Annotated in this window: 57 protein-coding genes and 1 pseudogene (1 of these 58 cut by a window edge); 23 read left to right on the top strand and 35 right to left on the bottom strand. The window is 65.4% G+C overall.

All coding sequences use genetic code 11. The features are described 5' to 3' along the window. Positions 1 to 978: the 5' portion of a CoA transferase gene (locus VNN77_00360; GenBank protein HXG49844.1), read on the bottom strand. The gene continues 207 nt to the left of window position 1, outside the view; the window shows 978 of its 1,185 coding nt (coding positions 1–978); it begins with the start codon at positions 976 to 978; the stop codon falls past the left edge of the window. Positions 979 to 1,206: 228 nt separating this feature from the next. Between VNN77_00360 and VNN77_00355 the strand changes: the two genes are divergently transcribed. After that, positions 1,207 to 2,382, top strand: a complete 1,176-nt coding sequence (locus VNN77_00355; protein ID HXG49843.1) for a CoA transferase — start codon at positions 1,207 to 1,209, stop codon at positions 2,380 to 2,382. A gap of 9 nt (positions 2,383 to 2,391) precedes the next feature. Here the strand turns inward: VNN77_00355 and VNN77_00350 are convergent, their stop codons facing one another. The 4 genes from VNN77_00350 to VNN77_00335 all read right to left on the bottom strand — a co-directional run bounded on the left by VNN77_00350 (position 2,392) and on the right by VNN77_00335 (position 6,545). After that, the gene (locus VNN77_00350) at positions 2,392 to 2,838 is read right to left on the bottom strand and encodes an acyl-CoA thioesterase (protein ID HXG49842.1); all 447 of its coding nucleotides are present in this window, start codon (positions 2,836 to 2,838) and stop codon (positions 2,392 to 2,394) included. A 44-nt stretch (positions 2,839 to 2,882) separates the two neighbouring features. After that, positions 2,883 to 4,052, bottom strand: a complete 1,170-nt coding sequence (hemW, locus tag VNN77_00345; GenBank protein ID HXG49841.1) for a radical SAM family heme chaperone HemW — start codon at positions 4,050 to 4,052, stop codon at positions 2,883 to 2,885. 83 nt (positions 4,053 to 4,135) lie between these two features. After that, positions 4,136 to 4,903 (bottom strand): 3',5'-cyclic-nucleotide phosphodiesterase, encoded by a 768-nt coding sequence (locus tag VNN77_00340; GenBank protein ID HXG49840.1) that lies wholly within the window; start codon positions 4,901 to 4,903, stop codon positions 4,136 to 4,138. 31 nt (positions 4,904 to 4,934) lie between these two features. Then, complete coding sequence (locus tag VNN77_00335; GenBank protein ID HXG49839.1) at positions 4,935 to 6,545, bottom strand: adenylate/guanylate cyclase domain-containing protein; 1,611 nt, start codon at positions 6,543 to 6,545, stop codon at positions 4,935 to 4,937. 180 nt (positions 6,546 to 6,725) lie between these two features. Here VNN77_00335 and VNN77_00330 point away from each other — a divergent pair, with 180 nt between their 5' ends. The 4 genes from VNN77_00330 (at position 6,726) to VNN77_00315 (ending at position 8,723) form a co-directional block, all read left to right on the top strand. After that, a complete protein-coding gene (locus VNN77_00330) occupies positions 6,726 to 7,232 on the top strand; it encodes a MogA/MoaB family molybdenum cofactor biosynthesis protein (GenBank protein ID HXG49838.1) in 507 nt (168 codons plus the stop codon). Between the two features lie 8 nt (positions 7,233 to 7,240). Continuing rightward, the gene (locus VNN77_00325) at positions 7,241 to 7,474 is read left to right on the top strand and encodes a MoaD/ThiS family protein (GenBank protein HXG49837.1); all 234 of its coding nucleotides are present in this window, start codon (positions 7,241 to 7,243) and stop codon (positions 7,472 to 7,474) included. A 2-nt stretch (positions 7,475 to 7,476) separates the two neighbouring features. Continuing rightward, positions 7,477 to 7,908 (top strand): molybdenum cofactor biosynthesis protein MoaE, encoded by a 432-nt coding sequence (locus VNN77_00320; GenBank protein HXG49836.1) that lies wholly within the window; start codon positions 7,477 to 7,479, stop codon positions 7,906 to 7,908. A 101-nt stretch (positions 7,909 to 8,009) separates the two neighbouring features. Further along, entirely contained in the window at positions 8,010 to 8,723 is a 714-nt protein-coding gene (locus VNN77_00315) for an urease accessory protein UreH (GenBank protein ID HXG49835.1), read from the top strand. A 13-nt stretch (positions 8,724 to 8,736) separates the two neighbouring features. Here VNN77_00315 and VNN77_00310 read toward each other — a convergent pair whose 3' ends face one another. The 4 genes from VNN77_00310 to VNN77_00295 form a co-directional block, all read right to left on the bottom strand. Continuing rightward, on the bottom strand, positions 8,737 to 9,393 hold the full coding sequence (locus VNN77_00310) for a VTT domain-containing protein (protein HXG49834.1): 657 nt from the start codon (positions 9,391 to 9,393) through the stop codon (positions 8,737 to 8,739). A 76-nt stretch (positions 9,394 to 9,469) separates the two neighbouring features. Further along, positions 9,470 to 10,939 carry an Nramp family divalent metal transporter gene (locus VNN77_00305; GenBank protein HXG49833.1) on the bottom strand — a complete coding sequence of 490 codons (1,470 nt, stop codon included), beginning with the start codon at positions 10,937 to 10,939 and terminating at the stop codon, positions 9,470 to 9,472. Beyond that, a complete protein-coding gene (locus tag VNN77_00300) occupies positions 10,917 to 11,645 on the bottom strand; it encodes a competence/damage-inducible protein A (protein ID HXG49832.1) in 729 nt (242 codons plus the stop codon). Before VNN77_00300 ends, VNN77_00305 begins: the two co-directional genes overlap by 23 nt. A 59-nt stretch (positions 11,646 to 11,704) precedes the next feature. Next, positions 11,705 to 11,866 carry a hypothetical protein gene (locus tag VNN77_00295; protein HXG49831.1) on the bottom strand — a complete coding sequence of 54 codons (162 nt, stop codon included), beginning with the start codon at positions 11,864 to 11,866 and terminating at the stop codon, positions 11,705 to 11,707. Between the two features lie 216 nt (positions 11,867 to 12,082). Between VNN77_00295 and VNN77_00290 the strand changes: the two genes are divergently transcribed. From VNN77_00290 to glmS, 3 genes are all read left to right on the top strand, one after another. Continuing rightward, on the top strand, positions 12,083 to 12,382 hold the full coding sequence (locus tag VNN77_00290; GenBank protein ID HXG49830.1) for a hypothetical protein: 300 nt from the start codon (positions 12,083 to 12,085) through the stop codon (positions 12,380 to 12,382). 120 nt (positions 12,383 to 12,502) lie between these two features. Beyond that, positions 12,503 to 13,897: a bifunctional UDP-N-acetylglucosamine diphosphorylase/glucosamine-1-phosphate N-acetyltransferase GlmU gene (gene glmU / locus VNN77_00285; GenBank protein HXG49829.1), complete on the top strand. Its 1,395-nt coding sequence runs from the start codon at positions 12,503 to 12,505 to the stop codon at positions 13,895 to 13,897. Then, positions 13,897 to 15,726 carry a glutamine--fructose-6-phosphate transaminase (isomerizing) gene (glmS, locus tag VNN77_00280; protein ID HXG49828.1) on the top strand — a complete coding sequence of 610 codons (1,830 nt, stop codon included), beginning with the start codon at positions 13,897 to 13,899 and terminating at the stop codon, positions 15,724 to 15,726. Before glmU ends, glmS begins: the two co-directional genes overlap by 1 nt. Positions 15,727 to 15,747: 21 nt before the next feature. Here the strand turns inward: glmS and galT are convergent, their stop codons facing one another. The 3 genes from galT to VNN77_00265 form a co-directional block, all read right to left on the bottom strand. Then, entirely contained in the window at positions 15,748 to 16,731 is a 984-nt protein-coding gene (gene galT / locus VNN77_00275) for a galactose-1-phosphate uridylyltransferase (protein HXG49827.1), read from the bottom strand. Positions 16,732 to 16,757: 26 nt separating this feature from the next. Continuing rightward, entirely contained in the window at positions 16,758 to 17,378 is a 621-nt protein-coding gene (locus VNN77_00270; protein HXG49826.1) for an RlmE family RNA methyltransferase, read from the bottom strand. A gap of 67 nt (positions 17,379 to 17,445) precedes the next feature. Next, entirely contained in the window at positions 17,446 to 18,201 is a 756-nt protein-coding gene (locus VNN77_00265) for an OmpA family protein (GenBank protein ID HXG49825.1), read from the bottom strand. A gap of 138 nt (positions 18,202 to 18,339) precedes the next feature. Here VNN77_00265 and VNN77_00260 point away from each other — a divergent pair, with 138 nt between their 5' ends. The 4 genes from VNN77_00260 (at position 18,340) to VNN77_00245 (ending at position 22,209) form a co-directional block, all read left to right on the top strand. Next, positions 18,340 to 19,605: an MFS transporter gene (locus tag VNN77_00260; protein ID HXG49824.1), complete on the top strand. Its 1,266-nt coding sequence runs from the start codon at positions 18,340 to 18,342 to the stop codon at positions 19,603 to 19,605. Between the two features lie 43 nt (positions 19,606 to 19,648). Next, positions 19,649 to 20,380, top strand: coding sequence for an enoyl-CoA hydratase/isomerase family protein (locus tag VNN77_00255; protein HXG49823.1), 732 nt, complete (start codon positions 19,649 to 19,651; stop codon positions 20,378 to 20,380). A gap of 233 nt (positions 20,381 to 20,613) precedes the next feature. Then, on the top strand, positions 20,614 to 21,357 hold the full coding sequence (locus VNN77_00250; protein ID HXG49822.1) for a GNAT family N-acyltransferase: 744 nt from the start codon (positions 20,614 to 20,616) through the stop codon (positions 21,355 to 21,357). Positions 21,358 to 21,363: 6 nt separating this feature from the next. Beyond that, entirely contained in the window at positions 21,364 to 22,209 is an 846-nt protein-coding gene (locus VNN77_00245; GenBank protein HXG49821.1) for a lysophospholipid acyltransferase family protein, read from the top strand. On the opposite strand, the gene VNN77_00240 is transcribed toward VNN77_00245, so the two are convergent. The 4 genes from VNN77_00240 to VNN77_00225 form a co-directional block, all read right to left on the bottom strand. Further along, the gene (locus VNN77_00240; GenBank protein HXG49820.1) at positions 22,195 to 22,647 is read right to left on the bottom strand and encodes an SRPBCC family protein; all 453 of its coding nucleotides are present in this window, start codon (positions 22,645 to 22,647) and stop codon (positions 22,195 to 22,197) included. The genes VNN77_00245 and VNN77_00240 overlap by 15 nt on opposite strands. Continuing rightward, the gene (locus VNN77_00235) at positions 22,644 to 23,585 is read right to left on the bottom strand and encodes a xanthine dehydrogenase family protein subunit M (protein ID HXG49819.1); all 942 of its coding nucleotides are present in this window, start codon (positions 23,583 to 23,585) and stop codon (positions 22,644 to 22,646) included. Before VNN77_00235 ends, VNN77_00240 begins: the two co-directional genes overlap by 4 nt. 14 nt (positions 23,586 to 23,599) lie before the next feature. After that, positions 23,600 to 24,067 (bottom strand): (2Fe-2S)-binding protein, encoded by a 468-nt coding sequence (locus VNN77_00230; GenBank protein HXG49818.1) that lies wholly within the window; start codon positions 24,065 to 24,067, stop codon positions 23,600 to 23,602. 137 nt (positions 24,068 to 24,204) lie between these two features. Beyond that, positions 24,205 to 25,314: an S-(hydroxymethyl)glutathione dehydrogenase/class III alcohol dehydrogenase gene (locus VNN77_00225; GenBank protein HXG49817.1), complete on the bottom strand. Its 1,110-nt coding sequence runs from the start codon at positions 25,312 to 25,314 to the stop codon at positions 24,205 to 24,207. A gap of 214 nt (positions 25,315 to 25,528) precedes the next feature. Between VNN77_00225 and VNN77_00220 the strand changes: the two genes are divergently transcribed. The 6 genes from VNN77_00220 (at position 25,529) to VNN77_00195 (ending at position 31,959) form a co-directional block, all read left to right on the top strand. Then, positions 25,529 to 25,906, top strand: a complete 378-nt coding sequence (locus tag VNN77_00220; GenBank protein HXG49816.1) for a DUF2294 domain-containing protein — start codon at positions 25,529 to 25,531, stop codon at positions 25,904 to 25,906. Positions 25,907 to 26,328: 422 nt separating this feature from the next. Then, a complete protein-coding gene (locus VNN77_00215) occupies positions 26,329 to 27,594 on the top strand; it encodes a cation:proton antiporter (protein HXG49815.1) in 1,266 nt (421 codons plus the stop codon). A gap of 190 nt (positions 27,595 to 27,784) precedes the next feature. Continuing rightward, positions 27,785 to 28,831 (top strand): tripartite tricarboxylate transporter substrate-binding protein, encoded by a 1,047-nt coding sequence (locus tag VNN77_00210; protein HXG49814.1) that lies wholly within the window; start codon positions 27,785 to 27,787, stop codon positions 28,829 to 28,831. 50 nt (positions 28,832 to 28,881) lie between these two features. After that, positions 28,882 to 30,396 (top strand): tripartite tricarboxylate transporter permease, encoded by a 1,515-nt coding sequence (locus VNN77_00205; protein HXG49813.1) that lies wholly within the window; start codon positions 28,882 to 28,884, stop codon positions 30,394 to 30,396. Next, complete coding sequence (locus VNN77_00200; protein ID HXG49812.1) at positions 30,393 to 30,878, top strand: tripartite tricarboxylate transporter TctB family protein; 486 nt, start codon at positions 30,393 to 30,395, stop codon at positions 30,876 to 30,878. Before VNN77_00205 ends, VNN77_00200 begins: the two co-directional genes overlap by 4 nt. A 55-nt stretch (positions 30,879 to 30,933) precedes the next feature. Then, positions 30,934 to 31,959 (top strand): thioredoxin domain-containing protein, encoded by a 1,026-nt coding sequence (locus VNN77_00195; GenBank protein HXG49811.1) that lies wholly within the window; start codon positions 30,934 to 30,936, stop codon positions 31,957 to 31,959. Here the strand turns inward: VNN77_00195 and VNN77_00190 are convergent, their stop codons facing one another. Then, positions 31,960 to 32,724, bottom strand: a complete 765-nt coding sequence (locus VNN77_00190) for a hypothetical protein (GenBank protein ID HXG49810.1) — start codon at positions 32,722 to 32,724, stop codon at positions 31,960 to 31,962. A gap of 486 nt (positions 32,725 to 33,210) precedes the next feature. On the opposite strand from VNN77_00190, the gene VNN77_00185 reads away from it, so the two are divergent. The 3 genes from VNN77_00185 to VNN77_00175 all read left to right on the top strand — a co-directional run bounded on the left by VNN77_00185 (position 33,211) and on the right by VNN77_00175 (position 34,987). After that, positions 33,211 to 34,098, top strand: coding sequence for a hypothetical protein (locus VNN77_00185; protein ID HXG49809.1), 888 nt, complete (start codon positions 33,211 to 33,213; stop codon positions 34,096 to 34,098). Positions 34,099 to 34,390: 292 nt separating this feature from the next. After that, on the top strand, positions 34,391 to 34,630 hold the full coding sequence (locus VNN77_00180; protein HXG49808.1) for a hypothetical protein: 240 nt from the start codon (positions 34,391 to 34,393) through the stop codon (positions 34,628 to 34,630). 201 nt (positions 34,631 to 34,831) lie between these two features. Next, on the top strand, positions 34,832 to 34,987 hold the full coding sequence (locus tag VNN77_00175) for a hypothetical protein (protein ID HXG49807.1): 156 nt from the start codon (positions 34,832 to 34,834) through the stop codon (positions 34,985 to 34,987). A 57-nt stretch (positions 34,988 to 35,044) separates the two neighbouring features. Here the strand turns inward: VNN77_00175 and VNN77_00170 are convergent, their stop codons facing one another. The 5 genes from VNN77_00170 to VNN77_00150 all read right to left on the bottom strand — a co-directional run bounded on the left by VNN77_00170 (position 35,045) and on the right by VNN77_00150 (position 39,279). Next, positions 35,045 to 35,851 (bottom strand): ankyrin repeat domain-containing protein, encoded by an 807-nt coding sequence (locus VNN77_00170; protein HXG49806.1) that lies wholly within the window; start codon positions 35,849 to 35,851, stop codon positions 35,045 to 35,047. A gap of 107 nt (positions 35,852 to 35,958) precedes the next feature. After that, on the bottom strand, positions 35,959 to 36,858 hold the full coding sequence (locus VNN77_00165; protein HXG49805.1) for an N-formylglutamate amidohydrolase: 900 nt from the start codon (positions 36,856 to 36,858) through the stop codon (positions 35,959 to 35,961). Continuing rightward, positions 36,842 to 37,429: a DNA-3-methyladenine glycosylase gene (locus tag VNN77_00160; protein HXG49804.1), complete on the bottom strand. Its 588-nt coding sequence runs from the start codon at positions 37,427 to 37,429 to the stop codon at positions 36,842 to 36,844. The genes VNN77_00165 and VNN77_00160 overlap by 17 nt, the downstream gene beginning before the upstream one ends. 48 nt (positions 37,430 to 37,477) lie before the next feature. After that, positions 37,478 to 38,446 (bottom strand): ABC transporter substrate-binding protein, encoded by a 969-nt coding sequence (locus tag VNN77_00155; GenBank protein ID HXG49803.1) that lies wholly within the window; start codon positions 38,444 to 38,446, stop codon positions 37,478 to 37,480. 8 nt (positions 38,447 to 38,454) lie between these two features. Then, positions 38,455 to 39,279: a dienelactone hydrolase family protein gene (locus VNN77_00150; protein HXG49802.1), complete on the bottom strand. Its 825-nt coding sequence runs from the start codon at positions 39,277 to 39,279 to the stop codon at positions 38,455 to 38,457. 125 nt (positions 39,280 to 39,404) lie between these two features. Here VNN77_00150 and VNN77_00145 point away from each other — a divergent pair, with 125 nt between their 5' ends. Together VNN77_00145 and VNN77_00140 are read left to right on the top strand one after the other, a co-directional pair. Further along, positions 39,405 to 39,719, top strand: coding sequence for a nitroreductase family deazaflavin-dependent oxidoreductase (locus VNN77_00145; GenBank protein HXG49801.1), 315 nt, complete (start codon positions 39,405 to 39,407; stop codon positions 39,717 to 39,719). Between the two features lie 53 nt (positions 39,720 to 39,772). Beyond that, positions 39,773 to 40,606, top strand: coding sequence for a phosphodiester glycosidase family protein (locus VNN77_00140; GenBank protein ID HXG49800.1), 834 nt, complete (start codon positions 39,773 to 39,775; stop codon positions 40,604 to 40,606). Between the two features lie 28 nt (positions 40,607 to 40,634). Here VNN77_00140 and VNN77_00135 read toward each other — a convergent pair whose 3' ends face one another. The 13 genes and pseudogenes from VNN77_00135 to VNN77_00075 form a co-directional block, all read right to left on the bottom strand. Next, positions 40,635 to 42,074, bottom strand: coding sequence for an NADH-quinone oxidoreductase subunit N (locus tag VNN77_00135; GenBank protein HXG49799.1), 1,440 nt, complete (start codon positions 42,072 to 42,074; stop codon positions 40,635 to 40,637). After that, positions 42,074 to 43,597: an NADH-quinone oxidoreductase subunit M gene (locus VNN77_00130; GenBank protein HXG49798.1), complete on the bottom strand. Its 1,524-nt coding sequence runs from the start codon at positions 43,595 to 43,597 to the stop codon at positions 42,074 to 42,076. The genes VNN77_00135 and VNN77_00130 overlap by 1 nt, the downstream gene beginning before the upstream one ends. 5 nt (positions 43,598 to 43,602) lie before the next feature. Continuing rightward, on the bottom strand, positions 43,603 to 45,528 hold the full coding sequence (nuoL, locus tag VNN77_00125; GenBank protein ID HXG49797.1) for an NADH-quinone oxidoreductase subunit L: 1,926 nt from the start codon (positions 45,526 to 45,528) through the stop codon (positions 43,603 to 43,605). Next, a complete protein-coding gene (nuoK, locus tag VNN77_00120; protein ID HXG49796.1) occupies positions 45,522 to 45,824 on the bottom strand; it encodes an NADH-quinone oxidoreductase subunit NuoK in 303 nt (100 codons plus the stop codon). The genes nuoL and nuoK overlap by 7 nt, the downstream gene beginning before the upstream one ends. Positions 45,825 to 45,829: 5 nt before the next feature. Then, the gene (locus VNN77_00115; protein HXG49795.1) at positions 45,830 to 46,321 is read right to left on the bottom strand and encodes an NADH-quinone oxidoreductase subunit J; all 492 of its coding nucleotides are present in this window, start codon (positions 46,319 to 46,321) and stop codon (positions 45,830 to 45,832) included. 4 nt (positions 46,322 to 46,325) lie between these two features. Beyond that, positions 46,326 to 47,465 (bottom strand): NADH-quinone oxidoreductase subunit H, encoded by a 1,140-nt coding sequence (locus tag VNN77_00110; GenBank protein HXG49794.1) that lies wholly within the window; start codon positions 47,463 to 47,465, stop codon positions 46,326 to 46,328. Next, complete coding sequence (locus VNN77_00105; GenBank protein ID HXG49793.1) at positions 47,462 to 49,048, bottom strand: molybdopterin-dependent oxidoreductase; 1,587 nt, start codon at positions 49,046 to 49,048, stop codon at positions 47,462 to 47,464. The genes VNN77_00110 and VNN77_00105 overlap by 4 nt, the downstream gene beginning before the upstream one ends. Before the next feature lie 28 nt (positions 49,049 to 49,076). After that, positions 49,077 to 50,351, bottom strand: a complete 1,275-nt coding sequence (gene nuoF, locus VNN77_00100) for an NADH-quinone oxidoreductase subunit NuoF (protein HXG49792.1) — start codon at positions 50,349 to 50,351, stop codon at positions 49,077 to 49,079. A gap of 17 nt (positions 50,352 to 50,368) precedes the next feature. Then, a complete protein-coding gene (locus VNN77_00095; protein HXG49791.1) occupies positions 50,369 to 50,842 on the bottom strand; it encodes an NAD(P)H-dependent oxidoreductase subunit E in 474 nt (157 codons plus the stop codon). 76 nt (positions 50,843 to 50,918) lie between these two features. After that, positions 50,919 to 52,109: an NADH-quinone oxidoreductase subunit D gene (locus tag VNN77_00090; protein HXG49790.1), complete on the bottom strand. Its 1,191-nt coding sequence runs from the start codon at positions 52,107 to 52,109 to the stop codon at positions 50,919 to 50,921. Between the two features lie 107 nt (positions 52,110 to 52,216). Further along, positions 52,217 to 52,677 (bottom strand): annotated as a pseudogene (locus tag VNN77_00085) (NADH-quinone oxidoreductase subunit C). Next, the gene (gene ndhC, locus VNN77_00080) at positions 52,668 to 53,021 is read right to left on the bottom strand and encodes an NADH-quinone oxidoreductase subunit A (GenBank protein ID HXG49789.1); all 354 of its coding nucleotides are present in this window, start codon (positions 53,019 to 53,021) and stop codon (positions 52,668 to 52,670) included. The pseudogene VNN77_00085 and the gene ndhC overlap by 10 nt, the downstream one beginning before the upstream one ends. Before the next feature lie 124 nt (positions 53,022 to 53,145). Beyond that, positions 53,146 to 54,480, bottom strand: a complete 1,335-nt coding sequence (locus VNN77_00075) for a DUF1015 domain-containing protein (protein HXG49788.1) — start codon at positions 54,478 to 54,480, stop codon at positions 53,146 to 53,148. Between the last annotated feature and the right edge of the window lie 235 nt (positions 54,481 to 54,715).

The raw sequence follows: 54,715 nt of genomic DNA, 5'->3' as shown, positions 1-54,715 counted from the left end.
CTGCGGATTCTCGAAAACCTCCTCGATCGTGTTGATCGGGGCGTTGGCGAGATGCTGCGCGTCGAGGACCTCGATCCAGTAGGCGCGCGGCTTGCGGCGGAACTCCGCTTCGAGCAGCTCGAGCAGCTCGTAGTGGTGCTTCGTGCGTGCCGCCCGGTCCGTGCAGCGGGGGTCGGCGAGCAGGTCCGTGCGGTTCACGGCCCTGAGCAGCCCCTCCCAGGCGTGCTGGTGGCCGGAAAGATGGACCACCAGCGGCTTGCCGTCGGCGCAGACGAAACAGTAGATCCGCCCCTTCGGAAAATTGTCGCGCGAAACCGCCTCGCCGCCGTTCAGGTAGTCGGCCACGTGAGATTCGATGAACGCGAGGCTCACCTGGAGCAGCGAGACGTCGACGAACTGGCCGCGCCCGGTCCTTTCCCGCGCGAGCAAAGCGGCGAGGATTCCGTGGGCGGCAAAGATGCCGGCGCAATGGTCCGTGATCGAAAAGCCCGCCACCCTGGGGCGGTCGAGCTCGGTCACCAGGCTCAGCATGCCGCTCAGCGCCTGCCCGATGGTGTCGAAGCCCGGCTTATCGCGGTACGGCCCGCTCTGGCCGAAGCCCGAAATCGAGCAGTGCACCAGCCGCGGATTCTGCTTCGAGAGCAGCTCGTACTCCAGGCCGAGCTCACGCCTCCTGGCCGGCCGGAAGTTCTCGATGAAGATGTCCGCGGTCCGGAGGAGCCTGGAGAGGATCTCCCTGCCTTTCTCGTGACGCAGGTCGAGGGTCACGCTCTTCTTGTTGCGGTTGAGCGCGCGAAAACTCGGGCCGTACCCGTCGTATTTCGGGTTTCGACCGCGGTGGGTGTCGCCGCCGTTCGGCAACTCTATCTTGATCACCTCACAGCCGAGATCACCGAGCAGGCTTGCGGCATAGGGGCCGGCCACATGACCGCTGGCGTCCACGGCAACGGTTCCTCCGAGGGCTCGGGTGTCGCTCATCGCGTGTTTCCGGGAGAACCGATGCGATCAGTTCTTCCACCGAATCTGCTCAAAATCGAGACTGCCGCAGGAGCGGAAAACGGCTTTTTATTATCGCACTCGCGTGCCGATGTCCAACGATCCCGGACCGCGGCGCAGGCGCGGAACTCGGCAAACCCGGCGCGCGTGTGTGCATCGGCGATGAAAAATGGTAAAAAGGGATCGGCTAAATCGCTCAAGGAGAATGGCATGAGAGGCGTTCTGGAAGGGGTGCGAGTTCTGGAGCTGGGCAATTTCATCTCCGGCCCTTACGCGGCCGTGCTGCTCGCGGACATGGGGGCGGAGGTGATCAAGATCGAGAATCCGCAGGGCGGGGATCCGTTTCGCGGCTGGGATCTCGGCGGCGACCAGCCCAACTTCTGGGCTTACAACCGCGGCAAGAAGAGCATGACGTTGAACCTCCAGACGCCGGAAGGCCGGGAGATCTTTTACGGCCTGGCCAGGACGGCCGACGTGCTTCTCGAAAACTATCGTCCCGGGGTGACCAGGAAACTCGGCATCGATTACGATACGCTGAAACCGATGAACGAGAAGCTCGTCTATTGCTCGATCACCGGGACGGGACCGAGCGGGCCGTATGTGAATCGGCCGGCCTACGACACGGTGGGGCAGGGGCTCGGAGGCATGTTGAGCCTTTTAATGGACGCCAAGGATCCCCGGCCGATCGGCCCCGCCTATGCGGACTGCCTGAGCGGCCTCTTTGCCGCGCTGGGGGTCGTCGGCGCTCTGGTGGCGCGCAGCCGGACGGGCAAGGGGCAGCACATCGACGCCACGATGGCGGGATCGATTCTCGCCTTCCTAAACGCTCCTGCGACGGAGACGCTGGCCAGCGGTCGAATTCCCGGCCCGTACAGCCGGCCGATACAGTCCCAGACCTACGCCTTCACGGGCTCCGACGGACTCCCGTTCGCGATCCACCTCTCGTCGCCGCAAAAGTTCTGGGAAGGGCTTTGCAGGGCGGTGGGTCGTCCGGAGCTGATCGATGACCCGCGCTTCAAGACCCGGCCGGACCGCAGGAAGAACTACGCCGAGCTCAACCGGACCTTCGCGGAGTTCTTCAAGGAAAAGCCGCGCGCCTACTGGCTCGAGCGGCTCGAAGAGAACGACGTGCCGCACACTCCCGTCTACAACCTCGCCGAGGTTTTCCAGGACCCGCAGATCCGCCATATGGGCCTCGAGATCCGGATCGAGCGGAAGAGCAAGCCTGCGATCCGCACGGTCAAATTCCCCCTGGAATACAGCGAGGACGGCGTTCCCCACCCTGCACCGCCGCCGGAGCTCGGCGAGCACAACGGAGAGTTTCTCGCTCAGCTCGGCTACGACGCGAAAAAGCAGGCGGAGCTGAAAGAAAAGGGCGTGATCTGAGCGGGCTCGTCAGTCGCTGCTTTTCGTCCCTGTCCCCTGGGGATCGGAAAGGCGGGCGATGATCTCGGCCGGAACCGGCCGGGACTGCATCGCTCCGGGCCGGTCGGGATGAGGAGCGGCCCAGACCCGTTTCTCGAAGCCCTCGACGGCGAGCCCCTCGGCCTTCACGAGGCGGTGGCGCACGGTGAAGCTGCTCCGCCCCCACTCGCTCACCCCGCTTTCCACCACGATTTCGTCCTCGAAGCGGCAGGGCAGGAGGAAGCGCGCGCCGACCTCGACGACGGGAAGGCCGGCGATTCCGTACTTTTGCCGCAGCGCCGAAAGCGAAAGGCCGGTGCGCTCGAACAAGGCCGCGGTGCTGTTGTCGAAGATGACGAGGTATTGCGGGTAAAAGACGACTCCGGCGGGATCGCACTGACCCCATTCGATCCGCAGGGTGCGACGGTTGACGAGCATGGGCTTTATTACGGCCCGCCGGCACCCGGCGTCAAGCCGGGCTGCTAGACGAAGTGGACGAACAGCGAGTTCGCCACCATCAGGCCGCGACGCGTGAGCCGAAGCCGGTCGCCTTCCACTTCCATGAAGCCCGCGTCGATCCAGTCCGGGATTTCCGGGCGAAGCTCGAGCAGGTTCTTCCCGAAGCGGGCCGAAAACGCCGTAAGAGAAATCCCGGCGCTCAGCCTGAGACCGGACAGGACGAACTCGCCCGCCGCCTTCTCCGGGTCGCTCTCCTCCGTGCCCGCGGCGGCAAAGCCGCTTTCGGCCACTCGCTCGATGTAGCGGGCGGGGCTCTTCTCGTTCCACCAGCGCCTTCCGCCGGCGTTGTGCGCCCCGTCGCGCGCGAAGCTGTGGGCGCCGGCTCCGAGGCCGAGATAGTCGCCCCCCCGCCAGTAATTCAGGTTGTGGCGCGACTCGAAACCCGGCCGGGCGTAGTTCGAGATCTCGTAGCGGAGGAGCCCGGCTTCGCCCAGCCTCTGTTCGATCCGGTCGGCCATTTCGATCTCTTCCTCTTCGCCGAGCGGCCTCAGCCTGCCGGCCGCGAGCTCCCGGTGAAATGGGGTTCCCTCCTCGATCGTGAGGTTGTAGGCGGAGAGGTGGGGAGGTCGAAAGCTGAGCGCCACCCGGAGGTCCGAATCCAGCTCCTCGAGGGTCTGGCCCGGGACCGCGTAGATCAGATCCAGGCTGAAGTTCTCGAAGCCGGAGCGCTCAACGTGCGCGAGCGCCTGCTCGGTCTCCTCCGCCGTGTGCGTGCGTCCCAGGAAACGGAGCAAGCGCGGCTGAAAGGATTGGGCCCCCAGGCTGATCCGGTTGATGCCGCAGTTCCGGTAGCCGCGAAGCTTTTCGGGATCGACCGTGCCAGGGTTGGCCTCCAGCGTTATTTCACAATCCCGAAGAAAACCGAAGCGCGCGGCCGCCCGCTCCAGCAGCCGGGCGATGCTTTGCGGTCGGAAGAGCGAGGGAGTGCCACCGCCGAAGAAGACCGTTTGGATCGCCCTGTCGCGCCACTCCTCCAGGCCGGCGCGGGCGTCGAGCTCACCCACCAAGGCGTCGGTATAGGCAGCTTCGGGGACGGCGGGAACGACGTGCGAGTTGAAATCGCAATAAGGACACTTGCTGCCGCAGTAAGGAATATGGACGTAGAGCGAAAACGGTCCTTGCGCGGTCGCCATGCAACCATCTTAAAAGGTCGATTCCCGCCCTGCAAACGCGCCCGCCGGCTGCGGTGGCTGGAGCCGGCGGAGCCGCGCCGGAGCTACAGCGCGATCACGTCCCCGTCCTTCAGAATGCGCACGCGGGGGTCCTTCATCGCCCGAAGCTCGCCGATGATCTCGCGTCGATATTCCGGCTTGAGGTGGGTGATCAGGATCGGCACCGCCCGCTCCCCGAGCTTCTTCAGCTCGGCGGCCAGCGTTCGCGGTGTCAGATGGCGGCTCGCGTCGGCGATTTCCTGGAGGCGGTTGGGAAACGAAGTCTCGACGACGACAGCGCGGAGCGTCGGGCAACGGGCGGCGGCCGACCAGACGCGCTCGGTGGGGCCGGTATCGCCGACATGCAGCAGCGTGCGCGAATCGCGCTCGATGAAAAGCGCGACGCTGGGCACCACGTGATTGACGGGGACGCCGGTCACCCGGTGGCGCCCCACCGCCGTGGCGCGCCCGCGCGGCAGCGGCCGCAAGCGCAGGACGGGAATGCGTTGGGCGCGGGCGGTGATACGGGTGAAGTCGGGCCAGATCTGGTCGTTGAAAAAATAGCGCCGCAGGCCGCGGACGATCTCGCGGTCGCTCCAAACCGTGACCTGCGTGCGGTTGCCGAAAAGGTTGTCCGCCAGCGGACCCAGGGTTCCCACGTGGTCGAGATGGGTATGGGTCACCAGCACGTGTCGGATCTTTCTCTGGGCCGCCAAGCTGAGCGCCGCCGTCGCCGAGCCAGCGTCGACCAGGAGCGAGTCGTCGATCAAGAAGGAGGAGAGCCGGTACCCTGGAATCTGGCCGCCCGAGCAGCCGAGAACTCGGATCTTCATCGTTGCCGCCCCCGATTGTTCCCTCTTCCCGTCACGCGATCGAGTCGCCGCTGCGGGCTACCCGGTCGTAGACGCCGGGGGGCACCAGCCTGAAGAGCCTTACGGGCTCCGCCACGTTCTTCAGCGCCCGCTCGCCCAGATTCTCCAGGACGAAGTGGTCGCGGATGCGGTCCGCTGTGGCGCCGCTGACGAGAATCTCGCCGCCGCCCGCTTGGCCGGCGACCCGGGCGGCGACGTTGGTCACGGGGCCGGTTGCGGTGAAGGTCCAGCGCTCGCCGGAAGGCGAGGAAAGCTTGGTCGCCCCTACCAGGGCGGTGCCGCTGTTGATCCCGACGTGAAGGAAGACCGGCTGGAATACGCCGGCGAATTCCTCGTTGAGCTCGTCCACGCGCCGGTGAATCGCGAGCGCGCTCCGCGTGGCGTTGAGGGCGTGCTCGACCTGCGAGCGGTCGCTCTGGAAAATCACCATCAGGCCGTCGCCCGCAGTCTCGTTGACCTCCCCGTGGTGGTCGTGGATGATCTCGAGGAAGCTCGAGAAATACCTCTGGACGAGGCGGTTGAGCTGTTTGGGGTCCATCTGCTCGGAAAGGCGGGTGTATCCGGCGATGTCGAGGAACAGCACGGAAACGTCGCGCTCGCTCTTTTCCAGCTCGGTCGCGTTCGGATTGCGCTCGAGCAGGCGCTGCACCGACTCGGGCACGAACTTCGACAGCTCGCCTTTGAGCTGCTCCAGCAGCTCGACGCGCTTCATCGAGTCCCTGAGCGTCTTCAGCGCCTCGTCGAGCTCGCGGTTCTTCGCTTCCAGCTGCTCGTAGGCCTGCTTGAGCCGCGCGCTCATCTCGTTGATCGCCTCTCCCAGCTGGCCGATCTCGTCGCGCGAGCGGACGCGCACCAGGGAGTCGAATTCGCCGGCGCCGATGCGCCGTGCCGCGGCGGCGACCTGCGCCACCGGGCGCAGGACCACACGCCCGAGAAAGGCGATCAGCGCGGTGCTCAAGATCACGATCGTGACGAGCGCTATGATGATCCTCCGGGTTCGTTCCGCGGCCAACTCGGCGTCGAGCCTGTCGAGGCCGAGACTGACCCTCATGATGCCCCGCACCCTGTCTTCGCTGCCGTGGCACCCCTGGCAGTCGGAGAGGTTGCGCAGCGGCTGAAACACCGTTAGCCAACGTCCGTTCGGGGTGCTTTCATAGGTTTCCTGCGGCTCGACGGTCTCGACGGCGCGGCGAAAAAGCGGGTGATCGATCCGGCTTCCGGGATCGCGCTTCATCCTGGCGATGCGGGCCACCATATCGGGGTCGAGGCCATGGGCGAAATCGACCTCCTCGACCGTCTTCAAGTCGGTGAAGGCCTCGACCCCGTTTCGCCGGTAGACGCCGAGGGCGCGAACCTCCTTCAGCTCGGTTTTCATCTCCTGCACCAGGCGACGGATGATGTCGGGCCGGCCCTCGATCATGCCGTTTTCGATGCTGGTCATCATGGAGGTGGCGAGAAGCCGGGCGGTTTCGCGGTACTTTTCCACCCGCAACTGCTCCTCGCGGCGCAGGTTGGCGAAGAACAGCACCGTGAAGGCGGCGATCAGGATTCCGGCGATCAGCAGCGCGACCTTCAAGGATAAGCTGCGATCCAGGCTCGCCACGAGATTCCTCGAAGAAAAAGCAGGCGCGGGCGGGAACCGAAAGCGCATTTAAGCCCGGCACCAAACCCGAACACAAAACGGACCGGTTTGCAACCCTTTGTTTTTCGCGGCGTCCCGCAACGAGACGGTTTGAAATGGCTTCGGACGGTTGTTATAGTTCGCCACTGGAGCTCCCCGGACGTGTCCGTCGCGGAACACAAAGCCAAAGCGAAGCAGGGCGTTCGCTGCTACGTGGTCACGGTGAGCGACACCCGCAACGAGGCCACGGACTTGAGCGGCCAGCTGATTCGGTCCGGCCTCCAGCGCGAGGGGCATGAACTGGCCGGTTATCGGATCGTCAAGGACGAGCCGCGGGAGATCGAAGCGTTGCTGCGGGACGTGCTCGCCCGGGACGACGTGGACGCCGTGATTCTCAACGGCGGAACCGGCATCTCGCCGCGAGACGGGACCTACGAGGTCGTCACCGGCCTACTCGAGAAACGGCTCGACGGATTCGGCGAAATCTTCCGCTATTTGAGCTATCAGGAGGTCGGCTCGGCCGCGATCATGAGCCGCGCGGTGGCCGGAGCGGCCCGGGGCAAGGTGCTGATTTCGCTTCCCGGCTCCAAGGGTGCGGTCGAGCTGGCGATGCAAAAGCTCGTTCTGCCGGAGCTCGGGCACATGGTCGCTCAGCTCCGATCGCCATGAAGGTGCGCGTGAAGTTTTTTGCGATTCTGCGGGAGCGCGCGGGCGCCGCCGAGGTCGTCAAAGAAATGCCCGACGGGAGCACGGTAGGGGATCTCTGGAGGGCGTTGCAGAAGGATTACCCGAAGCTCGACGTGCCGGGAATACGGCTGCTCTACGCCGCCAACCAGAGCTACGTCGGTCCCGAGCACGTGCTGAGCGATCTCGACGAAGTGGCGTTCATTCCGCCGGTCAGCGGAGGCTGACGATGTTTCGCATCACCGACAAACCGATCGAAATCCGCGAGCTGATGGAGCACGTCGGCGACCCGGAGGCGGGCGCGATCGCGACCTTCATCGGCACGGCGCGGAATCACAACGAGGGCCGGCGCGTTCTGGCTCTCGAATACGAGGCCTACCCGGAAATGGCGGAGAAGGAGCTTGCGCGCCTCGGGGACGAGGCGCGAAGGAAGTGGCCGATCTGCCGCATGGCCATCGTCCACCGGATCGGGGCCGTGCCGATCGGGGAGCCGAGCGTCATCATCGCCGTGTCGTCGGCGCACCGGGACGCCGCCTTTGCGGCCTGCCGCTTCGCCATCGAGGAAATCAAACGGGCCGTTCCCATTTGGAAGAAAGAGGTGTACGAGGGCGGGGAGGTCTGGATCGGCACGCAGACCGGGCAACCTCTCACGGCTCGTTGAGAGGGGACCGGCGCGCGGCGGCGTCGGAGGCGGCTTGCGCGCTTCTCGAACACGTCCCGGGGAGCAGGGACGCGCCGCCGGGTTCCTCGTTCAATCCCGTCATGGAAACTTCCATCTACGCGGCCTTCGGGCTGGGTTTGCTGCTCGGGTTGCAGCACGCTCTGGACGCCGACCACCTGATTGCGGTTTCGACCATCGTGAGCGAGCACCGCAGCCTCCGGTGGGCTTCGCTGATCGGCGCCTTTTGGGGTCTGGGTCACACCGCCACGCTTTTCATGGTCGGCCTGATGGTGATCGGGCTGCGGCTCACGATCCCCGAGCGCGTGGCGCTCGGGCTGGAGTTTCTCGTGGCGGTGATGCTGGTTGTCCTCGGAGCGAATATCCTCCGGCGCTCGTTCGGAGTCGAAAAGGTCCACCTGCACGCGCACACGCACAATCCGGAAACCCACAGCCATTTCCACGTTCATCGCGGCCCCGACGCCGACCACGGGCACGCACATCCGTTCAGAGCGATGCGCAAGCCGTTCTTCGTCGGGATGGTCCACGGCCTGGCCGGGAGCGCCGCGCTCATGCTGCTTGTGCTGTCGACGATCCCGTCGGCCATTGCCGGTCTCGCCTACATCGTGATTTTCGGACTCGGATCGGTGGGCGGAATGCTGGCGGTCAGCAGCCTCATCGGGCTGCCGTTCATCCTCACCGCCCGCCGTTTCACGCTCCTCAACCGGTGGATTCGCCTTCTTGCCGGAGTCGCGAGCGTGGCGTTCGGCTTGTTTCTGGGCTGGGAAATCGGCTTCGTCGAGGGCCTGTTCTCCTAGGCGGTTGCGCCGGTCAATCGACCGAGGGTTTGAGGATTCTTCCCCGCACCCGGGCGCGCAGCCAGACGATTCCTGCGACGATCGCCAGGATCAGCAGAGCGGAAACCGCGGTCTCGACCCGGTCCAGGCCGCGCGCCAGGCCCTGGTAGGTTTCGCCCAGTCCCCAGCCGAGATAGCCGAGGAACAGGCAGCGCGGGATCGCGCCGAGAAAGGTCCAGAGGCTGAACTGGCGCAGCGGCAGCCGCAGCAACCCGGCAGCGGCCGAGATGACCGAAAGCGGGAAGATCGGAAGCGCCCGCAGGAAAAAAATCGTCGTGTTGACCTGTCCGGCGCGGAAGCGCCGGCCCATCGCCTCGACGTCCCGCCAGCTGAAGCCGAGAAAACCCTGCCATCGCTCCACCAGCGGTTTGCCGCCGAGATAGCCGATCGCATACCCGATATAGGCGCCAAGAGTGGAGGCCACCGCTCCGGGAGCGACGATGAGCGCCACGATCGGCATCAACGCCTCGAGGAATCTCAGGTCCGCGCCGATCAGCAGGAAGCCCGCGCCCATGATGATGAGCGGCGAAGGAATGGGCACGATGACCGATTCGATGATCACGCCGATGAAAACGCTCAACGCGCCGTTGGCGCGAATCGAATCCATGATCCAGTTCAGAATCTCGCTCAAGAATCCCTCCCGGCCACGGCTTGAAGCATCATCATACAGGACCGCCCCCGGGGCGTCAAAAATGAATGACGCCCCTCTACATCACCCCGGCCAGCGCCAGCAGGTAGACGACGGCGAGCAGGGCGTAAGCGGCGCACGAGATGCAGAGGAAAGCGAGGTTGGTTCTTCCGGGACGTGCGCCGGGCGGCAGAAGCGGCGGCAGGTAACGATGGTTGAGAAAAATCAGGGCCACAGAAAAGATCACCGTGCCGACGAAACCGATCACGGCGGAAACGAGGATCAGGGGCCCGGGCTCGGCAAAGCCGGCGGTGATCGCGGTGATCGCCGTGAGCAGAAGTAGAAAGACCACGTACCACGTGCGCACCGAAACGGCGCGCGAGCGGGGGAAGAAGGCGTAAATGCAATCGGTGTGGATCCGGCTGACGGCGTCCGCCGTTGCCAGCCACGTATCGGAGAGAAAGGCCGCGGCGACCACGAGAAACAAGAGCCGTCCCACCGCTCCCCAGCTCACCTCGAAAAAGCGGCTCTGCACCACGGCCAGCTCGTAACCCTGCGGCACGAGCCCTTTGGGGTGGAGCAGGGCATAGGCCAGCAGGCAGGTCATCAGGGTCGTGAGGAGGTTGCCGCCGATGCCGACGCCCACATCCCAGCCGAGGTACCGCTGCCAGCGCGGCAGGTGCGTCAGAGCGCCGTCCTCCGCCGGCACGAAGCCCGATGACGGGATCGCTTCGGGCTTGCCAGTTATCGGACCGGTGATGCGCCCCATGTAGCGGGCCATACCGACTCCTTTGTCCCGCACCCAGTAGGAGTAAAACAGTGTCCAGAACCCTCCCAACCCGGCAAAGGTGATCGCGGTCAGAAGCTTCGTGGCGTCAGCCGGGTCCCAGGGCCGCGCCGGAGGCCAGCGCGCCACGAAAAGGGCTTTGAGGAACTCGGGCAGCGCGCGAGCGACATCCGGGTTGGCGCAGGCCCAGAGCAGGCCGGCGAGCGTGAAAAGCGCCACGCCCCACATGAAGGCCTCGACCAGGCGGTAGATCACCTTGCTCACCAGGATGGCGGCGAGGAACAGCGCCATCGAGAGATACCCCCAGAAAAGGGTCTGACCGCGCGGCGACCATCCGCGCGGCAGGCCCGTAAGGGCCGCCAGCGACGTCCCGCCGGCGGCGGCAAAGGCGCCGAACCACAGAAAGGAAAGCGTCATCAGCATCCACAAGGCCAGAGCGAAGCGGCGGTCGAGGCGGATGAATCCCTGGAAGATGCTCTCGCCGGTCAAGAGAGTGTAGCGGCCGATTTCATAGGTGACCGGGAACTGCAACAGGCAGGCCGGGATCAGGAGGAAGAGAAACGCCAGACCGTATTTCGCGATCATGTAGGGCCACCAGATCAGCTCTCCGCTTCCCTGCGCGAGCGCCATGAAGATTACGCCGGGGCCCAGATAGGCGACGATCCCGGGTAGCGGCGGCAGCGAGGCTGTCTTGTACGGCGGGAGACGACCCCAGGAGCCGCTTTCCGGAAAAGCGGTGCTATTCGACTCGGTGGACGGCACCTTCGGGCAGGAGGGCGATGAAGGCTTCCAGGGCTTCGCGCAGGTAGTCGGGGTCTTTCGATTCCAGCGTGACCTTGACCTTGTATTCGGGGACATCGAGGACCGGGTACGAGCCCAGAAGCAGCTTCGGATAGCGCGCCAGGAGATCGTGCATCAGGCCGGCGATCACGCCTTCCCCCTGCTTGACGAAGACCGTCTTGAGGAAGAAGGGCTCGTCGCGGAACCTTTCCTCGATCGCGTGGAAACGCTCCTGGAGGATTTTGGGAATCCCGGGAAGAATGAAAACGTTTCGGATCTTGACGACCGGCGCAAACAGAGCCTCGGTGGCGAGGAGCTCCGCGCCTTCGGGAACGTTGGCCATTCTCAGGCGCGCTTCGTTGATGTCGGCGCCGAGGCGGCGCCGCATCCGCTCCTCGAGATCCGGATGGCGCACCACCGGCAGGCCGAAACCGCGGGCGACCCCGTCGATCGTGACGTCGTCGTGCGTCGGTCCCACCCCGCCGCTGGTGAAAACGAAATCGTAGCTCCGCGAAAATTGAGCGACCTCCTCGGCGATCAGCTCGACCTCGTCGGGAATGGTACTGATCTTGCGGACCTCCACGCCGAGGCGGCGCAGCTCGCGGCAGAGAAAGTGGGAGTTGGTGTCCTGGGTCTTGCCCGACAGCACCTCGTTGCCGATGACCACGATGCCGGCGGTCTTGGACATGGCTCGTCTCTGTTACAGCAACCCGCCACCGGCGGGAAAGGGGGCCGCGAGGGCCGGGGTTACCGGTCGAACTCGCTGCAGCTCATGAAGTAGCGGCACTTCGGGTTGGAGCAAACAAAGCGGCATTTGCGATTGATCAGCTTGGAGCCGCAGACGGGACACCACTCCCACCAGGCTTCCGGTTCTCGCTTTGCGCTCGTGGGAGCTGCGGCTTGCACCATGGTCGGTCCGCCGAAAGCCGGAACGCACCGCCCGCTGCGGCGTTGCGCAACGCGGCTCACTGGGTGTTGTAAAGGAAAACAGCCGGATTGGCAAGCGGCGGGTCGGCCGCCGCGGCATTTTCCGGCCGGGACATGGACAAGCCCGGCTCGCCGTATTATACATTTGCCGTGTCATCCGGGGCTCGAGCGTCCGAGCCCCTCCTCCGGACAACACGCGTGAGCAGGCAACCCCCGAAAAGCCCGGAAGAGCTGAAAGCCGAGCGGCGCCGGGAACGATGGAACGCCTTCTGGACCCCGTTCATCACCATGGCGTCGATCGTCAGCTCCGTTGCGGGAATGATGTTCCTGATCAAGACATGCCAGGAGAGGCCTTTCCCCGTTCCCATCCTGCCGCCGACATCGCCCCTCAATCGCCCTCCGGCGAAGGAAAGCCAACCCGAAAAACCCGCGGGAAAGCCGGCGGCATCCACACGGGCCCAAGCGCAGAGCGTGGAAGCGGAGCCGCGGGCCAGATGAGCCGCCCGGCTCGGCGCGGTCTGCCTGCCTGTGGCTTGGGCCGCGCCGTTTTGATCGGGTTTCGAGTTCCGTTATAATCGAAGCTCCGAGGCGCGCGGGCCGCCTCTTCGAGCAGCTTCAATGAAACCGTTCGGCGTTATCTTGCTGGCCGCGGGCCAGGGTACCCGGATGAAATCCGGGATCCCCAAGGTTCTCCATCCGCTCGCCGGAAAGCCCTTGTTCCTCCACGTGCTCGCAACCGCGAAGAGCCTTCACCCGCAGAGAATCGCGGTGGTCGTGGGGCACGGAGCCGACGCCGTACGGGGCGCTTATTCGGGTGGGGACGTGCAATGGGTCCTCCAAGCGGAGCAGCGCGGCACGGCGCACGCGGTCCTGTGCGCGGAGAGCGTCTTTGACGGCTTCGACGGCGACGTGCTGATCCTGAGCGGCGACGTGCCGATGCTCACCGAGGGGACGCTGCAGGAGCTTCTGCGACGCCATCGCGAGCGGGAGGCGGCGGTTACCTTCCTCACGGCGCGCCCCGAACGGCCGGCCGGCTACGGCCGGGTGGTGCGCGGGCCGGGGGGCGAGGTGGAGCGTATCGTCGAGGAAAAGGACGCGACCGAAGCCGAAAAGGCGATCGGCGAGGTCAACGCGGGCGTTTACGTCGCTTGCGCCCGGTTTCTCTTTCGGACCCTCAAACGGGTCGGCGACCGCAACCGGCAGCGGGAATACTATCTGCCCGACGTCATCGGGATCGGGTTGGCGGAGGGGTCGAGGATCGAAGCCGTCGAGGCGCGCGACGCGCGCGAGGCGCTCGGCGTCAATACCAGAGAGGAGCTGGCGGCGATGGAAAAGAGCCTGCAGGAAAGGATCAACCGCAAGCACATGCTGGCCGGAGTGACGCTCAAGGACCCGCAAACCACCTATATCGACGAGGGCGTGACGATCGGCAGGGATTCGGTGATCGGCCCCAATACCCACTTGCTCGGGCAGACGGTGATCGGGGAGGGCTGCGTCGTCGACGGCAGCGCGTATCTCACCGACGCGGAAATCGGCGACCGCGTCCATCTCCGCTTTTCCGTGGTGCTGACCCGCTGCCGGGTTGCCAGCGGCGCGATCGTCGGGCCGTTCGCCCACCTCCGCCCCGGGACCGATCTCGGCGAAAACGTTCACATCGGCAACTTCGTCGAATGCAAGGAGGCACGGCTCGGCGCCGGGACGAAGGCCAACCATCTCACTTACCTCGGCGACGTCACGGTCGGGCGCGAGACCAACATCGGCGCCGGCACCATCACCTGCAACTACGACGGATTCCGCAAGTACCGCACCCGCATCGGCGACCGGGTTCAGGTCGGGAGCGACACCACGCTGGTGGCGCCGGTCACCCTCGGCGACGACGTTTACGTCGCCACCGCCACCACGGTCCGGCGGGACGTGCCGGCCGGCGCGCTGGTGTTCAACGAACGGCAGGAGCGCGTCCGCGAGGGCTGGACCGCCGAGAAACGCCGCAGGATGCGGGAGGGCGAGTCCTGATGTGCGGCATCGTCGGCTACATCGGCGGCCGCGAGGCGGCGCCTCTGATCCTGGAAAGCCTGCGCAAGCTCGAATATCGAGGCTATGATTCGGCCGGCATCGCCGTGCTGAACGAGGGGCGGATCTCGGTCCGCCGCTGCGCCGGGAAGCTCGCCAACCTCGAGCAGATTCTCAGTCGCGATCCGATGCCCGGAACCGTCGGCATCGGGCACACCCGCTGGGCGACTCACGGCCGCCCGTCCGAGACCAACGCTCACCCTCACCGCGCCGGCGACATCGTCGTCGTGCACAACGGCATCATCGAGAATTACCTCGAGCTCAAGGAGCAGCTGACGCGCCGGGGGATCCGGTTCTCCTCGGAAACCGACACGGAGATCGTCGCGCACCTGGTGGCGGAGAAGGTCGAGCGCGGCATGGACTTTCTGGAGGCCGTGCGCAGAAGCCTCCGCGAGATCCGCGGCTCGTACGCGCTGCTCTTTCTCAACCAGAGGGATCCGCAGCGGCTCATCGTGGCGAAAAATTCGACGCCGATCGTCATCGGCTGGGGTGAGGGCGAGACTTTCGTCGCCTCGGACATTCCCGCGTTGCTCGACTACACCCGCAAGGTCACCTTTCTGGAGGACGGCGAGGTCGGCGAGGTGTCGATCGGATCGGTGCGGCTGCTCAACGGCAAGGGGGCGACCGTCGCGCGGCCGTTCCGCGAGATCACGTGGGACGCGGTGGCGGCGCGCAAGGGCGGCTATCGTCATTTCATGCTCAAGGAGATCCACGAGCAGCCCCGGGCGGTCGCCGATACCTTCCGCGGCCGCATCTCGCTGCGCAGCGGCGACGTCTCCCTGGAGACGATCCGAGTCACCGCGAGCGAGGCACGCCGGATCGAGCGCGTGCACCTCGTGGCCTGCGGCACCGCGTGGCACGCCTGCCTCGTCGGCAAGTTCATGCTCGAAGAGATCGCGCAGGTTCCGGCCGAGGTCGACTACGGGTCCGAGTTCCGCTACCGGACGCCGCTCATGAACCCGCGGTCCGTGCTGCTGATGGTGAGCCAGTCGGGCGAGACCGCGGACACGCTGGCGGCGGTCGAGATCGCACGGCAGAAAAAGGCCAAGGTGCTTTCGATCTGCAACGTGGTCGATTCGTCGATCGCGAGGAAATCGGACGGCGTGCTCTACACCCACGCCGGGCCCGAGATCAGCGTGGCGAGCACCAAGGCCTTCACGACGCAGCTCACCGCGCTCTATCTTCTGGCGGTCGCGCTCGGCCGCGCCCGAGGGCGGCTCAGCCGGGCGGCGGCGAAAAAGCTGCTGGCGGACTTGATGCATCTGCCGCACTGGATCGAGGAGACGCTCAAGCTCGAGAGCGAGATCGAGCCGCTGGCCCGGGAGCTCGGCCACAGCTCGGATTTCCTCTACCTGGGCCGGGGCATCAACTATCCGATCGCGCTCGAAGGCGCGCTGAAGCTCAAGGAAATCTCGTACATCCACGCCGAAGGCTATCCCGCAGGGGAAATGAAGCACGGTCCGATCGCGCTGATCGACGAGCAGATGCCGGTGGTCGTGCTGCTGCCCAAGGATCGTTATTTTCAAAAGACGCTGGGCAACCTCAAAGAGGTGGAATCGCGCGGCGGCAAGATCGTGATCGTGACCGACGAAAAGACGCTGGGGCCGGAAATTTCGGCCCTTCGGGTGCTCACCGTGCCCAGGGCATCCCATTTCTTGACCCCGATCGTTCTGAGCATCCCGCTGCAGTTGCTCGCCTACCACATCGCGGTCCACCGGGGCACGGACGTGGACCAGCCGCGCAATCTCGCCAAGAGCGTCACGGTGGAGTGAGGTCACCGGCGGCGGTCGCCGTCAAGCGGAGCGCAGCGCTCCAGCGCTCTCTTCCGGGGGCACCGTGTTGATGAACATCCCCGAGCCCCATTCGAAGCCGGCGACCCCGGTGATCCGCGGCAAGACCTCGAAACGCCAGTGATAGGAATTCTCGTGGCCGCGAAGCGGCGCGGAGCGCAGCACCCAGTTGAGCGCGGGCCGGCCGAGGCGACGATCGATCCGGCCCAGCAGATCCTGCAGAATTTCCGCGAGCGCCCTGAGCGAGGGCGCAGTCGAGCCGAAATCGGCGGCGTGATCGATCGGGAGGATCCAGGTTTCGTAGGGAAAGCGCGGGGCATAGGGACACAGGGCCACGAAACGGCCGTTTTCGCTCACGAGCCGGCTACGGTCGCGCCGCTCGTCCTCGATCCAGTCGCAGTACCGGCAGCGGCCGCGGGCGCGGTAGAACTCGTCGGCGAGCCGCAGCTCCGCGGAGAAATCGGGCGGCAGGAGCGGAGCGGCGACGAGCTGGGAGTGGACATGTTCGAGCGTCGCCCCGGCCGCCGCGCCTTCGTTTTTGTAGACGAGAACGTAGCGCCAGGCATCGTTCGCCCGGTGGGCCGCAATGCGGTCGCGGTAGGCGCTCAGGACCTCTTCCAGCCGGGTCAGCCCCAGCTCGGCAGCGCGCTTGACATGGTCGGGGCTCTCGATGATCACCTCGTGCGCTCCCACGGCGCTCATGCTCTCGCGAAAGGGCGAGGGTTGCGGGCTTTCCGCAGACTCGTCGGCGCCGAGGGCGGGATACTTGTTGGGGACGACGCGCAACCTCCAGCCGGGCCCGTTCGGTCTGCCCGCGTCGTCGCGGTAAGCCAGCACTTCGGGCGGTGTGTTGTTTTCGGCGCCGCTGCAAAACGGACAGGGCGCGGCGTCCCCGCGGCGGTCGAGGCGCGAGCCGGGCCGACCTGCCCTCTCGGGCGCGACGATCACCCAGCGGGTCGAGAAAGGGTCTTTTCTCAGCTCGGGCATGGAGCGCGGCGGCGTGGTCGTGCCTCCTAGGTTTCACGTGTCGACGACGCTACGGTCGGCAGGAACCCTCTGGCGAAAAAATAAATCTCCGACGAGCCGCGCCGCGTCGCCTCGGGACGAGTACGTTGGACCGACTGGAAGTGATTCTTGATCTCGCGCGCGAACGTCTCGAGCTCGGCGCTCACGAAGCTCTTGACGAGAAAGCTCCCGCCCGGCCTCAGCAGCCGCAGCGCTGCGCCGAGCGCGGCCCGGTTGAGCTCGAGGCAGCGGGCTTCGTCGGTATCGCGCACCCCCGTTAGCTTCGGCGACAGGTCCGAGAGCACGCAATCGGCGAGGCCGCCCAGCAGCCGCGTGATCTGCCGGAGGCTTTCTTCGGAGGTGACATCTCCCTGAAGCGTGACCACGTTTTCCTCGCCGAGCGGGCCGATCGGCTGCAGGTCGATCCCGACCACCTTTCCGTGCGGGCCCGCGAGACGGCTTGCGACCTGAAGCCAGCCTCCGGGAGCCGCGCCGAGATCGACGACGCGATCGCCGGGGCGGATGATGCGGAAACGCTCCTGCAGCTCGATCAGCTTGTAGGCGGCGCGCGACAGGTAGCCCTCTCGCTTCGCTTTTCGGTAATAGCTGTCGCGCGGCTTGTAGACCATGGGGGCGCGATTAAAAAAAAGGCCCAGCGCCGGGCTGGGCCTCGGAAGCGGCATCCGGCGGGACGGCCTATTTCCCCTTGACCTGAAACTCGACCCGGCGGTTGACCGCGCGGGCCCAGCTGGTGGGCTGATCGATGAGCGGCCTGCTTTCTCCCTGACTCACGGCCGTGACGCGAGCCGGATCGATGCCGAGAGCCTGGAGCTCGGCCAGGACCGCCTGGGCCCGGCGCAGGCCGAGCCGTCGGTTGTACTCCTCGCTTCCTACCTCGTCAGCGTGTCCTTCGATAACCACGGTGAGGTCGGACTTTTCCTTGAGCCGCTGCGCCGCGAGGTAAACCTTGCCCTTGCCGAGATCGGTCAGTTGGGCGGAGTCGAAGCGGAAGGCCACGTCGGGAAGGACGACCTTTTCGACCTCGACGATCTTCGGGACTTCCTTGTAGACCGTTCGCTCGACGGGAACTTCGACCGTTTTCACGGTTTCGACGACACGTTCCCGCGGCTTCGCGGCCGCCTGAGGCGGAGCGGACCCCCGCCGCGGAGCGCTCTGCATCGCGCCGTAGGGCTTGTCGGGATCGGCCATGATCGGCGGGTGGGGAGTATGGCCGAAGATCTTTTCCTGGAACTCGGTTCCGCTCACGAGCAGGTGAAGGGGCCGGAAGATCACCCATTCCAGAAGCACGCCGCCGGGGTGCACGAGATAGGCCGCCACCCTGAGCGGATGGGACTGGCTGTCGTCGTACTCGTCGGGAGCGGCCTGGACCGGCTTTGCGGCCGGGACCGAAGCGAGCGCCGCGACCACGACCGCGACTTGCAAAGCGCGCATAAGCCCCCCAATTCGGAGCATGATGGGGCCAGTTTAGGGGCCTCCTTCCGCTTTGTCAAATCAATCGTTGCCGCTCGACGTTCTTGTAAACGTTCCCGTCCTGGCATAAGAGAATCAAAAGAGTCGCTGAGCTCGACCATGTCGCGAAAAGAAGCGTTTTTGCAGAAGCTGCGGGAGATCAAGGAGACCGACGGGGTGCTCTGGCTCATCTCCGTAGGCCACGCCTTCACCCACTGGTGTCCGGCCACTTTCTACCTGATGCTCCCGTTCCTGGTCACCGAGCTGGGTCTCACCTACGGCCAGGCCGGTTTTCTCATAACGATTCGCGCGGCGGCCAACTTCCTCGTCAACCTTCCGGCGGGTTTGCTCGTGGATCTGGTGGGCCAGAAGGCGCTGCTCATGGCTCTGGCGTTGATCTGCACGGGGGTTCCCTATTTTCTCGTGGGCCTGAGCCACAGCTTCTTCTGGGTCGCGTTGTTCATGGCTTTCGTCGGCGTCGGCAACTATCTGTGGCATCCGGCGGCGATCTCGACCCTGTCCGAAAGATATCCCGAGCGCCGCGGCTTCGCCATCGCCATCCACGCGATCGGGCCGAACGTGGGCGAGAGCATCGCGCCGCTCGTGATCGGAGTGCTGCTGTTGTCGCTGTCGTGGCGCAACGTACTTTTCTTGAATCTCATTCCCGGCGTGATCGTCGCGCTCCTTCTCTGGAGGTTCTTGTTCGGAAAGCTGCCGACACGCGTCGCGGCGAGCCGGGGCTTGTCGCTGGGCGCCTATCTGGCGGGGCTCAGGGCCACGGCGCGCAACCCCAGCGTCCTGCTGCTCGTAGTCGCGGCCGGGCTGCGCTCGATGACGCAGCAGGGGCTCCACACCTTCCTTCCCATCTATCTCACGCACACGCTGGGGCTTTCGAGCGCGGCGGCCGGCCTCTATCTCTCGCTGACGCAAACCGCGGGGATGATCGGAACGCCGATCGCGGGGACGCTCTCGGACCGGGGCGGCCGGAAACGGGTGCTCACGGCAGGTCTGGCGTCCGCGAGCGCGGTTCTGGTGGTTCTCGCCGTGTTCCGGGTCACCTGGTTGTTCGTCACGGCGCTGGCGCTCCTGGGCTTCTTCCTGTACGCGGTCAGGCCGGTCATCTGGGCCTGGGTCCTCGATCTCGCGCCCAAGGAGCTGGGGGGCACAATGGTGAGCTTTTTCTCGGCGTCGCAGTCGCTCCTGAGCTCGCTCTCTCCGGTCCTTTGCGGCGTGATCGCCGATCGCTGGGGAGTCCTTGCGGCTTTTTATTTTCTTGCGGGTACGATCCTGCTCGCCAACCTCATCGTGCTCGCGATTCCCGAACCGCGCGCGGAACCGGCGACCGGGCTCGCACCGAGCGGCCCGGTTCAGGTTCCCGCCGATTGATTGAGTGGAACGCATGGCAGTCGGGCTGGAAAGGAGAGAGCGCGTGGCCGTCGTTTCGGTCGATCGGCCACCGCTCAACGTTCTGGACCTCGAAACGCTCCGGGAGCTGGATCGGGCTCTCGCCTCGGCGGCGCGCGAGCCGTCCCTGGACGTGGTCGTGCTGCGGGGAGCGGGGGAGCGGGCGTTTTCGGCGGGCGTGGACGTTCGAGACCACGTCAAGGAAAAGGTGCCCGAGATGCTGGAGACGGTCCACGGTGTGATCCGCCGGCTGTGGAGCCTGCCGCAGGTGACGTTGGCCGCGGTGCGGGGGCTCTGCCTCGGCGGCGGCTGCGAGCTCGCCATGGCGTGCGACCTGGTGATCGCCTCCGAGGACAGCGTCTTTGCCACCCCGGAGATCGACGTCGGCTGCTATCCGCCGGTGGCGCTAGCGTGCTTTTCCGCATTGATCGGCTATCGCCGGGCAGCCGAGATGATCCTCACCGGACGGCGCTTCTCGGCGCGGGAGGCCCACGCGATGGGGCTCGTCAGCCGCGTCTACCCTCCCGCCGAGCTCGGGAGCGGGTTGGAAGCGCTGCTGACGGAGCTGCTGGAAAAGAGCAGCGCGGTTCTCCGCATCACGCTCAAGGGGTTGCGCGAGCTGTCGCAGCGCGACTTTTCGGCCGCCCTCCGGCGCGCCGAGGAGATTTACCGCGACGACCTGCTTCGGACCCGGGACGTCGAAGAAGGAGTGCAGGCTTTCCTGGAAAAGCGAAAACCCCGCTGGACGCACGGCTGACTCCGCTGCAGCGTTCCAAAAGCGAGGGCGCTGTGTTATTTGAAGGAGCTGAATCGACAGGTGAACCGCCACGGAAGGATAGTTTGCGGCTTCTGGTTCCCGGGTTTCTCGTTTTTACCCTGGACTTTTGAACGAATGAGCCGCCGCCAAGCGCTGCGGCCAGGAGGTCTCGGCCCGAGCGGGCCGGGTGCGACGTCTCCGTACCGACGAACCCGCTGACAGTCCTTTTTCGGATGCCCGATTTCGACATTACCATCACCACCGACCCGGGCGCGGTCCGCGAGGCGCAACGGTTGAGGTTCGAGGTGTTCAACCTGGAGATGGGCAGAGGACTCAAGTCCTCTTACGCGTCCGGTCTGGACGTCGACGAGTTCGACCGTTTCTGCGAGCACTTGATCGTGCGCGAGCCCGCGGGCCGGGAGGTGATCGGAACTTACCGCTTGCTTCTCGGGTCGCAGGCGCGACGGCACATCGGTTTCTATTCGGAAAAAGAATTCGACCTCTCGAACATTAAGAAGCTCGGCGGCGAGCTGCTCGAGCTCGGGCGAACCTGCGCCCGCAAGGATTTTCGCGATCGCTCCTTGATCCCGCTCATGTGGGAGACCATCGGGGATTACGTCAGGCGGAATCACGTGCGGTTCCTGTTCGGCTGCGCGAGTCTTTACACCGCCGACCCGCAGCAGGTGAGCGAAATTTACGCGTTGCTCAAGCGCGATCACTACGCGCCGGAGCGGTTTCGCGTCCAGCCGCTTCCCTCCTGCCGTTTCGAAAACCTCAGGGAAGACGTCGAGATCGCCGAGGAGCAAGGGCTTTTCCTCAAGCTTCCCAGCCTGATCAAGGGCTATTTACGGCTCGGGGCCGTGGTCTGCGGGCCGCCCGCTCTTGATGCGGAGTTCGGGACCACGGATTTCTTCCTGCTCCTCGACATCGGCAGCCTGCAGGGCGATTATCTTCGCCGGATCGGCGTCGGAGCGTAGCGAGCGATGCGCTGGGTAAAGCTCTTCGCGGTTCTTTCCCTCTGGGCGTTCTTCTTCGCGCTGGTCGCCTGGGCGCATTTCTGGATCAGCGTCCTGCGAATCCCCAATCGCTGGAAGATCGTCAGCCGCCTGGTGCGCAGCTTCACGTTGCTCCTGCGGTTCATCCTGAACATCAAGGTCACGGTGCTCGGGAACGAAGGGCGGCTGGAGCGGGGCGGTTACGTGATCATCAGCAACCACTTGAGCTACGTCGACGGCATCGTGCTCGGCAGCATCTTCCCCGTGGTTTACGTGACCAAGAAGGAGGTCAAACGCTGGCCGATCATCGGCCTGTGGAACCAGCTCTGCGGCGCGATTTTCATCGACCGACAGCACAGGCAGAAGATCTCGGGAGTGGTCGAAGAGATCACCCGCAAGCTCAAGCAGGAGGCCAACGTCCTGCTTTTTCCTGAGGGTACCTCGACCAACGGAGACCGCATGCTGCGCTTCCAGACGGCGCCGCTGGCAGGGCCGTTGCGGGCGCGCTGCGTCATTGTGCCGGTGACGCTGGTCTACAAGTCGATCGAGGATCGGCCTGTCACCGCCGCCAACCGGGATCTGGTCTACTGGTACGGCGACATGGATTTCATCAGCCACTTCTGGCGGCTGATGGCGGCGCGGAGCGTGGAGGCCCTGGTCACGATCCAGCCGGCGGTGGAGTGCTTTCGCTATCCCGACAATTCCGCCGGCCGCAAGCAGCTGGCGGAAGATTGCTATGCGCGCGTGCTGGGGCAGCCGGTTGGCGACGAGGCGGCCCGCGAGAGCGCCGAGGCCGGCGAGGCCGGCCGCGACGGGGGGCTACTGCGCGGTTAGCTGCTTCTTGATGTTCTCGACGAATTCCTTGAGCATCGCGTCCGCTTTGCGGCGGATGATCGGCTGCCCGAATTCCCCGATCTTCCCGAGGATGTTGACGTCGGTTTCGACCAGCAGCTCGGTCTGAGAGGCCCCGATCTCCTTGAGCGTCATGCGGGTGCGGCCGTTGACGGCGCCCGCCGCCATCCGGTCCTTCGCCTCGGCCCGCAACGCGGCGCGCCAGTTGGCCTTGTCGCGCTCTTCGACGACGATCTTACCCTGCAGGTTGAGCGCAATCGGCCCCACCCGGACCTTCAGGTTACCTTCGTACGTGGTGTCGTCGATCTTGGTCACCGACTCCACGCCCGGAAGCGATTGCGCCACGCGCGGCACGTCCATGAGGAATTCCCATAGAGGCTCGCGGGCGACGGGGATCTGGGCGCTCTGGTTGAATTTCACCGCTTCTTTCCTTTCGTGGTTGCTTTCCTGATCGCTTTGACGGCCTTGCGGGCGGGCTTGCTCCGCGCGGCTTCCCGGATGGCGGCCAGCGCCTTTTCCAGGGCGCGGCGCACGAAAACCCCGGCCATCTCCTTCTTGTATCCGGCCGAGCCCCGAAAATCGCTCACCGGGTCCGCGGCCGCCTTCGCCTTTTCCGCGGCCTCGGCGAAGGCCTCCGGCTTGACCGGCTGCCCGCGCAGCACCGCTTCCGCCTCGGTGGCGCGAATCGGAGTGTTGCCGGCGCTCCCCAGCGCAATGCGCGCGTCGGCGATCGTCTTTCCGGTCTTGTCCAGCGTCAAGAGCGCGGCGGCCGAAACCGTGGCGTAGTCGTCGGCGGTGCGGGGCAGGAACTTCAGATACGCCGCGCCGCTGTTGGGCGGGAGCCTGGGGATGCTCACTTCCGTGATGATCTCATCGGGGTTCAACACGGTTTCATAGTAGTCCGTGAAGAACTGATCGAGCGGGATCACGCGGCTCCCGGAGGCGGAGGTCGCCTTGACCGTCGCGCCGAGGGCGATCAGGGTCGGGGGGGGATCCTGGTTCGGATCGGCATGCGCCAGCCCGCCGCCCACCGTCGCCATGTTGCGCACGCGCAGGGTGGCGACGTGATGGTAAGTTTCGGCCAGCACCGGCCAGCGCCGCCGCACGAGCGGAGAGGTCTCGACGTCACGGTGCGTAGCCAGGCCGCCGATGCGCAGCCCGCCGTTGCTCGCCTCGATGCCGTTGTACCCCCGGACCGACCGCAGGCTGATCAGGCAGGCCGGCCTGACCAGGCGCTGCTTCATCATGATGATCAGCGCCGTGCCGCCGGCGATCAGCTTGGCGTCGCTCCCGAACTCCTTCAGAGCGGCGTGGACTTCCTTGAGGTTCTTCGGGGTGCGGTATTCAAATGGAATCATGGCCGTTGGTCCCGTTATTTGGCGAATTCGTGCGCTCGCTGGATCGATTCGATGATCTTGTAGTAGCCCGTGCAGCGGCAGAGATTACCCATCATCCAGTCCTTGATCTCTTCCTCGGTCGGTCTGGGGTTGTGGTCCAGAAGCGCCTTGGCCGCGACCACCTGGCCCGGGGTGCAGATCCCGCACTGGAAACCGCCGTACTGGATAAAGCTCTTCTGCACCGGGTGCAGCTCGCCGTTCTTGGCCAGACCCTCGACCGTGGTGATCTCGTGGCCGTCCGCGAACACCGCGAGCGTCAGGCAGGAGCTGATCATGTCGCCGTCCATGAGTACGGTGCACGCGCCACACACGCCCACGCTGCACCCTTCCTTGGTGCCCGTGAGCCCGAGGTCGTAGCGCAGGCAGTCGATCAACAGGCGGTTGGTCGGAACCTCCAGCTCGACCCTCTTTCCGTTGACGCGGAACTTAATGTTCTTTTTCATCGCGGTTCCTTTCACGTGATGGTGTTCCGGAGCGGGATGGACATCCGCTCTTATAGAAAGAAACAGCGCAAACTGCAAGCCGATCGCCGGCCGATTCCCCGGACGGCCCGGGCCAGCGGAGCGGCCTGCGACGACGCTCAGAACGCGATCACCGAGCGAATCGACCTGCCTTCCTGCATCAGCTCGAAGGCGCGGTTGATCTCGTCCAGCGGAAACGTGTGCGTAATGAGCGGGTCGATCTTGATCTCGCCGCGCAGGTAGCGCTCGACGTAGCCGGGAAGCTGGGAACGCCCCTTCACTCCGCCGAACGCCGTTCCGCGCCAGACTCGCCCGGTCACCAGCTGAAAGGGCCGGGTGCTGATTTCCTCGCCGGCGCCGGCCACGCCGATGATCACCGACTCTCCCCAGCCCTTGTGGCAGCACTCGAGCGCCGCGCGCATCGTGGCGACGTTGCCGATGCACTCGAACGAATAGTCGACGCCGCCATCGGTGAGATCTACGATCGTCTCCTGAACGGGCCTCGCCAAATTCGATGCGTCGACGAAGTCGGTCGCCCCGAGGCTCTTCGCCGTGACGAACTTGGCCGGGTTGATGTCGACCGCGATGATGCGCGCCGCCCTGGCCATGACCAGCCCCTGGATGACGCTGAGCCCGATACCGCCCAACCCGAACACCGCGGCGGTCGAGCCTGGCCGCACTTTGGCCGTGTTGAGCACCGCTCCGATGCCGGTGGTGATGCCGCACCCGAGCAGGCAGACCTTGTCCAGCGGCGCCGCCGGGTCGATCTTCGCCACCGCGATCTCGGGAAGCACGGTGTACTCGGAGAACGTGGACGTTCCCATGTAGTGAAAGATCGTCTTTCCGTTCACGGAAAAGCGCGACGTGCCGTCGGGCATCACGCCCTTGCCCTGGGTGGCGCGGATGGCGCCGCAGAGATTGGTGCGCCCGGAGAGGCAGAACTTGCAGCGGCCGCACTCCGGGATGTAGAGCGGGATGACGTGATCCCCGGCCTTCACGCTGTCAACTCCGGGGCCGGTTTCGACCACCACGGCTCCACCCTCGTGTCCCAGGATCGCGGGAAAGAGCCCTTCGGGATCCTTCCCCGAGAGCGTGTAGGCGTCGGTGTGGCAAACCCCGGTCGCCTTGACCTGGAGGAGGACTTCGCCGTCCCTCGGACCCGCGACCTCGACTTCCTCAATCGTCAGCGGCTTGCCTGCTTCCCAGGCCACCGCAGCGCGCGCTTTCATGAGACGTCCGTCGGTGCGTGGCTTCGGCGCCGGACCGGATCGATTTTCGGGCCCGGCGTGCCCTAAAGCGTTACCACAAGCCCGCGCCGAACGCCACGGCCCTCGGGACCGAAGCGGTGATCCCTCCGGCCGGCGAGCCGGCGCGTTGACATTCAGGTCGCGTCTGCCGTAGCGTTGCCTGGGTGCGGCGTAAAACCGGTAACGACCGATGGCCATGAAGACCAAAGGCGAGATCGAGGCGGAAATCAGTCGGGCGATCGTGCAGTTCGAGATCGACTACATGGGTCGGGGGCCGCGCGAGACCGAGACGCACATCGTCGAGGACATGGTTCTGGTACGGCTTACGGGAGTTTTCACGCGGGCCGAGGAGCAGCTCATCCGGACCGACGACGGAGCGGAGCTCGTCAAGAAGATGCGCTCGACGCTCATCGAAAAGGCAAAGCCGTTGCTTTGCCGGGTCGTGGGCGAAATTACCGGCGCCAGAGTCGTCGATCTGCACACCGACATCAGCCCGGCGTCGGGGGTGAGGGTGTTCGTTTTCAGCGTGGAAAGAAACCTTGAAGCCGAGCTGACGCGCCGAAGGGGAGCTTGACTCCCCGGCGAAGGCATCCTATATAGAGTCAGTTCCGGGCGCGTTGCGAACGGTTGTGGGCTTTGCTTGCGGGGCGATCCGGTCGCCCGCAGGCCGAAGCCGCGAGCCCGGGTTTTGAGACAACCAGCCGGTAGGCGGAACAGAAGGCGCTCTCGTTCGGGAGCGCTCGCTGTTGCGCAAGCCAGCTCAACCTTCTGGGTTGATGCTGGCTTTTTTTTTTGGGAAAGGAGGACAGCCGTGGGGCGCTGGGAACCGTTACTTTGGATCGTTGGCGCGGGAGTGATCTGGTTTTGCCTGAACCTGGCGATCGGCTCCCTGAAAACCAAGCTCAAGAGGGGCCGCCGTCAAGAAACTTCCGCCGCCGAAAGCTAATCGGCGTCGATAACCTCCCGGCAGCGCGGGGAGACAGCGAAGGCGCGTCGATGACGTTTCCTTCCGAGCACGATTTCGCGCTGTTTCTCTTTCAACTTTTTATCCTGCTGTCCGCAGCATTGGCCCTGGGCGGCTTCCTGCGGGCAGTGCGGCAGGCTGCGGTGGTCGGCGAGATTGCGGCCGGAGTTTTGCTCGGGCCGTCGGTTCTTGGCGCATTTGCCCCTGATCTGGCCGCATTGCTTTTCCCTCCTTCTCAAACCCACATGCTGGGCACGATCGCATGGCTCGGCAGCATTTTCTTGCTGCTGGCCGCGGGTACGGAAGTCGACCTCGCCACGCTGAGGCACGAGCGGCGCGTGGTCGCGACGACCAGTGTTTTCGGAATCGCCGTCCCCTTCGCGCTCGGCTTGATTTTCGGCTTGCTTTTGCCCGAGAGCTATCTGGTGAGGCCCGAGCAGCGATGGCTTTTTGCGCTGTTCATGGCAGTGGCGATGTCGATTTCAGCCATTCCGCTGGTGGCCAAGATGCTCATGGACATGAATTTGCTCAAGGCCCCCGTAGGCCAGGTCATCATCGGGGCGGCGGTGGCCAACGATCTCATCGGCTGGATTTTCTTCACGATCATCCTGGGCCTGCTCGGCAGCGGATTCGGCGGGGCCGGGGCCATCGCGGGAGCCGTGGCGATGACCCTGACCTTCGCCGCATTTTGCCTGACAGCGGGAAGGACGCTCATGGCACGGCTCTTTTCGGTTTTTCACGCTCTCGGCTTTCCGGCCGAAGGCATCCTCGGTTTGGCGGTTCTCACGACCTTTTTGTGCGCCGCTGTTGCCCAGTGGATAGGGGTGCACGCCATTTTCGGCGCTTTTCTTGCGGGCGTGATGATCGGGGAGACCGGCGAAATCGCCAACCATACGAGGGACACGGTGCGCGGATTCGTGCTCTATCTCTTTGCGCCGCTGTTTTTTGCTTCCATGGGGCTCCGAGCGGATTTCCTCCGCCACTTCGATGTCGGTCTGGTTTCGGGGATGCTTGCCGTCGCCTGTCTCGGGAAGGTCCTCGGCGGCTCCCTGGGCGCGGCGCTCGGGGGAATGAAACGCCCCAAAGCCTTGTCGGTGGCTTTCGGGCTGATGCCCCAGGGAGCCATGGGAATGATTCTCGGTTTCCTGGCACTCGAGTACTCCCTGATCAATGAAAAGGTCTTCGTGGCTCTGGTCGTGACCTCGATCGCGACATCCGTGGCGAGCGGACCGCTCATTCGGTGGGCTCTGCGCGAACAGCGCGAGCCGCTGAGCGCTCCGGTTCCCGCCAGGCGCTGAACGTCGCGTTCGCGGCCGACGCGGCGAATCGGTCGCCGCGACCCGCGTTACGAACCTGCGAGAGGCTCCTCGCCGCATAGCGCGGCCGTCCGGGCCCCTTGGCCGCGCAATTTCGTCGAAGCCGCGCGGAGTTGAATCCCGGGGGTCGGCCTGCTATTAGTCCTTCGGGCTGCAGCCCCGGAGGTTTCCTATGACGAAGAAGCAGAGCGCGGCGCGCGTGTGGAGAGCGTTGGCGTGGCTCGCCGCCGTCGCGTCGGTTTCCGCGTTCCAGTTGTCCCGGCCCGAAACCGCCTTTGCGGCGGGCTACTACGAAGGCAAGACGCTGACGGTCGTGGTCGGATACAAGCCCGGAGGGGGATACGACCGCTACGCCAGGCTGATCGGGAAGTATCTCCCCAGGCATCTGCCGGGAAACCCGACCGTGATCATCCAGAACATGCCGGGCGCCAACAGTATCATCGCGGCCAATCATGTCTTTAGCGTCGCCAAGCCCGACGGGCTGACCATCGGGACGTTCAACAACGGGCTGGTCATCGCGCAGTTGACGAGGGTCGAGGGAGTCAAGTACGACCTGACGAAGCTGAGCTGGTTGGGCAGCGCGGCGAGCGATGCGGCGATTTTGGCCCTGCGCTCCGACCTCCCGTTCAAGACGGTCGCGGATTTGCGCAAAGCCAAGGAGCCGATCGTCATCGGCGCCACCGGACCGGGAAGCTCCACGTACGATTTTCCCGCGCTCCTCAAGGAGTTCGCCGGGCTCAACTTGAAGCTCGTCTCGGGCTATTCGTCGAGCGCCGACGTGATGCTCGCGATCGAACGCAAGGAGGTGGACGGTCGAGCAGGCTCTTACGCCTCGATCCTGCCGTACATCACCAACGGGCTGGTCCGGCCGCTGATCCGGACCCGGGTGCGGGTGCCAGAGATCGAGAAGCTCCCCGTCGACGAGGATCTCGCGACCACTCCGAAAGGAAAGGCGCTCATGGCGGTGCGCTCGGCTCCCGAGGCGATCTACCGGCCGTTTGCCGCTCCTCCCGGGGTCCCTGCCGATGCCCTGAAAACGCTGCGCGACGGCTTCGCCGCGGCGCTCAGGGACAAGGACCTGCTCGCGGAGGCCGCCAAGGGCAAGCTTCCCATCGACTACGTGAGCGCGGAAGAAGCGCTCAAGATCGTGCGCGAAGTTCTCAGTCAACCGCCGGACGTCGCCCGGGAAATCGGCAAGTACATCAAGTTCGGCGATTGATCGCCTTTCCCGGCCGGAGTCGCCGGCCGAGAAAGGGCTTTTTTCCGCCCGTGTTCGATTCCTTCATTCAAGGCCTCTGGGTCATCTTCGAGGGCCGGACCTTCCTCATGATGGGGCTGGGGATCATTCTCGGCTTCTGGGTGGGATTGCTGCCGGGGCTCGGTGGCTCGACGACTCTCGCCTTGATGCTCCCCTTCGTTTACAAGATGAGCCCGGTCGAAGCCTTTGCCTTCCTGCTCGGCATGCACTCCGTGGTTTCGACCACCGGCGACATCACGTCGGTGCTCTTTGGAATTCCCGGGGAGGGGACGACGGCCGCGACGATTCCCGACGGCCACACCATGGCAAAGAAGGGCGAGGCCGGACGGGCGCTCGGGGCGGTGTTGATGAGCTCGCTTATCGGCGCGCTGATCGGGGCTTTCGCCCTCGCTCTCGCGGTTCCGGTAGTTCGGCCGCTGGTGCTTTCGTTCGGCTCGCCGGAGCTGTTCATGCTCGCCGTGGTCGGGATCGCGTTCATTTCGTCTTTGAGCGGACAGGGAACGCGAGCCTTACTGCGCGGCGTTCTGGCCGGGTTGCTGGGGCTGCTGATCTCTCTGGTGGGTCAGGATCCCCAGGCCGGCGTTCAGCGCTTCACGTTCGGCCAGCTCTATCTCTGGGGCGGCCTGGACCTCGTCCCGGTTCTGGTCGGGCTTTTTGCCGTCCCCGAGCTCGTGGACCTCGCGGTGCGAGGCACGTCGATCGCCGGCGAGCTGCCGAAGGACAACCTCGCGTCGGGCGTGTGGCTGGGAATCCGGGACACGTTTCGCCATTTGGGCCTCACGGTCCGTTGCAGCCTGATCGGCACCTTTATCGGCATCATGCCCGGGCTCGGGGGAGGAGTGGCGCAGTGGATCGCGTACGGCCACGCCGTGCAAAGCGCGCGGAACGCCGAGGAGCGTGAGCGGTTCGGCAAGGGCGATGTTCGCGGAGTTCTCGGCCCGGGCGCCGCGAACAACTCCAAAGAGGGCGGGTCGCTGATCCCGACGATCACGTTCGGAGTCCCCGGCAGCTCGTCGATGGCGATTCTCCTCGGTGCTTTCTTCCTGCAAGGAATCGTCCCCGGGCCGGACATGCTGGACAAACACCTGGTGCTGACGTTTTCCATGGTCTGGACCATGGTCGTGGCCAACGTCATTACCGTGGCGATCAGCCTGGTGTTCCTCAAGCAGCTCGCCAGGCTCACGACCGTCCGGGGATCGATCTTGATCCCGTTCATCGTGTTTCTCGCCTTCATCGGCTCGTACACGTCCAACAACCACATCGGCGACCTGCTGGTCTTTCTGATCTTCGGCCTCGTCGGCTTCTCGATGATCAAGTGCGGCTGGCCGCGGGCTCCGCTGGTTCTCGGTTTCGTTCTGGGCAGGATCGCCGAAAACAACTTCTACATTTCCACCGTCCGTTACGGCTCGGCCTGGCTTGCGCGGCCGATGGTGCTGCTCCTGGTCGTGCTCACGGTCGTCGTGGTGATCTATCCCTTCGTGCGCGGGGCGAAGGGCGCGGCCGCTCGGGCGGCGGAGGCGGCATGAAGAACGTCTTGAGCCTCCGTTTCCTGTTCGCCTTCGCCGTGGCCCTGGTCGCTGCCTACGCGCTCTACGCCTCGCTCTTCTGGCCGTTCCGGACGGCGTTGTTTCCCCGCGTTCTGGGCGTTCCGCTGCTGATCCTGGCGATCGTCGAGATGTCGCTCAACGCCGCCGGCGTGCGCGAGCATGGGTCGGGATACGCCGTCGATTTCGAGTTTACGGCCGACGTGGCGCCCGAAGTCGCGCGGCGGAGAACGCTGGCGCTGTTCGGCTGGCTCGCCGGCTTCTTCGGGCTCATTCTGCTCGTGGGTTTCCCTCCGGCGGTCGCGCTCTTTGTGCTTTTTTATCTCCGGCTGGCGGGCGGGGAAAGCTGGAGCCTCAGCGTCCTTCTGACCGGCCTCGCGTGGGCCTTCATGGAAGGGCTGTTCAACCGCCTGCTCCACGTCCCGTTTCCCCAGGGTTGGCTCTTCTCGCTCATCCAGGGGTAGTCTGCGGTCACGGCCGCGCGTTGCATTCGACCCCCGGGCCGGATATGCAGGAGGGGTGGCGCAAACGCTCAAAGCCGGTCTCCGCATTGCGGTGCTCTCGGCCCTGCTGCTTTCGGCCCCGGCGCGCGGCGGCGCCGAGCCGCTGGCGGTGGTGGATGGAATCGCCATCGAGGCCGAGGAGGTCGAGAAGCCTCTCGCGGCGCAGCTCGGCAAGCTCGAAGAGCAGATCTACAATTTGAAGCGGCAGCGGCTCGAAGCCCTCATCAACGAGAGGCTGCTGGCGCGGGAAGCCGCCAGGCGCGGCATCTCCGTTCCCGCGCTGCTCGACGGCGAGGTCACTTCCAAGGTCGGGCTGGTGAGCGAGCAGGAGGTCGAAAGCTTCTTCCAGGCGAATCGCGCCCAGCTCCAGGGAGATCAGGAGAAACTGCGGGAGCAGATCCGGGCCCATCTGCAGAACCAGAAGCTCGCTCAGCGGCGGCAGGAGTTCCTCGGCCTGCTTCGCTCAAAGGCCAGCATCGCCGTCCATCTCAAACCGCCGCCGGTGGTTCGCGTCGAGGTAGGGACGGAGGGGGCGCCGTCCAGGGGTCCCGAAAACGCGCCGGTGACGATCATCGAGTTCTCTGATTTCCACTGTCCGTTCTGCAAGCGCGTCCTGACCACGCTCGCCCAGATCGAATCCCGCTACCGCGACAAGGTCAGGCTCGTTTTCCGGGACTTTCCCATCGACAGCCTGCATCCCGGTGCGCGCAAGGCGCACGAGGCGGCGCGGTGCGCCAACGAACAGGGGAAGTTCTGGCCGTACCACGACAAGCTTTTCGCCACGGCTCCCAGAGCGAGCGAGGAAGAATTGAAAGGTTACGCCCGAGAGCTGGGGTTGGACGCGAGAGCTTTCGAGAGCTGCTTCGGCGGCGGGAAGTACCGTGACGCCGTGCAGGCGGATATCGAGGCAGGAAGGCGTGCCGGGGTGACGGGAACCCCGGCTTTTTTCATCAACGGGCGGGTGGTCTCGGGCGCGCAACCGCTCGAAACCTTCGCTGCCGTCATCGAGGACGAGCTGGCTCGCGGCCCGGCGAGGCCGTAACTACAGGAATCGCTTGGGTCCTATGTCGCTCAGAAAGGCAACGGCCGACCGCTTCTTCTTTTTGTTCTCCAGGCCGCGCTGAAGCTCCTGGATCCGCGCGCTGGCGTTCTCCCTGATCATTTCGATCTCGGCGGATTTCGCTGCGATCGTCAGCTCTTTCTCGCGCAACTCGGCCTTGAGCTTCTCGATCTCCGCCGACAAGCGCTCTTCGACCGCCTTGAGCTCGTCGCGCGCCGGCTCGCCGTCGACCGGCTTCTCCTCCGCCGGCGCCATACCCGGCACTCGCTGGAGCGAGACCGCCAGGCGGTTCATGGAAGCGATGGTCGCGTTGAGCTCTTTCAGCATCTCGCCCCGGATCTGCAGCAGGCTTTCCCTGTGCTTGAGCTGCCCCGTCAGCTCCTCGATGCGGGTCGAGAAATGCTGCTCCAGCTCGGCGAGCGTGACTTCCTTGGTCTGGAGGCTCTGTTCGAGCTGTCGGATCCGATCGACGAGAATATTTTTCTGCTCTTCGGCGCTCTCGCGTGATTGTCGCTCTCGTTCGGCATCGTCGACCGCGTACGCAGCCGCATCCCGCACCGTCGATTCCAGCCGTCCGATCTGCTCGCGAAGGCGCTGCTTCTCGCCCAACAGCTCCTCGACCGCGCCTCGCATGCGCGACTCGAGGGAGTCGAGCCTTTGAATCGTCTGCTGCGTCTGGATGATCTCGTTCGAAAGCAGCGTGAGCTGGCGGAAGAGCTCCTTGTCCTGCGGTGCGGCGGCATCCATAAGCCTGCCTCCTTCGATAGTCAACGGATCCGAAGCCTCTCTGTCTTTCGCCTTCGCCTCATGCCCTCACCTGGTCGGGGCAATAACCATACCATGATCGTTCGCCGGGCGGGGGGCCGCAAGCCCCCGATTTTTTGGGCCTTACTCAAGCTCCCGGTCCATCCGGGACGGGCGGCAACCCTACAAAAGTTTGCCATATTTGTCAAATGTTATGACAAACTGCCAAAAAGACCGCTAAATTATTCCCATCCCTTCCGCTCTCTACCCGTACAGGCCGGCCCGCGGCCTTACGCTCCATCTCTGGGTTCCGCCGATCGCTTTACGACGATTCGTGGCGGCCTGCCGTCGAAAAATCGAAAGACCGCTTTCGCGCATTGGCTCATTTGAAGTTGATGGATGGAAGCCGGAGGTGCTATCCTTCGTAGGCTCGCCGCCAAATTGTACGTCGAGCGTTGCCGCCGAACGAAGCGCAGAAAAGAGGGATTTATGAAATCGGCTTTTTACCGTGTCCCGCTCACCGCGGCCTTTGTCTCGTGCGTCGTGGCGCTGTCCTCGCCCGCGGGCGCGCATCACCCGTGGAGCACCTACCATTGGGCGCGAACGAGCAATCCGTTCACGTTGCAGCTCGGCGACAACGTCTCGAGCGCGTGGGACAGCTATCTCGCGACGACGGCGTCGACGAGCTCCTATGGATGGGGCTCGTCCGCGGTTCTCGATCTGAGGGTAGTCTCGGGACGAAATCTTTCGAATCTCAGAAAGTGCCCGCCGGCCAGCGGCCGGGTGGAAATCTGCAGCTACAGGTACGGCACCAACGGCTGGCTCGGAGTGGCGCAGATCTGGCTCTCGGGCGGGCACATCTATCAGGGAACCGTGAAGCTCAACGATTCGTACTTCGACAACTCGAAATACCCGAAGTACAACAGCCCGCAATGGAGAAACCTGGTCATGTGCCAGGAGGTCGGCCACATCTTCGGGCTGGACCATCAGGACCAAACCTTCTCGAATCCGAACCTGGGCACCTGCATGGATTACACCAGCGATCCGGACGGCCCGCCGACGAACGAGTATCCCAACGCTCACGATTACGAGCAGCTCGAGATCATTTACAACGGGCACGTCGACACCGCGACGACCGTCGGTCAGATCGTGCAGGCGCGCGGGAAGGGAAAGACGCCTCCGGGGCCGGGCTCCCCGGACGACGACGGCGAGATTTTTCGGGTGGGCACGGCTCAGTGGGGCAGGCTCGTCAAGTCGACGAACCGGGGACGCACGGAGCTTTACGAGCTGGACCTGGGCGGCGGCCACAAGCTGCTCACGCGGGTCATCTGGGCGGACCCGGAGGAGGAAGCGGAGCCCGAGCGCGGGCGGCGCTGAGCGGGACCCGTTGAGAGAGAAGAGCGGGCGGGACGGGAGCGGAAAGCTTTCGCCCCGCCCGCGTTTTTAGTACCCTGGCTTCGTGAGCCGCCTCGCGATCGTCGTTCTGACCTGCGTCCTGGCGGCAGGCCCGGCAATCTCCGGCGCAGGGCTCTGCGCGGCAACTCGGCCGTCGACGAAGCCGCGTGCGGTCCGGGATTATGCCAGCCTCCTCAGCCATCTAAGAGCGTCGGGAGCAAGCGTTCAAGCAGAAGAAAGAGTCGAGCAGCCCTTTTTTTCCGTCGTCGGCAGAGTGATCGATCTTTACGGCGAGCACGTCCAGGTTTTTGAGTACCCTGACGCTCGCCGGGCGAACGCCGAGGCCGCGCTGGTCTCTCCGGACGGGAGGACAGTGGGAACGACAAAACCTCATTGGCTCGGCCCGCCGCACTTTTTCAAAAAAGGGCGACTCATCGTCCTGTACGTCGGCGACAACGACAAGGTCGTCGAGACTCTGTCGCGCGCTCTCGGCAGGCCGTTCGCCGGTGAATAACGTCGCGTTACGGCTCTCCCCGTCTCGTCAGGACGAAGCCGGATAGAATCGGCCAAAAGACGACAATTCCGACCTCCGGATCAAGCCCCTTCCCGGAGCACGCTGCCGCGCCTTCGAGCTGTTGCCGAGGCGGAAGCGGATTGCCTACAATAGTCTTGCTACAACGCCCGAACAACAGAGGTTTTTCCCGGAGGTGGTCTCTTGGACATTATCGGGGAATATCTCAGGCGTCTGTTGTGGGAGCTCTCGCCGTACCTCGACTGGGCAATCAGGCACTGGCCGCTCACATTCGGAGTCGTGGTGGTCGGGGTCTATCTCGCCGGACGCCACAAGCGTCTCGACCGCCATCGTCTTTGAGCGAGGGCATAGCCCGTCTCCCGCGCGGCATTGGCGCGGGCCGCCGTCGCACCGCGACTACTCGGTCGCGCCGGCTTCCTCGAGGAGCCTGGCCACCTCGTGGCGCCCGGCTTCCCGGGCGAGCCCCAGAGCGGTCCGCCCGCGGTGGTCCCTCGCATTGACCCGCGCGCCCGCGGCCAGCAACGCCCTGGCGAGCGCCAAATCTCCTCTTGCGGAGCTGACCATCAAAGGAGTCACGCCTGTTCTTGACGCGACTGCGTCCACGTCGGCCTTGGCCGCAATCAGGGCCATGGCGACCTCGGCGTGCCCGAGGCCCGCCGCGAGCAGCAACGGGGTGACGCCGTCCGCCAGGCCCCGCGCGTCGAGGTCGGCTCCGCTCCGAATCAGCGCCCGGACCAGCTCGGTCTTGCCGCGACCGGCCGCGGCGAGCAACGGAGTCACGCCCTGGCGGTCCCTGGAGTTAGGGTCGGCGCCCGCGTCGAGGAGCAGAGCTGCGATCCGCTCCTGTCCTTCGAAGGCGGCCATGTGCAGCGCCGTCTCTCCGGAGTCGTTGGAGAGGTTGGGGTCCGCCCCGAGGGAGAGCAGCGTCGCGACCATCTCGGCGTTGCCCCTGCGCGCTGCCAGCATCAGGGGCGTGTTCCGATTTTCGAGCCGTTCGTTCACGTCGGCCCCGCCCTCGATCAAGGCCTTGACGGTAGCGACGTGACCGCCGATGACCGCGACTCCGACCGGCGTGATGCCGAGCAGACGTTGATTGGCCGATGCTCCCCCGGCGATCAGCTCTCTCACACGCTCGGTATCGCCCGCCGCCGCCGGCCCGAGCAGCGAGGCTCCGGGGATCGGAATCGTGGAACAGCCCTCCATGAAGAGCGCAAGCGCAAGGCCAGAAAATGACCTCGCCGCCGACAGACAGCCGCTTTTCGGTGCGCCGCGGCTTCGAGTTTTCAGGATCCGTCCCATGAACGACCGCGCTACGGCTGGGCGAAGGGTCGGATCTCCTCCCGCAAGCCAGCCAAAGGCAGGAACTCCTTGGCGAAAGCGGCGATCGCCTCCGCCAGGTCGGTTGCCGTCCGCTCGAGAACGCTTCGGATCCGCAGAGCAGAGCCCAGCTCGAGCTGGAAGGCATCGATGCCGTCGCGGCGATGGCTGCCGTAGGTTTGCACGATGAAGCCGCCGCGGTATCGCCGTTCGAGCGCGGGAGAACCGCCGGGAGGCGAGACCCGGTAGCCCAGCGTCTCCAGGTGCCCGAAGATGCTCGCCGGCCCCGAGAGCGCCGCCCGGCCGAAGCGCTCGAGCAGCCCCCTGACCGTTTTTCCGTCGAGAGTGCCGCGGAAGATCGTTCGTTTCTCCGCAGCCTGCCCGTGGATGTCAAGCAGGACCCCGCGTCCCCAGCTTTGTCCGACGGTTCGGACCATGCGCGCCAGAGCGCCGTGGTACTCGTCGTAGTAGCGCCCGGCCGCTGCCGATTCGTAGGCCCCGTCGCGGGGACGGTTCACGTCGAGATACTTCCTGTGGAAGCGGGCGACGATCAGGAAAGGCCTCGCGCCGAGCTTTCGCTCCAGGTGAAAAGCCACGCGCTCGGCAATCTCGCCTGTGCCGGCGTCCCGGGCAGCGGCGAAGTCGGCGACTCCGATCCCCCTGCGCAGGACGACGTCGGGGAGGGGAAGATCGCCTCCGTGCGGAGCGGAAAGAATCACCGGCAGCATTCCCGTCTCGACGGCCAGGAGATGTCCGACCTCTGCACGGGCGCTGGCCGCAACCAGCGCGAGCCATAGCGCCGCGGGCCCGGCCAGGGCGAGCGGTTTCGCGCGGCCCGGACGCCCAGGGCGGATCGGGCGCTCGCGGAAGGACCTTTCAAGCTTTCGAAACAAACTCGCTTCCGCAGACCAGGAAACGCCAGGGCTTGTGCTTCCACTCGCCGGCGTAGTCGACGCCGATCCGCGGCCGGGCGACGACGGCAGGAGGGCTCTCTCCGGCGTCCTGGATGTAAAGCTCGCCGGCGCAGAGGTCGGCTCCGTTCAGGGATCGATCGATGGCGAAAGCGTCGCAGAGCTTGCCCGGGCCGCTCGCCAGCTCGCGGATGACGCCGGTTTTCCTCCGCCGCTGCATCAGGGCGATCCCTTCGACGGGCTCGACCGCGCGGATCAGCACGGCCGCGGGAAAGCCGGTTCTTTCCGTCACCACGTTGAGCATATGGTGAAAGCCGTAAATGAAGTAGACGTACGCGTGACCTGCGGGACCGAACATGACCTCGGTGCGCGGCGTGCGGCCGCGCGAGGCGTGGCAGGCCTTGTCCTGCGGGCCGCAGTAGGCTTCGGTCTCGACGATCCTGCCGACCGTGGTCCCCTCGGGGTGCCGGCGGACCAGATACTTTCCGAGCAACTGCCGGGCGACTTCGATCGTAGGCTGTTCGTAGAACGAGCGACGGAGCTTCAAGGCCAACGGACGGGGTCTCCTCGGCGGGGACGCTGCGGATCGGCCGGTCCCCCCTCATCGTCCCGCTTGGATCTCCTTTACTAAACTCCAGTCGGCGAGACGGTTCAAGGGGATTTCCCGGGTCGTCTTCAGCCGTTCCTTCGCCAGCTGCACGTCGAGCCTCAGGCCGTGATCGGAGATGATGCCGTCGTCCGTGAACGAAGTCACCGCCGCGTCGTACGCTCTGGCGGCTTGCGACGGCGTGATGCGGAGGTAATCGGAAAGCATGCGCACGGTCTCGTCGCGGTTCTGCTTCATGAAACGCGTGCCTCGAAGCGTCGCCCGGATCACCTTTTTGACCTCGTCGCGCCGGTTCTGGAGCTTCGTTTCCGTGACGGCGATCCCGGAAAGCGGCAGCTCGATGATATCGCCGAGGTAGAGCAGTCGGTTGAAGCCTTCTTCCTCCGCCTTCACCGCGAAGGCGACGTCGATCGGCGTCGCGTCGATTGAACCGGCGCGGATCGCCGCAAGGCGAAGCGGGCTTTCTCCGGTCACGATGATCCTGACGTCCCGATCGGGCTCGAGCCGGAAGTGGCGGACCGCCACGCGCGACAGGTAGTCGACCGTCCCGGCGACGGAATCGACGCCGATGGTCTTGTTCTTCAGGTCCCCGGGGCCCTTGATTTCGGGGCGCGCGATCAGGACGTGAAGCGGCCGGGCGGCGAGGCCGGCCACGGCCTTGATGGGGACTCCGCTGACGGCGGCTCGCACCGCCGATCCCCAGGCGAGCAGGTAATCGACGTCGCCAGAAACCAGCGCCTTCACCGCGAGCTGGGGTTGCATCTGCACCTTGTCCACCTCCAGCCCTTCGGCCCGATAAAATCCCCTGCGGATGGCGATCACCGCCGGAAACTCGAAAAGGCCGTGGCTGGGAGTGCCGATGACGATCCGCTGCGCTGCGGCGCAGGGGGCTGCGAGCCCGACGGCCGCGGCGAGCGCAAGAACAACCGGAAAAGCTGCAACGGGGAGGAAGGCTGCTCTCATCGCGACGCTTACGCCAGGCGCACGTTCTTCGAGAAGTCGTAGTCCACGGAGAAGTTGCTCTCGAAGGTCCAGGAGACGCGGTCGGGATCCCACCCGTCGTCGAAGGACTTCTTGAGGAACGAGACGATCAGATTCCAGGCATGGTTGGCCTGCTGCTTACGGTAGCGGCCGGGCATCGTGTCGTTGAGCCAGCCGTGGGGCGCGTCGCGATAGATGCGGACGTGGTAGGAGTTCTTCGCCTGTTCGAGACAGCCGCGAAACCGGAGCACGTCGTCGATCGAGATGATATGGTCGGCCTCGCCAAAGACCCCCAGCACCGGGCAGGTGCAATTTTCCACCAGGCGCTCGACCGGCTCCGGGCGCATTTCGTTGGTCTGCCATTCCTTGCCGCCGATGGCGCCGTAAAGGACCACCGAGGCCGCGATGTCGGTGCGATGGGCGGCGAGCAGGAGCGCCTGACGCCCCGTCTGACAAACCCCGATGACGCCGATCCGCGAGGCATCCACGCCCCGGCTTCTCTTGAGATAGTTCATCACGTCACCCAGATCCTGCAGCACCTCGTCGTCGCGCAGCTCGACGCGCACGTCGCCGCGTTGCAGCGCCTTGCGGTCTCCGGTGAAGCGGGAAAACAGGTCCGGAGCGACGCCGACGAAGCCGGCAGCCGCGAGCTTGACGGTGAGATCCCTGGTATGCTGATCGATCCCGTAACGCTCATGAAGCAGGATGACCGCCGGCCGGTTCCCCTTGGCTTTGGGAGCCGCCCGGACGCCGCTTATGCGGTTCGCGATGCTGACCGGGGAATAGGACGGGAGCGCGCTTTTCTTCGCCGCCATGAAGCCTCCAGTTGCGACAATCGTGCCCTTGCCAGAGTTTTTTTCCGCCAAGCTTACCGCAGGTGAACGGTCGAGGTAAAGATCCAAAGATTGCCCGGGTCCCCGCGCCGGCCTATACTGCGGCCGTGAATCTGGAGGGAGGCGAGGTCTTCGTGGGGCGCCTCACGACCGTGGGGAGAAAAACGGGGTTGCCGCGAACCGTCGAGCTGCGCCTCGTCTACCGCGGCGGCCGCTTCTACGCTTCTTCGAGCCGTATCGAGGCCAAACACTGGTGCCGGAACCTGATCGCGAACCCGGCCGTGGAGGTTTCGGTCGGGAGACGTCGAGTCCCGTGCGTCGCCGGCAGGGTGACGGACGAGGAATTGCGCCGGAGCATCCTCGCGCTGCGCGGCTCTCCCGCGTCCCTCGACCGCGTCGTCTTCGAGATGACGCCGCGATAGCAGGTCCGGTCAGCGTTTTTCATCGCCGAACGGTTTTGATACTGTAGAGCACGTTGGCGCCTCGCCTCGCGACCTTTCTTTTTCTCTTGACCGCCGCCGCGGCGACGTTCCCCGCGCTCCCCGGCGGCCCGCCGGCCCAGAGCGGCTCGGGCCTCAGGGTCCTCAATGGAGGCAGCTGGAAGCCGGTTGAAAAAGGCGTTGAAGTTCGCGCGCTTTTGCTCGAGCGGCTCGATCCCAGATATTCTTTTGAGCTCAAGCTCGTACGGCTCGACCCGCGCTGGGTTGCGCCCCGACTGATCCACAGCAGCCGTTATCAGCTTAAAGGGGCCGATGTCAAAACGCTCGCGGAAAAGAGCGGGGCCCTCGCCGCCGTCAACGGCAGCTACTTCGATGAGAACGGAAGGGCTCTTGGTTTCCTCAAGACCGGTGGCCGCGAGATCAACCCGGCGGTTTCGCGAAGCGCTCTGCTGACCGGAATCTTCGGAGTCCGGGAGGGGGCGCCGTTCATCGTTCACCGCGACGAGTTCCAACCGGAGGGGACCGAGGAAGCGATGCAGTCCGGGCCGCTGCTGTTGAGTCGCGGGCGGGTACTGGAGCCGGCCCGCGGTTGGGGGCGGGCCAGCCGCCGCGCAGTGATCGGCGTCGACGAGGAGCAGCGCCTGATCGTCGGCGTTACGGACGTGCTGCTGGGCGGAGCTTACTGGGGCGAGCTCCAGGAGATCTTCTCGGAAAAGCGGTGGGAGCTAAAGACGATCGATCTTCTCAACCTCGACGGCGGCGGCTCGGCTCAGCTTTACCTCAAGGCGAGGGGCCTGGAGTCGTTCGTCCGCGGGGTGGCGGAAATTCCGGTCGCGATCGGCTTTTTCGCCAGGAACGGCCTGCCGTAGGGCCGCGCGTCACGCGCCTTGGACGGCCCTAGAACAGGGAGAAGAAAGAGAGGCGGCTCCATTCCAGCGCGGCCGACGGCAGCACGCCCAGGTAGAGCGTGCTGGCCGCGGCAAGACCTACCGCCAGGTAGAGGCAGGGAGCCTGCCGCAACGATCTTCCCTCCGCTCCCCCTTCGACCATGTACATCATCACGATCACGCGGAGATAGTAGACGACCGACAGCAGGCTGTTGAGAACGCCGATCACGGCGAGGTCCGTGTGGCCGGAATGGACGGCGGAGCGAAAGACGTAGAACTTGCCGGTGAAGCCCGCCAGCGGCGGAAAGCCTGCTAGCGACAGCATGAACAGCGACATCGCCGCGGCGAGAAACGGGCGCTTGAAGCCCAGGCCGGCCAGCCGCGCGTACTCCTCGTTTGGTCGCTCCTTCTCGGCGAGGCCGGTAAGAACCGCAAAGGCTCCCAGGGTCATCAGCGAGTAGGCGAGCAGATAGAAGAGCAGCGAGGGGCCGCCCCATTCCTCGCCGGAGACGAGGGCGATCAGCAGATAGCCAGCGTGGGCGATGCTGGAGTAGGCGAGCATCCGCTTGACGCTCGGCTGCGTGATCGCGAGCAGATTGCCGATCGTCATGGTGGCGATCGCGAGCAGGCGCAGGGGGGTTGCAAAATCGCTGTCGAGAGGCGAGAGCGAGTGCGCGAGAATACGCACCCATGCGGCGAAGGCCGCCGCCTTGACGGCGACGGACATGAAGCCGGTCACGGGGGTGGGCGCGCCTTCGTATACGTCGGGAATCCAGAAATGGAACGGGACGGCGCCGACCTTGAAGGCGAGCCCGATCAAGAGCAGGAACGCCCCGGCGGTCAGATATCCCGGCCACTTTTCCGGCGACTGCAGGAGGTAAGCGGCGACGCGGCCGAGGTGGGTCGAGCCCGTGGCGCCGTAGACGAGCGCGATGCCGTAGAGCAGAAAACCGGTGGCGAAGGCGCCGATCACGAAATACTTCATCGCCGCCTCGCTCGACTCGCGGCGGTCTCGTCTCATCCCCGAAAGGATGTAAACCGCCACCGACATGGTCTCGAGGCCGAGGAAGAAGACGATCAGGTCGTTCGCGCCGGCCATGACGATCATGCCGGCGGTGGCGAACAGAATCAGCGAATAGAACTCCCCCTCGCGCATGCCCGTCTCCCGCACGTATCGCACCGATACGAGGATCGTCGCGGCGGCGGCGGCGGCGAAGAGCTGCGTGAAGAACAGCGTGAAGTTGTCGACCAGCAGGGTTTCGCCGAAGGCGGCTTCCTGGCCGTTCCACAGAGTCCAGGCCTCGAACGAGCCGAGGGCCAGGCCCAGCAGCGCGGCCCAGACGAGCAGGTTTCGCTCGTGATCCTTGAGAAAAAGGTCGAGCAGCATGACGACCAGAGCCGCCAGCCCCACCTGGATCGCAGGAAGAAGCGGAGTGAGGTCGAGATCCATCACTGTGCCGCGGCTCCTCCGTGTTGCGCCCGGGCGGCCGCAGCGATCCGGTCGAGCGTCAGCTGCACGGACGGTCCCATCCGCCTGAGAAACGGATCGGGATAGACTCCCATGAAAACGATCAAGACGAGGATCGGCGCCATCAAGACAAGCTCCCGGGCGTTCAAGTCCGCGAGCTTGCGGTTTTCGGGATTGGCGAGCGGGCCGAAGATCACGCGGCGAAACATCCACAACATGTAGACCGCGCTCAGGATCATTCCCGTCGCCGCGACCGCCGTCCAGCCCGGCGCCGCGCCGAAGGCGCCGAGCAGAATCAGGAACTCGCCGACGAAGCCGTTCAGCCCCGGCAGGCCGATCGACGAGAGCGTCACCACCATCAGCAGAGCCGAAAATACCGGGACTTGCGCCCAGAGCCCGCCGAAATCCTCGATCAGCCGGCTGTGGCGGCGGTCATAGATCATGCCGACGAGCAGGAAGAGTGCGCCCGTGGAAAGGCCGTGATTGAGCATCTGGTAGAGGCTTCCCTGGACACCCTGGGTGTTGAAGGCGAACAGGCCGAGCATGACGAAGCCCAGGTGGCTCACCGACGAGTAGGCGACGAGCTTTTTGATGTCGGCCTGCATCATGGCGACCGCCGCGCCGTAGACGATCCCGATGACCGCCATCGCGATCACGAACGGCGCGGCGGCCAGCGCCACCTCGGGGAAAAGAGGCATCGCGAAGCGGAGAAAGCCGTAGGTCCCCATCTTCAGCAGGACCGCGGCGAGGATCACCGAGCCGGCGGTCGGCGCCTCCACGTGGGCGTCGGGCAGCCAGGTGTGGAAGGGAAACATCGGCACCTTGATGGCGAAAGAAAGCGCGAAGGCGAGGAACAGCCAGAGCTGCTCGTCGTAGGGAAGGCGCAGCTCGTAGATCTCGAGCAGGCTGAAGGTCAGCGTCTGGGCGAGATGCGCGTGGCGCATGACGAGGTAGATGATCGCCACCAGCATGAGCAGGCTTCCGGCCATCGTGTAGATCACGAACTTCAGCGCCGCGTAGATCCTGCGCGGCCCGCCCCAGATTCCGATCAGGAAGTACATCGGGACGAGCATCACTTCCCAGAAGACGTAGAAGAGGAACAGATCGAGCGCGAGGAACGCCCCCAGCATCCCGGTTTCGAGCACGAGCATGAAGAAAAGATACTCTTTGACGCGCTCCCGGACCGGCCAGGAGGCGAGAACCGCGACGGGCATGAGAAACGTCGTCAGCAGCACCAGGAAAAGGCTGATGCCGTCGATGCCGACGGCGTACTCGATGCCGTAGGCCGGCATCCAAGGGAGCCTCTCGACGAGCTGCATCCGCCCCTGTGCTTCGTCGAACAGGGCGAAGATGCGAAGCGACCAGGAGAAGGCCGCCAGGGTAAAGAGGAGCGACAAGGCGTAAAGCGCCCCCTTGCGGTCGCGCGGGATAAAGAGAAGCAACGCGGCCCCGACCACGGGCAGCAGGAGAAGCCAGGTGAGTGGACCGAAGGTGAGCGTGGACATCGTCGTCAAATCCGGCCGAGATAATAGGCGAGGAGCACGAGCGTCCCCGCGAGAAAGCCGAGAAGATAGTGCTGGACGTTGCCGGTTTGAAGCTCGCGCCATGCCTCGCTGAGGCCGCGAGCGACCGCCGCTATGCCGTTGACCGCGCCGTCCACCAGCCCGGGATCGCAAACCTCGGCGAGCCAGCGCGAGATTGCGGTGAACGGTCGAACGAAAAGGAGGTCGTAGATCTCGTCGACGTAGTACTTGCCGGCGAGCAGCCGGTAGGGAGCGCCCAGCGTGCTCAGCGGGTCCGCCGCCGCCGCGGCCCGGCCGTAGCACAGGTAGGCGAGATAGATCGCCGCGGCGACCACTGAGAGCGTAAGCAGCGTGGTGAGAATCTCCGCTCCCAGGTCGCCGTGCTCGCCGGCGGGGTGTCCGCCGAAAACCGGGCGGAGCCAGGCGTCCCAGCGGCTTCCCCAGAGGTAGTCGGGGGCGCCCAGCCAGCCGCTGAAGATCGAGCCGAGGGCGAGGACGATCAGCGGCACCGTCATCACGGCGGGCGACTCGTGGAGGCGCGCCCGCACCTCGGGTTCGGCCCTGCACGCGCCGTGAAAGACCATGAAGAGCTGGCGGAACATGTAGAACGCGGTGAGACCGGCGGTGATCAGCCCGAGCAGCCACAGGCCGTGCCAGCCGCGCTGGAAGAGCTGCCAGAGGATCATGTCCTTGGAGAAAAAGCCCGCGGTCAGCGGCGCGCCGGCGATCGCCAGCGTGGCGACGAGATAGGTCCAGTAGGTGCGCGGCAAGTGAGGCTTCAGGCCGCCCATCTTACGCATGTCCTGCTCGCCGCCGAGCGCATGGATGACGCTTCCCGAGCCGAGGAACAGACAGGCCTTGAAGAACGCGTGAGTGAAGAGATGGAAGATCGCCGCGGAGAAGGCGCCTGCGCCGGCCGCGAGGAACATGTAGCCGAGCTGGCTCACGGTGGAATAGGCCAGGACGCGTTTGATGTCGTTTTGCGCAAGGGCGATGGTGGCCGCGAAGAAAGCCGTGGCGCCGCCGACGAGGGCGATCAGGGAGAGGGTGAGCGGAGCGAGCGCGAACAGGAAGTGCAGCCGGGCGATCATGTAGACCCCGGCCGTCACCATCGTCGCCGCATGGATCAGGGCGCTCACCGGGGTCGGGCCGGCCATCGCGTCGGGCAACCAGACGAAGAGCGGAATCTGGGCCGACTTGCCGGTCGCCCCGGCGAAGAGGAGCAGGGTGATGAGCGTGAGCTTTGCGGGCGCGAGCAATCCCACGTTGGCCTGCATCTGCGCGAAATCGAGCGTCCAGACGCCGCCGCGCCCCAGCTCGGTCACGGCCAGGAGGATTCCCAGGATGAAGCCGAAATCACCGATGCGGTTGACGATGAACGCCTTGTTGGCGGCGGTCGCGTTCGCCGGATCGCGATACCAGAAGCCGATCAGCAGATAGGAGCACAGCCCGACTCCCTCCCAGCCGACGAACAGCAGGAGCAGGTTGTCGGCCATCACGAGCAGCAGCATGAAGAACACGAACAGGTTCAGGTAAGCGAAGAAGCGGACCGCGTCCTCGTCGTGGCCCATGTAGCCGATGGAATAGAGATGGATGAGAGCGCCGATGCCGGTCACGACCAGCAGCATGACAGCTGCGAGCGCGTCGACCTGAAGGGAGAGGTCGGCCCGAAACGAGCCGGATTGGATCCAGGTGTAGACGCGGTCGCGGAAAGCGGCGGTCGCGGAGAGCTCGAGGAAGACATAGAGCGAGAGGCCGAAAGAGGCCGCCACCGCGAGCGTGGCGAGCCAGCCGGCCGCCCGCCGCCCCAGGCGCGCGCCGAGCGCCAGGTTCAGAACGGTCCCGAGCAAGGGAAGGAAAGGGATCCAGCGCAGCAGATCCAGTTCGGCCGGGGTTGGATGCGGGGCTACCATTTGAGCAGCTGCATCTCCTGGGGATCGAGGCTCTGGCGGTGACGGAAGACCGCGATCACGATGGCGAGCCCGACGACCGCCTCGGCCGCCGCGACAGCCATGACGAAAAAGACGATGACCTGCCCGTCCATCGAGCCGTGAAAGCGGGCGAACGCGACGAACGTGAGGTTCACCGCGTTGAGCATCAGCTCGATCGACATCAGCACGACGATCAGGTTGCGGCGGACCAGCACGCCCAGAACGCCGATCGCGAAGAGCGCGGCGCTCAGCAGCAGATAGTAGGGGAGCGGTACCATCGTCCTCAGTCCTCCCGCTTCGCCAATACGACCGCCCCCACGATCGCCACCAGCAGCAGCACCGATGCGATCTCGAAGGGCAGAACGAAATCGTGGAACAGGCTCTTCGCCAACTCCCGCGGGCTGCCGAACGGATCGGAAAGCGGCTGGGGAGCGGTGGCCAGGGAGCGGTCCAGGAGCAGGGCCGCCAGGACCACGGCCAGCAGCGCGGCGCCGACGAGCCCTGCGGCGCGCGCGATCGATTGCCGGGGCTCGAGCGCGCGCGGACTCAGGAACATGATCACGAAGAGAAACAGCACCATGACGGCGCCGGCGTAAACCAGCACCTGCAGCACCCCGACCATCGGAGCCTGAAGCGTCAGGAACAGGACCGCGGTGAGGAACAGTGCCGCCACCAGCGCCATGGCGCCGTGGACGACGTTCGGCAGAAAAACCACGAGCAACGCGGCACCGACGAGGAGCACCGCGAGAACCCAGAAAAGAAGCTCTCCACCCATACCGCTAACCGGAACGTTGGAAATAGAGGACTGCGAACGCCGTTGCGGTCACGTTGACCAGGGCCAGCGGCAGGAGCATCTTCCAGCCGAGGCGCATGACCTGATCGTAGCGAAACCGAGGCAGGGTCCAGCGCAACAGGATCTGCAGCCAGCAGAAGAAGATCACCTTGAGGATGAAGGCGCCGACCTGGAGCGTCGCGACCGCCGCCTGGGGCAGCGCCACCGCCGCGCCCCAGGGAAAATGAAAGCCGTCGCGCGCGAGGTACGGGACCTGCCAGCCGCCGAAGAACAGCGTCACGACCAGCCCGGAGGCGGTCACGATCTCGGCGAACTCCCCGGCGAAGAACATGAGGAACTTGGCGCCGGAGTACTCGGTGTGATAGCCGGCGATGATCTCGGACTCGCCTTCAGGCAGGTCGAAGGGCACGCGCTTGGTCTCGGCGACGGCGGCCGTGAAGAACAGCAGAAAGGCGAGCGGCTGAAGAAAGACGCCCCAGGCCGGGAGCCAGCCGAATGCGGCCGTAAGCCATTCCCACGACGCCGGAAGATGATCGCGCAGGAGCGCGCCCTGGCCGCGCGCGATCTCCTGCAGGTCGAAGGTCCCGTACACCATCAGGATGCCGATCACCGACAGCCCCATGGCGACTTCGTAGGAGATCATCTGCGCGGAGCCGCGCACGCCGCCGAGCAGCGAGAACTTGTTGTTCGAGGCCCAGGCGCCGATCACGATACCGTAGACGCCGAGCGAGCCCATCGCGAAGGCGTACAGGATGCCGACGTCGAGGGCGGCGACCTGAAGGTTGATCACCCGGTCGCCGATCACGAGCACGTCGCCGAAGGGGATGACCGCGAAGGTGACCAGAGCGGGGAAAAGCGCCATGCACGGGGCCAGCGTGTGCAGGATGCGGTCGCCGCGCGGCGGCACGAAGTCCTCTTTCGTCAGGAACTTGATCGGATCGGCGAGCAGGGTGTTGACCAGCCCCATCCCGGCGAAGCCCAGCACCGAGGCGCGGTTGGCGCCGATCCGGTCCTGGATGAGCGCGCTTCCCTTGCGCTCGATCCAGCCGAGCACCCCGGCCATGTTGAGCACCATGAAGAGCACCACGAAGGCCTTGGCCGCGACGATGGCGATGTCGACCATCATGCCCCTCGAGCCTCCGTTTCGGAGAGGGGGATTCCGCGCTCGCCGATCTTCTCGTAGGTGAGCCCCCGATAGGCCGGAACCTCGGCGGCGATCGCCGCGAAGATCTCGGCCGGCGCGCGGAAGGAGGCTTTCTCGCCCGCCCGCTCCAGCAGCCGGCGGAAGATCTCGCTGTCGGGCAGGGCGCCGGGCGGCGGCACGACGGCGGGGTTGAGCTTCTGGACGCGGCCGCGACGGTTGGTGTAGGTGCCCTCTTTCTCGCCGAAATGGGTGGCGGGAAGCACCACGTGGGCGAGCCGGGCGGTCTCGGTCATGCGGGTGTCCTGGACCACGAGGAAGGAAAGCCGCTCGAGCGCCGCGCGGATCGCTCCCGCGTCGCCGTAGCGCTCCGGCTCTTCGCCGACCACGTAGGCGGCGCCGAAGGCGCCGTCGCAAAGCCGCCGCAGCAGCCCGTCGAAAGCTCCGTCCGAGTCGACCCCCATGTCGCGGGCGCCGCGGAAGTTCGGCGAGCGATCCGGGCTCATGAGGATCTTCTGGACCGCGTCCAGCGTGCGCTCGCGGTAGGCGACGGCGAGCGAAGCGCCGGGGGCGATCCGCCGCATGAGCCGAGCGAACAGGAACGCCTCTTCGTTGGTGTTTCGGCCGGAGAGAATGCCGGCCAGCGCCGGCACGGCGCGCAGGCCGCGCAGAACCACCTGCAGCGCCTCCTCCCATGTGGCCGGAGCGAGTCCGCCCTCCTGGCGGACCAGCGGCCCGGTCAGCCGCTCGCCCTCGGTCAGCTCGTGGAAGCAGTACCGCCCTTCGTCGCACAGCCAGTAGCTGTTCACTTCCTCGTTGACGCGCGGCTTGAAGCGGGCGATGCGGTTCTGGTAGCTCTCCACGCTCACGTTGCAGCCCGTGCTGCACCCGGGGCAGATCGAGGGGGTCTTCTGCAGGTACCAGACCCGGACCTTGAAGCGGAAGTCCCGGTCGGTGAGCGCCCCTACAGGGCAGAGATCGTTGACGTTCGCGGAGAACGGGTTGTCGAGCACCGTTCCGGGGAACAGCGCGATCGTGGACCGGTCGCCCCGGTTGACGACCGTGAGTTCCCCTGTGCCCGTCACCTCCTGGAGAAAGCGGACGCAGCGCGTGCACTTGATGCAGCGCTCGCCGTCGAAGACCACGTTCGGCCCGAAGATCTCCCGCTTGCGCTCGTGCTCCTTCCTCTCGGCGAAGCGGCTCGGCTGCAGATCGTGCTTCATGTAGTAATCCTGCAGCCAGCACTCGCCGGCCTGGTCGCAGATCGGGCAGTCCAGGGGATGGTTGATCAGCAGGAACTCCATCACCGCCTTGCGCGCCGCGAGCACCTTCGGGCTGCCTGTGAGCACCGCCATGCCCTCGGCCACCTGCGTGTTGCAGGCGATCTGGAGCTTGGGCATCTTCTCGATCTCCACCAGGCACATCCGGCAGTTACCGGCGATCGGGAGCTTCGGATGGTAGCAGTAGTGCGGGATGAGGATGCCCGCATCGGCCGCCGCCTGGATGACGGTCTTGCCCTTGGCGGTCGTCACTTCCCTGCCGTCGATGGTGATCTTTACCGGATCCATGGTCGTTCGGCCCGGGACGAGACCGGATTCACCAGTCCCCGCCCACGGTGCATCTTTTCTGCGCGATATGCTCCTCGAACTCGGCGCGGTACTTCCGGATGAACGCGGCTGCGGGCATCGCCGCCGCGTCGCCGAACGGGCAGATGGTGTTGCCCATGATGTTGGCGCTAACGCTCAGGATCAGGTCGAGGTCGCCGCTGCGCCCCTCGCCGCGCTCGACGCGGTGGAAGATCTTTTCCATCCAGTGGCAGCCCTCCCTGCAGGGAGTACACTGCCCACACGATTCGTGCGCAAAGAAACGGGCGATGTTCCACGCCGCCCGCACCATGCAGGTGGTGTCGTCCATCACGATCACTCCGCCCGAGCCCAGCAGGCTGCCCGCCGCCTGGACCGACTCGTAGTCGAGGTTGACCTTCTCGATCTCTTCGGGGAGCAGCACCGGCATCGACGCGCCTCCCGGGATCACGCCCTTGAGCCTGCGCCCGCCCGGAACCCCGCCGCAGTCCTCCTCGAGGAACTTCTTGAACGGGTAGCCCATCTCGAGCTCGTAGACCCCCGGCCGCGAGATGTGGCCGCTCACGCTGAAGAGCTTGGTCCCCTTGCTCTTTTCGGTTCCGAGAGCGGCGTACTTCGCCGCGCCGTTGGCGATGATCCAGGGCACCGCGGCGAGCGTCTCGACGTTGTTCACCACCGTCGGGCAGCCGAACAAGCCGTGGGTGGCGGGGAACGGCGGCTTCACCTTGGGCCAGCCCCGGCCGCCTTCGAGCGAGGAGAGCAGCGCGGTCTCCTCGCCGCAGATGTAAGCGCCAGCGCCCCGGTGGACGATGACGTCGATGTCGTAGCCCGACCCCAGGACGTTCCTGCCGATGTAGCCGGCCGCCGCCGCCTCCCCGACGGCGCGCTCGAGGATCTCGGCGCCGCGCGCCATCTCGCCGCGGATGTAGACGAACGCGGTGTGCGACTGGATGGCGTAGGCGGCGATCAGCGTCCCCTCGATGATCGCGTGCGGATCGCGCTCGATCAGCAGGCGGTCCTTGAAAGTTCCGGGCTCGCTCTCGTCGGCGTTGCAGACGAGGTACTTCGGCTTGGGGCTGTCCTTGGGCACGAAGCTCCACTTCATGCCGGTGGGGAACCCCGCGCCGCCGCGGCCCCGCAGCCCCGAGGCTTTGACCTCGTCGATGACCCGCGCGGGCGTCATGTCCCGAAGAACCTGCTCCCACGCGCCGTAGCCGCCGCGCGAGCGGTAGACCGCCAGCGACCGCGAATCGGGAACGTCGATGTTGCGTAGCAGGATCTTTTCCATCCGGGCTCGAGCCCCCGCTATTTCAGCCGGCGCAGGATTTCCGCCACTCTCTCTTCGGTGAGGTTCTCGTGATAGTCGTCGTCGATCTGCATCATCGGCGCGGTGCCGCACGACGCGAGGCACTCCACCTCGGAAAGCGTGAACCGCCCGTCCGGGGTCGTCTGGCCGACCTCGATGCCCAGCTCCTTTTTCAGGAAGCGGGTGATGCGGGCCGCGCCGCGCAGGGCACAGGGCAGCGTCCGGCACACCTGGATGTGGTGGCGGCCGATCGGCCGCGTGTTGAGCATCGTGTAGAAGCTCACGGTGCCGTGGACCCGCGCCGGGGGCTGGCCCATGAGGCGCGCCACGTACTCGATCGCTTCCGGGGTCAGGCAGCCGAACTCCCTCTGGGCCAGGCGCAGGACCGGAAGCATCGCCGCTTCCTTTTTCGGATAGCGGGCCAGCGTCGCCTCGAACTCCTTCAGCGCTGCGGCGGAAAATTCCAGAGCCATCTCTCACCGTCCGGCGCAAATCGCGGGCGAGGCCGGATGCACGAACGAACACGGAGCCTGTTCCACGCGGTCCTCGCTAGCGGTCGCACTCGCCGCCGATCATGTTGACCATGCCGAAGGTCGGGATGATGTCGGCGAGCATGTGACCCTTGATCATCTCGTGGAAGGCGCCCATCGCGATGAAGCAGGGGGGGCGGACCCGCACCCGATAGGGGCGCCCGCCGCCGTCGCTCACGAGATAGAATCCCAGCTCGCCGTTGCCGCCCTCGACGGGAAAATAGATCTCGCCCGGCGGCACCTGGATTCCTTCCATGATGATCTTGAAATGATGCATCAACCCTTCGATGCTGTTGTAGACTTTTTCCTTCTCCGGCAGGACGAACCGGGGATCGTCGATCCAGACCGGTCCGACCGGCAGATTGCGGAAGGCCTGCTCGACGATCCTCATGCTCTGCTCGATCTCCTGGATACGGCAGACGAAGCGGTCGTAGTTGTCGCCGCGGCTCCCCAGCGGAACGTCGAACTCGAGCTGGTCGTAGACCAGATAGGGATGGGCCTTGCGCACGTCGTAGCTCACGCCGGTCGAGCGCAGGATCGGGCCGGTCAGGCCGTAGGCGAGCGCGGTCTCGGCGGAGATCACGCCCACACCCGACATGCGGTCGATGAAGATGCGGTTGCGCGAGAGGAGCCGGTCGCAGTCGTCGAGCAGCCTGCGGATGATCGCGAACGCGCGCTCGACCCTTTCCCGGAATCCCGCCGGCAGGTCGTGCTTGACGCCCCCGATCCGGACGTAGGTGACCGTGAGGCGCGCGCCGGTCAAGACCTCGATGGCGCGCATGATCAGCTCGCGCGCTTCGATCATGTAGAAGCCGGCCGTGATCGCTCCCAGCTCGGAGGCGGCCATGCCGCAGCAGGTCAGGTGATCGTAGATGCGCGACAGCTCGCTCGCGATCACGCGGATGAACTGGCAGCGCGGCGGCGCCTCGATGCCGATCAGCTTCTCGACGGCGAGCGCGTAGCCGACGTTGTTGATCAGCGGCGAGGCGTAGTTCAGCCGGTCGGTGTAGGGGATGACCTGGGTCCAGGTGGCGTTCTCGCAGCTCTTGTCGAAGCCGCGGTGCAGGTAGCCGACTTCGACGTCGCAGTCGAGCACTCTTTCGCCCTCGAGCCTGAGGTTGAACTTGATCGTGCCATGGGTCGCGGGATGGGACGGGCCCATCTGCAGCTCCATGGTTTCGAGGGGAAGATCGGTGCCCTCAGCCGTCATCGCGAATCACCACTTTGCCGCCGAGGCTCTGCTCCAGCCGGAGCAGCTTGTTGCGCGAGCGCTCGTCGACGAACGTGCCCTCGACCTTTCTTTCCGGGACTCTCGGCTGGACCAGGTTCACCGGGTAGTCCTTGCGCAGCGGGTGGCCCTGGAACTCCTCGTAGAGGAGAATGCGTCGCAGATCGGGATGGCCGTTGAAGCGGATGCCGAAGAGGTCCCACACCTCGCGCTCGAGCCAGTTGGCGGCGGCCCACAGCGGCGTGAGCGAGTCCGCGGAAGGGTCCGCCTCGGGCACCGGCACCTTGACGCGCAGCCGCCGGCGCGCGGTCAGGGAAGCGAGGTGATAGACCAGCTCGAAGCGCGGCTCCTTTTTGCGCCAGTAATCGACCGCGGTGATGTCCACCAGGAAGTCGAAGCCGGGGCGGAGCTCTTCCTTCAGCCGGCGGAAGCTCTCGCGGAGCCCCTCGCGCTCGAGGACGACGCTCTCCTGGCCGCGGAACTCGCCGGTTTCGAGCACCCTGGCTCCGAGCAGCGCCCGGACGGTCTCCAGATTCGGCGTCAGTTCCACTCCAACGCGCCCTTTTTCCAAGCGTAAATGTAGCCGATGGTGAGAATGAGGAGGAAGATGCCCATCTGAACCAGGCCGAAGAGACCGAGGTCGCGGAAAGCGATCGCCCAGGGATAGAGGAAGACCACCTCGAGATCGAAGATCAGGAACAACATCGCCACCAGGTAGAAGCGCACCGAGAACCGGACGCGGGCGTCTCCCCTGGCGGGGTTGCCGGATTCGAACGGCTCCGCTTTCGCCGGATTGCTGCTCTTCGGCCCGACCTTGGCGACCAGCAGCAGGGCCGAAACGACGATGCCGGCGAAGATAAAGAGGACCAGGAGCGAGAAATAAGGGTGATCCATCGGCGGCGGCCGCGCTTCAAAAAAAACCCATACCGCCTTTTCGGGGGTATGGATTACGACAGGAATACGAAATTTTTCTTATGGGAAAAGCGGCTGGTTGTCAAGAAAACCACCTCGCGGAGAGTTATCCGACCGGCTCGTCGTCGATCGCCTCGTCGGGATCGATCTTGTTGACGATCAGCCCCGAGGGAAGCTTGGGATAGAAGTAGGTCGACTTCTGCGGCATCGTCTCGCCGCTGTGCGCGACCGTGAGAACGTCCTCGGCGTTCGGCGGAGCGAGGATGAAGGCCGCCTGGTAGTCTTCCTTTTCCAGCGCGTCGAGCACCGCGTCGGCGTCCTGCGAGTAGCGGATGGTCTCGCCGCTCGCCTGTCGCTGCGGGTCAAGCCCGAGGATGGTTTCCAGGATCAGGCGGTGGAGCAGCGTGACGTCGAGCTCGCGCAGCGGCGCGCTCAGATCCTTCGCCAGGCGCTGCATGATGCGCTTGTTCTTGAGCCGCAGTATGAGATAACGCGGGTCCCGCTTGAAGCTCGCTCCGACCAGGCGGTGCTTCTTCCTGCCGCTTTCCAGCGCCTTGAGGAACCAGCGCCGCCCCTCCGGAGTCTTCGGATAGGGCTCGATGTAGAAATATTTTTGCAGCGTCTCCTCGAGCCGGAGAAAGGGCTGCGGAGCGTAGCCGCGGACCAGCCGGTGCGTCGGCAGGATGACCACGTTCTCGTCGTGGGCGTTGGCGAAGTAAGCCATCACGTAGTTGAACGCTTCCCGGCCGCTCGCTTCGGGACGCTCGGCGCGACATCGGTCCCGGTAGGCGAGCGCGGCCTCGTAGCGGTGATGGCCGTCGGCGATGATCAGCGGCTGTTCCTGCATCGCTCTTCGGATTTCGCGGATCAGGTCGGCGTCGGTGACCGACCACAGGCGGCACTCCTCGCCTGCGTCGGTCTTGACCTCGAGCCGCGGCGCCACGCCCTCGACGCGCTCGGCCAGCATCTGGTTGATCGCCTGTTTGCGCTCCGCGTAGAGGGCGAAGATGGGGCTCAGCTGAGCGTTGCAGGCGATCATCAATCGCAGCCGGTCCTGCTTCGGCGCCTCCAGCGTCTTTTCATGCGGCCGGATGTCGCCGTCGGCGAAATCCTGGAGCCGCGCGAGCGCGAAGAATCCCAGGCGCTCCCTGCGCTCGCCGTCCTTGAGGGAGAAGGCGTGGCGCAGGAAATAGACCGCCGGTTCCGGATCGCGCTGCAGGATCCCTTCGTTCTGCCAGCTCTGAAACAGCCCCGCCGCCGCCGCGTAGGCGTCCGGCCCCCGGCTCAAATCGAGCCACACGAAGTTGTAGGGCGATTTGCGGTGGAGTCGCTCCTGCTCCTCCGGCGAGATCACGTCGTAGGGCGGCGCGATCACCTTGGAGAGATCGCGGATCTTTTTCGGGTTGTAGAAGACGCCGCGGAAAGGGGCGATGCGGGCCATGTCAGGTCGTCCTTGCGCGGCGGGCCGGATGAGCGCCGGCGCGCGCGCTGAAAGCAGGATTCATACGGTCATGCTTCGGGCCGGAAGAAGGGCTCCGGGGCGCGGCCTCAGCTCTCCTTCGCCACCCCCAGGTTCATCGCCCCGATCCCTTCGATCTCCGCTCTCAAGCGGTCGCCGGGCTGGAGCGCCCGCTGAAACTGCGGCGAGTCGGGATTCCCGGTCGCGATGAGGTCGC

The organism is Candidatus Zixiibacteriota bacterium, from assembly GCA_035574315.1.
In the GTDB taxonomy this organism is placed as follows: Bacteria; Desulfobacterota; Binatia; order UBA9968; family UBA9968; genus DATLYW01.
This window is presented reverse-complemented; position numbering and strand designations above follow the sequence as displayed.

What these genes read in the sequence shown, in the direction of transcription:
- VNN77_00355 (HXG49843.1), top strand. Translation starts at nt 1,207, where the DNA reads ATGAGAGGCGTTCTGGAAGGGGTGCGAGTTCTGGAGCTGGGCAATTTC.
- VNN77_00350 (HXG49842.1), bottom strand. Translation starts at nt 2,838, where the DNA reads ATGCTCGTCAACCGTCGCACCCTGCGGATCGAATGGGGTCAGTGCGAT.
- hemW (HXG49841.1), bottom strand. Translation starts at nt 4,052, where the DNA reads ATGGCGACCGCGCAAGGACCGTTTTCGCTCTACGTCCATATTCCTTAC.
- VNN77_00340 (HXG49840.1), bottom strand. Translation starts at nt 4,903, where the DNA reads ATGAAGATCCGAGTTCTCGGCTGCTCGGGCGGCCAGATTCCAGGGTAC.
- VNN77_00320 (HXG49836.1), top strand. Translation starts at nt 7,477, where the DNA reads ATGTTTCGCATCACCGACAAACCGATCGAAATCCGCGAGCTGATGGAG.
- VNN77_00315 (HXG49835.1), top strand. Translation starts at nt 8,010, where the DNA reads ATGGAAACTTCCATCTACGCGGCCTTCGGGCTGGGTTTGCTGCTCGGG.
- VNN77_00300 (HXG49832.1), bottom strand. Translation starts at nt 11,645, where the DNA reads ATGTCCAAGACCGCCGGCATCGTGGTCATCGGCAACGAGGTGCTGTCG.
- VNN77_00295 (HXG49831.1), bottom strand. Translation starts at nt 11,866, where the DNA reads ATGGTGCAAGCCGCAGCTCCCACGAGCGCAAAGCGAGAACCGGAAGCC.
- glmU (HXG49829.1), top strand. Translation starts at nt 12,503, where the DNA reads ATGAAACCGTTCGGCGTTATCTTGCTGGCCGCGGGCCAGGGTACCCGG.
- glmS (HXG49828.1), top strand. Translation starts at nt 13,897, where the DNA reads ATGTGCGGCATCGTCGGCTACATCGGCGGCCGCGAGGCGGCGCCTCTG.
- galT (HXG49827.1), bottom strand. Translation starts at nt 16,731, where the DNA reads ATGCCCGAGCTGAGAAAAGACCCTTTCTCGACCCGCTGGGTGATCGTC.
- VNN77_00270 (HXG49826.1), bottom strand. Translation starts at nt 17,378, where the DNA reads ATGGTCTACAAGCCGCGCGACAGCTATTACCGAAAAGCGAAGCGAGAG.
- VNN77_00265 (HXG49825.1), bottom strand. Translation starts at nt 18,201, where the DNA reads ATGCGCGCTTTGCAAGTCGCGGTCGTGGTCGCGGCGCTCGCTTCGGTC.
- VNN77_00260 (HXG49824.1), top strand. Translation starts at nt 18,340, where the DNA reads ATGTCGCGAAAAGAAGCGTTTTTGCAGAAGCTGCGGGAGATCAAGGAG.
- VNN77_00250 (HXG49822.1), top strand. Translation starts at nt 20,614, where the DNA reads ATGCCCGATTTCGACATTACCATCACCACCGACCCGGGCGCGGTCCGC.
- VNN77_00245 (HXG49821.1), top strand. Translation starts at nt 21,364, where the DNA reads ATGCGCTGGGTAAAGCTCTTCGCGGTTCTTTCCCTCTGGGCGTTCTTC.
- VNN77_00235 (HXG49819.1), bottom strand. Translation starts at nt 23,585, where the DNA reads ATGATTCCATTTGAATACCGCACCCCGAAGAACCTCAAGGAAGTCCAC.
- VNN77_00230 (HXG49818.1), bottom strand. Translation starts at nt 24,067, where the DNA reads ATGAAAAAGAACATTAAGTTCCGCGTCAACGGAAAGAGGGTCGAGCTG.
- VNN77_00225 (HXG49817.1), bottom strand. Translation starts at nt 25,314, where the DNA reads ATGAAAGCGCGCGCTGCGGTGGCCTGGGAAGCAGGCAAGCCGCTGACG.
- VNN77_00220 (HXG49816.1), top strand. Translation starts at nt 25,529, where the DNA reads ATGAAGACCAAAGGCGAGATCGAGGCGGAAATCAGTCGGGCGATCGTG.
- VNN77_00215 (HXG49815.1), top strand. Translation starts at nt 26,329, where the DNA reads ATGACGTTTCCTTCCGAGCACGATTTCGCGCTGTTTCTCTTTCAACTT.
- VNN77_00210 (HXG49814.1), top strand. Translation starts at nt 27,785, where the DNA reads ATGACGAAGAAGCAGAGCGCGGCGCGCGTGTGGAGAGCGTTGGCGTGG.
- VNN77_00200 (HXG49812.1), top strand. Translation starts at nt 30,393, where the DNA reads ATGAAGAACGTCTTGAGCCTCCGTTTCCTGTTCGCCTTCGCCGTGGCC.
- VNN77_00190 (HXG49810.1), bottom strand. Translation starts at nt 32,724, where the DNA reads ATGGATGCCGCCGCACCGCAGGACAAGGAGCTCTTCCGCCAGCTCACG.
- VNN77_00185 (HXG49809.1), top strand. Translation starts at nt 33,211, where the DNA reads ATGAAATCGGCTTTTTACCGTGTCCCGCTCACCGCGGCCTTTGTCTCG.
- VNN77_00170 (HXG49806.1), bottom strand. Translation starts at nt 35,851, where the DNA reads ATGGAGGGCTGTTCCACGATTCCGATCCCCGGAGCCTCGCTGCTCGGG.
- VNN77_00155 (HXG49803.1), bottom strand. Translation starts at nt 38,446, where the DNA reads ATGAGAGCAGCCTTCCTCCCCGTTGCAGCTTTTCCGGTTGTTCTTGCG.
- VNN77_00150 (HXG49802.1), bottom strand. Translation starts at nt 39,279, where the DNA reads ATGGCGGCGAAGAAAAGCGCGCTCCCGTCCTATTCCCCGGTCAGCATC.
- VNN77_00135 (HXG49799.1), bottom strand. Translation starts at nt 42,074, where the DNA reads ATGGATCTCGACCTCACTCCGCTTCTTCCTGCGATCCAGGTGGGGCTG.
- VNN77_00130 (HXG49798.1), bottom strand. Translation starts at nt 43,597, where the DNA reads ATGTCCACGCTCACCTTCGGTCCACTCACCTGGCTTCTCCTGCTGCCC.
- nuoL (HXG49797.1), bottom strand. Translation starts at nt 45,528, where the DNA reads ATGGTAGCCCCGCATCCAACCCCGGCCGAACTGGATCTGCTGCGCTGG.
- nuoK (HXG49796.1), bottom strand. Translation starts at nt 45,824, where the DNA reads ATGGTACCGCTCCCCTACTATCTGCTGCTGAGCGCCGCGCTCTTCGCG.
- VNN77_00115 (HXG49795.1), bottom strand. Translation starts at nt 46,321, where the DNA reads ATGGGTGGAGAGCTTCTTTTCTGGGTTCTCGCGGTGCTCCTCGTCGGT.
- VNN77_00110 (HXG49794.1), bottom strand. Translation starts at nt 47,465, where the DNA reads ATGATGGTCGACATCGCCATCGTCGCGGCCAAGGCCTTCGTGGTGCTC.
- VNN77_00105 (HXG49793.1), bottom strand. Translation starts at nt 49,048, where the DNA reads ATGGATCCGGTAAAGATCACCATCGACGGCAGGGAAGTGACGACCGCC.
- nuoF (HXG49792.1), bottom strand. Translation starts at nt 50,351, where the DNA reads ATGGAAAAGATCCTGCTACGCAACATCGACGTTCCCGATTCGCGGTCG.
- VNN77_00095 (HXG49791.1), bottom strand. Translation starts at nt 50,842, where the DNA reads ATGGCTCTGGAATTTTCCGCCGCAGCGCTGAAGGAGTTCGAGGCGACG.
- VNN77_00090 (HXG49790.1), bottom strand. Translation starts at nt 52,109, where the DNA reads ATGACGGCTGAGGGCACCGATCTTCCCCTCGAAACCATGGAGCTGCAG.
- ndhC (HXG49789.1), bottom strand. Translation starts at nt 53,021, where the DNA reads ATGGATCACCCTTATTTCTCGCTCCTGGTCCTCTTTATCTTCGCCGGC.
- VNN77_00075 (HXG49788.1), bottom strand. Translation starts at nt 54,480, where the DNA reads ATGGCCCGCATCGCCCCTTTCCGCGGCGTCTTCTACAACCCGAAAAAG.